At 71.7% G+C, this 57,671-nt stretch carries 47 protein-coding genes, 1 tRNA gene and 1 pseudogene (1 of these 49 running past the window's edge); 26 read left to right on the top strand and 23 right to left on the bottom strand.

Annotated elements, in window-relative coordinates; genetic code table 11:
- Nucleotides 1-467 precede the first annotated feature (467 nt).
- Nucleotides 468-596 (bottom strand): hypothetical protein, encoded by a 129-nt coding sequence (locus tag HHX37_RS36665; RefSeq protein ID WP_259402696.1) that lies wholly within the window; start codon nucleotides 594-596, stop codon nucleotides 468-470.
- A gap of 638 nt (nucleotides 597-1,234) precedes the next feature.
- Here HHX37_RS36665 and HHX37_RS14030 point away from each other — a divergent pair.
- The 5 genes from HHX37_RS14030 to HHX37_RS14010 all read left to right on the top strand — a co-directional run bounded on the left by HHX37_RS14030 (nucleotide 1,235) and on the right by HHX37_RS14010 (nucleotide 9,106).
- Nucleotides 1,235-2,557: a cellulose binding domain-containing protein gene (locus tag HHX37_RS14030; protein WP_138462654.1), complete on the top strand. Its 1,323-nt coding sequence runs from the start codon at nucleotides 1,235-1,237 to the stop codon at nucleotides 2,555-2,557.
- 357 nt (nucleotides 2,558-2,914) lie between these two features.
- Complete coding sequence (locus tag HHX37_RS14025) at nucleotides 2,915-3,967, top strand: ketoacyl-ACP synthase III family protein (RefSeq protein ID WP_244302346.1); 1,053 nt, start codon at nucleotides 2,915-2,917, stop codon at nucleotides 3,965-3,967.
- A complete protein-coding gene (locus tag HHX37_RS14020; RefSeq protein ID WP_111700718.1) occupies nucleotides 3,964-4,215 on the top strand; it encodes an acyl carrier protein in 252 nt (83 codons plus the stop codon). Before HHX37_RS14025 ends, HHX37_RS14020 begins: the two co-directional genes overlap by 4 nt.
- Before the next feature lie 18 nt (nucleotides 4,216-4,233).
- Entirely contained in the window at nucleotides 4,234-5,310 is a 1,077-nt protein-coding gene (locus HHX37_RS14015; RefSeq protein ID WP_182879902.1) for a ketoacyl-ACP synthase III family protein, read from the top strand.
- 16 nt (nucleotides 5,311-5,326) lie between these two features.
- On the top strand, nucleotides 5,327-9,106 hold the full coding sequence (locus tag HHX37_RS14010; RefSeq protein ID WP_310740368.1) for a type I polyketide synthase: 3,780 nt from the start codon (nucleotides 5,327-5,329) through the stop codon (nucleotides 9,104-9,106).
- A gap of 268 nt (nucleotides 9,107-9,374) precedes the next feature.
- On the opposite strand, the gene HHX37_RS14005 is transcribed toward HHX37_RS14010, so the two are convergent.
- From HHX37_RS14005 to HHX37_RS13970, 8 genes are all read right to left on the bottom strand, one after another.
- Complete coding sequence (locus HHX37_RS14005) at nucleotides 9,375-10,775, bottom strand: nitronate monooxygenase (RefSeq protein WP_310740367.1); 1,401 nt, start codon at nucleotides 10,773-10,775, stop codon at nucleotides 9,375-9,377.
- Nucleotides 10,776-10,994: 219 nt separating this feature from the next.
- Nucleotides 10,995-11,732 (bottom strand): respiratory nitrate reductase subunit gamma, encoded by a 738-nt coding sequence (gene narI / locus HHX37_RS14000; RefSeq protein WP_182885643.1) that lies wholly within the window; start codon nucleotides 11,730-11,732, stop codon nucleotides 10,995-10,997.
- On the bottom strand, nucleotides 11,729-12,454 hold the full coding sequence (gene narJ, locus HHX37_RS13995; RefSeq protein ID WP_259406412.1) for a nitrate reductase molybdenum cofactor assembly chaperone: 726 nt from the start codon (nucleotides 12,452-12,454) through the stop codon (nucleotides 11,729-11,731). Before narJ ends, narI begins: the two co-directional genes overlap by 4 nt.
- Nucleotides 12,451-14,082 carry a nitrate reductase subunit beta gene (gene narH / locus HHX37_RS13990; RefSeq protein ID WP_182885642.1) on the bottom strand — a complete coding sequence of 544 codons (1,632 nt, stop codon included), beginning with the start codon at nucleotides 14,080-14,082 and terminating at the stop codon, nucleotides 12,451-12,453. The genes narJ and narH overlap by 4 nt, the downstream gene beginning before the upstream one ends.
- The gene (locus HHX37_RS13985; protein WP_310740366.1) at nucleotides 14,082-17,810 is read right to left on the bottom strand and encodes a nitrate reductase subunit alpha; all 3,729 of its coding nucleotides are present in this window, start codon (nucleotides 17,808-17,810) and stop codon (nucleotides 14,082-14,084) included. Before HHX37_RS13985 ends, narH begins: the two co-directional genes overlap by 1 nt.
- Nucleotides 17,811-17,982: 172 nt before the next feature.
- Nucleotides 17,983-18,456 (bottom strand): hemerythrin domain-containing protein, encoded by a 474-nt coding sequence (locus HHX37_RS13980; protein WP_182885641.1) that lies wholly within the window; start codon nucleotides 18,454-18,456, stop codon nucleotides 17,983-17,985.
- Nucleotides 18,449-19,708 (bottom strand): MFS transporter, encoded by a 1,260-nt coding sequence (locus HHX37_RS13975; protein ID WP_220502836.1) that lies wholly within the window; start codon nucleotides 19,706-19,708, stop codon nucleotides 18,449-18,451. The genes HHX37_RS13980 and HHX37_RS13975 overlap by 8 nt, the downstream gene beginning before the upstream one ends.
- 1,665 nt (nucleotides 19,709-21,373) lie before the next feature.
- A tRNA-Arg gene (locus tag HHX37_RS13970) sits at nucleotides 21,374-21,448 on the bottom strand.
- A 128-nt stretch (nucleotides 21,449-21,576) separates the two neighbouring features.
- Between HHX37_RS13970 and HHX37_RS13965 the strand changes: the two genes are divergently transcribed.
- Nucleotides 21,577-21,966, top strand: a complete 390-nt coding sequence (locus HHX37_RS13965; RefSeq protein WP_244302343.1) for a response regulator transcription factor — start codon at nucleotides 21,577-21,579, stop codon at nucleotides 21,964-21,966.
- 666 nt (nucleotides 21,967-22,632) lie between these two features.
- Entirely contained in the window at nucleotides 22,633-23,133 is a 501-nt protein-coding gene (locus tag HHX37_RS13960) for a DUF5666 domain-containing protein (RefSeq protein WP_182879900.1), read from the top strand.
- Between the two features lie 46 nt (nucleotides 23,134-23,179).
- Here HHX37_RS13960 and HHX37_RS13955 read toward each other — a convergent pair whose 3' ends face one another.
- Together HHX37_RS13955 and HHX37_RS13950 are read right to left on the bottom strand one after the other, a co-directional pair.
- Nucleotides 23,180-24,577: a glycoside hydrolase family 16 protein gene (locus HHX37_RS13955; protein ID WP_182885640.1), complete on the bottom strand. Its 1,398-nt coding sequence runs from the start codon at nucleotides 24,575-24,577 to the stop codon at nucleotides 23,180-23,182.
- Between the two features lie 318 nt (nucleotides 24,578-24,895).
- Nucleotides 24,896-25,408, bottom strand: a complete 513-nt coding sequence (locus tag HHX37_RS13950) for a DUF1772 domain-containing protein (RefSeq protein WP_182885639.1) — start codon at nucleotides 25,406-25,408, stop codon at nucleotides 24,896-24,898.
- Nucleotides 25,409-25,489: 81 nt separating this feature from the next.
- On the opposite strand from HHX37_RS13950, the gene HHX37_RS13945 reads away from it, so the two are divergent.
- A complete protein-coding gene (locus tag HHX37_RS13945) occupies nucleotides 25,490-26,437 on the top strand; it encodes an AraC family transcriptional regulator (RefSeq protein WP_182879981.1) in 948 nt (315 codons plus the stop codon).
- Between the two features lie 132 nt (nucleotides 26,438-26,569).
- On the opposite strand, the gene HHX37_RS38190 is transcribed toward HHX37_RS13945, so the two are convergent.
- The gene (locus HHX37_RS38190; protein ID WP_396775627.1) at nucleotides 26,570-26,983 is read right to left on the bottom strand and encodes a carbohydrate-binding protein; all 414 of its coding nucleotides are present in this window, start codon (nucleotides 26,981-26,983) and stop codon (nucleotides 26,570-26,572) included.
- On the opposite strand from HHX37_RS38190, the gene HHX37_RS38185 reads away from it, so the two are divergent.
- Nucleotides 26,964-27,356: a hypothetical protein gene (locus HHX37_RS38185; protein WP_396775625.1), complete on the top strand. Its 393-nt coding sequence runs from the start codon at nucleotides 26,964-26,966 to the stop codon at nucleotides 27,354-27,356. The two genes, HHX37_RS38190 and HHX37_RS38185, sit on opposite strands and share 20 nt — an antisense overlap.
- 74 nt (nucleotides 27,357-27,430) lie before the next feature.
- Here HHX37_RS38185 and HHX37_RS38180 read toward each other — a convergent pair.
- Nucleotides 27,431-28,447: pseudogene (locus HHX37_RS38180) on the bottom strand (glycosyl hydrolase); the annotation flags it as partial.
- Between the two features lie 1,201 nt (nucleotides 28,448-29,648).
- On the opposite strand from HHX37_RS38180, the gene HHX37_RS13935 reads away from it, so the two are divergent.
- Both HHX37_RS13935 and HHX37_RS13930 read left to right on the top strand, forming a co-directional pair.
- Nucleotides 29,649-31,031: a GH1 family beta-glucosidase gene (locus HHX37_RS13935; RefSeq protein ID WP_182885637.1), complete on the top strand. Its 1,383-nt coding sequence runs from the start codon at nucleotides 29,649-29,651 to the stop codon at nucleotides 31,029-31,031.
- 75 nt (nucleotides 31,032-31,106) lie between these two features.
- Nucleotides 31,107-32,102, top strand: coding sequence for a LacI family DNA-binding transcriptional regulator (locus HHX37_RS13930; protein WP_182879895.1), 996 nt, complete (start codon nucleotides 31,107-31,109; stop codon nucleotides 32,100-32,102).
- A gap of 15 nt (nucleotides 32,103-32,117) precedes the next feature.
- Here the strand turns inward: HHX37_RS13930 and HHX37_RS13925 are convergent, their stop codons facing one another.
- Nucleotides 32,118-32,456 (bottom strand): rhodanese-like domain-containing protein, encoded by a 339-nt coding sequence (locus HHX37_RS13925; protein WP_182885636.1) that lies wholly within the window; start codon nucleotides 32,454-32,456, stop codon nucleotides 32,118-32,120.
- A gap of 36 nt (nucleotides 32,457-32,492) precedes the next feature.
- Here HHX37_RS13925 and HHX37_RS13920 point away from each other — a divergent pair, with 36 nt between their 5' ends.
- Together HHX37_RS13920 and HHX37_RS13915 are read left to right on the top strand one after the other, a co-directional pair.
- Nucleotides 32,493-33,131, top strand: a complete 639-nt coding sequence (locus tag HHX37_RS13920; RefSeq protein WP_182879894.1) for a TetR/AcrR family transcriptional regulator — start codon at nucleotides 32,493-32,495, stop codon at nucleotides 33,129-33,131.
- Between the two features lie 265 nt (nucleotides 33,132-33,396).
- Nucleotides 33,397-34,011 (top strand): hypothetical protein, encoded by a 615-nt coding sequence (locus HHX37_RS13915; RefSeq protein WP_182885635.1) that lies wholly within the window; start codon nucleotides 33,397-33,399, stop codon nucleotides 34,009-34,011.
- A 99-nt stretch (nucleotides 34,012-34,110) separates the two neighbouring features.
- Here HHX37_RS13915 and HHX37_RS13910 read toward each other — a convergent pair whose 3' ends face one another.
- A complete protein-coding gene (locus tag HHX37_RS13910) occupies nucleotides 34,111-35,307 on the bottom strand; it encodes a hypothetical protein (RefSeq protein ID WP_182876128.1) in 1,197 nt (398 codons plus the stop codon).
- A gap of 110 nt (nucleotides 35,308-35,417) precedes the next feature.
- Between HHX37_RS13910 and HHX37_RS13905 the strand changes: the two genes are divergently transcribed.
- Together HHX37_RS13905 and HHX37_RS13900 are read left to right on the top strand one after the other, a co-directional pair.
- On the top strand, nucleotides 35,418-36,059 hold the full coding sequence (locus HHX37_RS13905) for a tetratricopeptide repeat protein (RefSeq protein ID WP_111700731.1): 642 nt from the start codon (nucleotides 35,418-35,420) through the stop codon (nucleotides 36,057-36,059).
- 129 nt (nucleotides 36,060-36,188) lie between these two features.
- Nucleotides 36,189-37,055 (top strand): alpha/beta fold hydrolase, encoded by an 867-nt coding sequence (locus HHX37_RS13900; protein ID WP_182885634.1) that lies wholly within the window; start codon nucleotides 36,189-36,191, stop codon nucleotides 37,053-37,055.
- Between the two features lie 190 nt (nucleotides 37,056-37,245).
- Here the strand turns inward: HHX37_RS13900 and HHX37_RS13895 are convergent, their stop codons facing one another.
- Complete coding sequence (locus HHX37_RS13895; RefSeq protein ID WP_182885633.1) at nucleotides 37,246-40,872, bottom strand: DUF4153 domain-containing protein; 3,627 nt, start codon at nucleotides 40,870-40,872, stop codon at nucleotides 37,246-37,248.
- 28 nt (nucleotides 40,873-40,900) lie between these two features.
- A complete protein-coding gene (locus tag HHX37_RS13890) occupies nucleotides 40,901-41,590 on the bottom strand; it encodes a response regulator transcription factor (RefSeq protein ID WP_111700733.1) in 690 nt (229 codons plus the stop codon).
- Nucleotides 41,591-41,860: 270 nt separating this feature from the next.
- Here HHX37_RS13890 and HHX37_RS13885 point away from each other — a divergent pair, with 270 nt between their 5' ends.
- Entirely contained in the window at nucleotides 41,861-42,454 is a 594-nt protein-coding gene (locus tag HHX37_RS13885) for a hemerythrin domain-containing protein (RefSeq protein ID WP_259403307.1), read from the top strand.
- A gap of 98 nt (nucleotides 42,455-42,552) precedes the next feature.
- The gene (locus HHX37_RS13880; RefSeq protein WP_111700734.1) at nucleotides 42,553-42,747 is read left to right on the top strand and encodes a hypothetical protein; all 195 of its coding nucleotides are present in this window, start codon (nucleotides 42,553-42,555) and stop codon (nucleotides 42,745-42,747) included.
- Nucleotides 42,748-42,811: 64 nt separating this feature from the next.
- Here HHX37_RS13880 and HHX37_RS13875 read toward each other — a convergent pair whose 3' ends face one another.
- Both HHX37_RS13875 and HHX37_RS13870 read right to left on the bottom strand, forming a co-directional pair.
- A complete protein-coding gene (locus HHX37_RS13875; protein WP_225311071.1) occupies nucleotides 42,812-43,156 on the bottom strand; it encodes a DUF3817 domain-containing protein in 345 nt (114 codons plus the stop codon).
- A gap of 56 nt (nucleotides 43,157-43,212) precedes the next feature.
- Nucleotides 43,213-44,010, bottom strand: coding sequence for an SURF1 family protein (locus tag HHX37_RS13870; protein WP_111700735.1), 798 nt, complete (start codon nucleotides 44,008-44,010; stop codon nucleotides 43,213-43,215).
- 158 nt (nucleotides 44,011-44,168) lie between these two features.
- Here HHX37_RS13870 and HHX37_RS13865 point away from each other — a divergent pair, with 158 nt between their 5' ends.
- Nucleotides 44,169-44,342, top strand: a complete 174-nt coding sequence (locus tag HHX37_RS13865; protein WP_165900670.1) for a hypothetical protein — start codon at nucleotides 44,169-44,171, stop codon at nucleotides 44,340-44,342.
- 85 nt (nucleotides 44,343-44,427) lie between these two features.
- Here the strand turns inward: HHX37_RS13865 and ggt are convergent, their stop codons facing one another.
- Nucleotides 44,428-46,221: a gamma-glutamyltransferase gene (ggt, locus tag HHX37_RS13860; protein WP_182885632.1), complete on the bottom strand. Its 1,794-nt coding sequence runs from the start codon at nucleotides 46,219-46,221 to the stop codon at nucleotides 44,428-44,430.
- 171 nt (nucleotides 46,222-46,392) lie between these two features.
- On the opposite strand from ggt, the gene HHX37_RS13855 reads away from it, so the two are divergent.
- Genes HHX37_RS13855 through HHX37_RS13845 form a run of 3 tightly spaced genes read left to right on the top strand, consistent with a single transcriptional unit; the run spans nucleotide 46,393 to nucleotide 49,185 of the window.
- Nucleotides 46,393-47,574, top strand: coding sequence for a sensor histidine kinase (locus HHX37_RS13855; protein WP_310740364.1), 1,182 nt, complete (start codon nucleotides 46,393-46,395; stop codon nucleotides 47,572-47,574).
- Nucleotides 47,571-48,236, top strand: coding sequence for a response regulator transcription factor (locus HHX37_RS13850; protein ID WP_182879887.1), 666 nt, complete (start codon nucleotides 47,571-47,573; stop codon nucleotides 48,234-48,236). Before HHX37_RS13855 ends, HHX37_RS13850 begins: the two co-directional genes overlap by 4 nt.
- A gap of 43 nt (nucleotides 48,237-48,279) precedes the next feature.
- The gene (locus HHX37_RS13845; RefSeq protein ID WP_182885631.1) at nucleotides 48,280-49,185 is read left to right on the top strand and encodes a MerR family transcriptional regulator; all 906 of its coding nucleotides are present in this window, start codon (nucleotides 48,280-48,282) and stop codon (nucleotides 49,183-49,185) included.
- A 20-nt stretch (nucleotides 49,186-49,205) separates the two neighbouring features.
- Here the strand turns inward: HHX37_RS13845 and HHX37_RS13840 are convergent, their stop codons facing one another.
- A complete protein-coding gene (locus HHX37_RS13840) occupies nucleotides 49,206-50,576 on the bottom strand; it encodes an anhydro-N-acetylmuramic acid kinase (RefSeq protein ID WP_310740363.1) in 1,371 nt (456 codons plus the stop codon).
- Between the two features lie 238 nt (nucleotides 50,577-50,814).
- Here HHX37_RS13840 and HHX37_RS13835 point away from each other — a divergent pair, with 238 nt between their 5' ends.
- The 4 genes from HHX37_RS13835 to HHX37_RS13820 all read left to right on the top strand — a co-directional run bounded on the left by HHX37_RS13835 (nucleotide 50,815) and on the right by HHX37_RS13820 (nucleotide 54,759).
- Nucleotides 50,815-51,717 (top strand): MurR/RpiR family transcriptional regulator, encoded by a 903-nt coding sequence (locus HHX37_RS13835; RefSeq protein WP_310737979.1) that lies wholly within the window; start codon nucleotides 50,815-50,817, stop codon nucleotides 51,715-51,717.
- 199 nt (nucleotides 51,718-51,916) lie between these two features.
- Nucleotides 51,917-52,117 (top strand): hypothetical protein, encoded by a 201-nt coding sequence (locus tag HHX37_RS37715; protein ID WP_167521623.1) that lies wholly within the window; start codon nucleotides 51,917-51,919, stop codon nucleotides 52,115-52,117.
- A 2-nt stretch (nucleotides 52,118-52,119) separates the two neighbouring features.
- On the top strand, nucleotides 52,120-53,256 hold the full coding sequence (locus HHX37_RS13825; RefSeq protein ID WP_182885628.1) for a sulfite exporter TauE/SafE family protein: 1,137 nt from the start codon (nucleotides 52,120-52,122) through the stop codon (nucleotides 53,254-53,256).
- A gap of 39 nt (nucleotides 53,257-53,295) precedes the next feature.
- On the top strand, nucleotides 53,296-54,759 hold the full coding sequence (locus HHX37_RS13820; RefSeq protein WP_182885627.1) for a tetratricopeptide repeat protein: 1,464 nt from the start codon (nucleotides 53,296-53,298) through the stop codon (nucleotides 54,757-54,759).
- Between the two features lie 32 nt (nucleotides 54,760-54,791).
- On the opposite strand, the gene ald is transcribed toward HHX37_RS13820, so the two are convergent.
- Both ald and HHX37_RS13810 read right to left on the bottom strand, forming a co-directional pair.
- Nucleotides 54,792-55,907: an alanine dehydrogenase gene (ald, locus tag HHX37_RS13815; protein ID WP_182876138.1), complete on the bottom strand. Its 1,116-nt coding sequence runs from the start codon at nucleotides 55,905-55,907 to the stop codon at nucleotides 54,792-54,794.
- A gap of 67 nt (nucleotides 55,908-55,974) precedes the next feature.
- Complete coding sequence (locus HHX37_RS13810; RefSeq protein WP_111699455.1) at nucleotides 55,975-57,357, bottom strand: aspartate aminotransferase family protein; 1,383 nt, start codon at nucleotides 57,355-57,357, stop codon at nucleotides 55,975-55,977.
- Nucleotides 57,358-57,605: 248 nt separating this feature from the next.
- On the opposite strand from HHX37_RS13810, the gene HHX37_RS13805 reads away from it, so the two are divergent.
- Nucleotides 57,606-57,671, top strand: the 5' end (the start) of a protein-coding gene (locus HHX37_RS13805; protein WP_182885626.1) for a M20/M25/M40 family metallo-hydrolase. Its footprint extends 1,287 nt past the window's final position; only the first 66 of its 1,353 coding nucleotides appear in the window; its start codon is at nucleotides 57,606-57,608; its stop codon lies beyond the right edge, outside the window.

Raw genomic sequence — 57,671 nt, 5'->3', positions numbered from 1 at the left:
GGTGGCGATGCGGCACTCCGTACGGGTGGCAGGACGGGCATGGGGAATCGCGCTGCCGCGAAGAAGCACCATTCCCCTCCATGGCAGGTCCACGGTTACCGGTAGCCCCTGCGTCACCCGCGCCACGGGGGATGTGGGCGTCTATCGCATGGGCCCAGGTGACAGGACCCTCGCCGCGGTGGCCGTCTTCTACGGCGGCCGGCTGCCGGCCACCGACATTTTCCGATCGGCCGACTCGAGCCGACGCTGTCGCCGACCTCGCGGATCATCGGGCATGTGCTCTTCCCCGTCGGAGACAACGACCACGTCGTCCCTTCCGGACAGCAACGAGAGATCGCGGACGCGCTGCGCGAGACCGACGTGCGTCACGAGGTCGTCGTCTCTCCAAGCGGCGGCTCCGCGTGTACTGGAGCGCACGCGCCCCCGGGTCGGCTCCTCAGGGCCGGGGGCACGTGCGTTTCACGGGGTCACGTGTAGAGGAAGTAGTAGCGGTACCGGCTCTCCCACACGCACGAATAGCCCTCCCACCAGCCCTGGGCGACGCCGTGGCTTCCGATTCGCTGGCACTCCGAGTAGTCCCTGAAAGCGCCGACCAAGCTTGCGGCTTGCGCCGGGGTGGCGCCGATCGTTGACGACACTCCAAGGACCATGACGGCCGAGATGAGAACAGCGCGTGCCTTTCGCATTCGTCCTCCTGCGACTGGGGAGATCATGACGGTGGACATTATCACTCAACTACGCGCCAGAGAGATTGTCACGTCCGGCTCGGTCGCGGGGAAGAGCGTGAAACTTTCACCGGCCTTCTCGTGGAACGAGACATGTTTCACGGGTGTTTACCGCCGGTAACGCCGCCGTTGCCTCCGAGATCGGCTGACTACCGGCAATCTCTGCCGTTGTCAATTCGGGGCTGGGCGGCCTTGAAAGACCTCGTGGGTACGTATCCGACTGCCTGTGCATGCCATAGGTGATCTGAGACCCTAATCGCACTTCGTGTCCATAAAGCACGATTTATGCCGCGTTCCCTGTTCGATTAGAGCGATACAACGAAAATTTTGACCATCGTCACGACGTGTCATATCGTCGCCCCGCCCATATCGATGTGAGCCGCGACACTCGAGCAGGACGTTGTTCTCGCAGCGCTACGGTCGCGTGCTGGTCGCGGCCGCCCCGGCGCCGGAGGAGACATGGACGGCCACCACGGACGCGGCGATCATCCGACCAACGGAGTCGCACCATGCAAGCTCGAATCACCAAGGCAATGATCGTCGGCATGGCGATGACCATGCTGGCCGCCGTCGGTGTCTCAGCGGTCTTCGCGCCACCGGCTCACGCCGCGCAGGTGATCACTGATATCTCTTACGCGCCCGCGCAGCCGGCCGGCAGCAGGGGGCACATGCTGGACCTATATCTGCCGTCCACCGGCATCACGCCCCGGCCGCTGCTGATCTGGCACAGTGGCTCCGCGTGGTCGAGCGACGACGGCAAGACCGGCGCGGACGCGATCGCGGCCGTCTTCAATCCTCTTGGTTTCGCCGTGGCCGGCGTCAGCGTCCGGTCCAGCGCTCAAGCGATCTTCCCGGCCCAGGTGCACGACATCAAGGCGGCCATCCGCTGGCTGCGCGCGAACGCCGCCACGTACCAGATCGACCCCAATCGCATCGCGATCATGGGTGACTCCTCGGGCGGCTGGCTGACGGAGATGGCCACCCTGTCCGGCGGCGTGGCGGCGCTGGAGGGCACCATCGGCACGACCGGCGTCTCCAGCGCCGTGCAGGTGGGACTCGCCTTCTACAGCCCGACCGACTTCCTGCAGATGAACGCGCAGAACCTGCCGACCGGCGGGCTGGACCACAACTCTCCCGCCTCCCCGGAATCCCTCCTGGTCGGCTGCCCGATCCAGACCTGTCCGGCCACGGTGGCCCAGGCCAATCCGATGACCTACGTCGACAGCAACGACCCGCCGCTGATGTTCCTGCACGGCCAGGCCGACTTCCTGGTGCCGCACGGGCAGAGCGTCCTTCTCTACAACAAAATCAAGGCCCAGTGCGGCGACGCCACGTTCATCTCGGTGCCCGGAGCGGATCACATGATGCCCCAGGTCATGGACCCTGCCCACTACGGCACGCAGACGGTCCGCACCACCACCGACTGCACCGAGACCGTCGGCACCGGCACGTTGAACCCCACCTGGGCCAACTTCGCCACCTTCCTGCGCGGCGGGCTCAAAATGGGCACCTCCTGCGAGGTCACCTACGCCCGCGGCTCCGGGAGCGGCACTTTCAACGGCAGTGTGACCATGAGGAACACCGGCACGACCCCCATCGACGGCTGGACCGTGACGTGGACCTGGCCGGGCAACCAGCAGATCACAAGCGCCTGGAGCGCCACGGTGACCCAGTCCGGCACCCAGGTGACCGCACGCGACCTCGGCTACAACTCCTACATCGGCCCCGGCTCCAGTCAGAGCTTCGGCTTCACGGCGAGCTTCACCGGCACGAACGGCATTCCGGCCCAGTTCAAACTCAACGACATCGCCTGCACGACAGTGCCCGCCTGAGACGACGCGCGCGCCGGGCCTGAGCCGAATGGCGACGGCCCGGCGTCGTTCTCCCGCCGTCCGGATCGCGGCCTATTGCATTCGGGAAACCGCGACGTGAAGCGGAAAAGCGATGTCCAAATTCAAACACGATCCGTCCGGCCTCGATCACGTAATGTCGCTGACCAGATCGCGGGCTTTCATATTGCTTCACCCGAGGGCCGCCCCTATCCTTGCCCGTGGCGGCTCGCCGGCTTATTCCACGCTTGCAGTGACCGGCCGGGAGTCACGTGATATCCCGGGACCCGAATAAACCGGGTAAGCCGCCTTCTCCTGTCGAAGGCCGTTGTCCGGGATCGTCGATGAGTTAGGGGACGTGTGCGTACATCCAACATGTTCGTCAGGAGCCTCGGCGTCTATGTGCCTGACAGCGTGAGCGTCGAGCGGGCGGTTCGTGAGGGCTGGTACCCGGCCGACGAGGCCGAGAAGTTCCAGCAGATCGGCGCGGCGGTGGCCGGCGACATGCCCGCGCCCGAGATGGCGCGGCTCGCGGTCCTGGACGCGTACGACCGCTGGGGTGAGTCCTCCCCGCGCGATCTCGACCTTCTGCTCTACCCGTCGGTTTGGCACCAGGGCCCGAACGGTTGGCAGCCCCAGCACTACTTGCAGATGCACCTCCTCGGCGGGAACGTGCCGGCGTTCGAGATCCGGAGCGGCTGCGTAGGGATGATCAGCTCGCTCGAGCTGGCGGCGAGCTACCTGCAGGCCGACGCCGACCGGGAGACGGCCATGGTCGTCTCCTCGGACAACCACGGCACCCCGCTGGTGGACCGCTGGCGGATGACCCCCGGAGCGCTGATCGGCGACGCCGCGGCCGCGCTCCTCCTCGGCAAGGAGTACGGCATGGCCGAGCTCCTGTCGGTGAACGCGACGGTGATCCCGGAGGCCGACGCGGTCAACGACGGCGCCTACCCCCTGTTCCCCCCGGACGCCACCGTCGGCAGGGGGCTGAGCTTCGGAGACCGGCACGAGGAGTTCCGCCAGCGGCTGCTCCAGAGGCAGGGAACCGGGATCCACCTGACGATTCAAAAAACGATGATGCAACAGGTCGAAAAGACCTTGGACGAGGCTGGGATCGGACTCGCCGACATCACACGGGTGGCATTCCCGCACGGCCGTCGCGAGGACCTGGACGGGCAGATGTCCTGGCTGGGCGTCGACGAAGACCAGACCACCTGGGACTACGGGCGGCGCGTCGGCCACTGCGGCGCGGTGGACCAGTTCATCGCCTTCGAGCATCTGATCGCGACCGGCGGGCTCGTAGCCGGCGATCACCTGCTCATGGTCGGGTTCGGCTCCGGAACGTCCGTCGCCGCTGCGGTGTTCAGGGTCCTTTCCACCTCTCCCGTCAAGAGAGGAGCACGCGCATGACCGAGATCACCCAGAGGCTGATCGACTACATCCAGGAGAACCTCGTCCTGGAGGGCGACGACATCAAGGTCGACGAGACGACCCCGCTCCTTCAGTCGGGTCTCCTGGACTCCCTGCGGACGGCGCGGCTGCTGAACTTCCTCCGGAGGGACATCGGCGTCCCGATCCCCGCCGCGAAGCTCGACCCCGAGAACTTCAAGGACGTCCTGACCATCGTGGCGATGGTCAGAGAACTCGAATCCGTCTAGCGGAGCGAGGGCAGAGTCATGCAGTGGGCGGACACGTACATCAGCGGAGTGGGAGCCTTCCTCCCGCGGACCGTCGTCAGTGTCGAGAAGGCCGTCGCCAAAGGCTGGTACCCGGCTGAAGAGGCCGAACTGCACAACCTGGCGGGGACGGCGGTGGCCGGTGACCTGCCGGCTCCGGAGATGGCCCTGCACGCGGCGCAGAGCGCGCTCAAGCGCAGCGGGCGGGCACCGGCCGACCTGGATCTCCTCCTGTACGCCTCGACGTGGCACCAGGGACCGGACGGCTGGCCCCCGCACTCCTACCTGCAGCGTCATCTGGTCGGCGGGGACGTCCTGGCCACCGAGATCCGGCAGGGCTGCAACGGGATGTTCATCGCCCTGGAACTCGCGGCCGGCTACCTGGGCGCCGCTCCCGGCCGGCAGGCCGCCCTGCTGGTCGCCTCCGACAATTACGGCACGCCGCTGATGGACCGGTGGCGGATGGGCCCCGGCTACATAGGCGGGGACGCCGCCAGCGCGCTCGTGCTCACCAAGGAGGCGGGTTTCGCGCGCCTGATGTCGGTCTGCACCACGACAGTGGCCGAGGCCGAGGAACTGCACCGGGGCAGCGAACCCCTGTTCCCCCCGGGCGTCACGGTCGGGCGCCGGATCAGCTTCGCGGCCCGGAACGAGCAGTTCCGGCAGCAGGTCATGCCCAAGGGCGAGGCCACCTCGGCGCTGTTCAACATCCAGCGGGCCCTCATGGAGGTCGTCGAGCGCGCGCTGGACGAGAGCGGAATCAAGGCCGGCGATCTCACCCGGGTGGCGTTCATGAACTACTCCGAAGAGATCGTCGAACAGCGGTGCATGGCCGTGCTCGACCTGCCCATGTCACGCTCGACCTGGGATTACGGCCGCACCATCGGCCACTGCGGGGCCAGCGACCAGGTCCTTTCCCTCGATCACCTGCTCATGACCGGGCAACTGCGCCCCGGCGACCACATGCTGATGCTCGGCACAGGGCCGGGAGTGACCGTCTCCAGCGCCGTGATCAAGATGCTCGATCTTCCTCAATGGGTCGGAAATCGAAGGGAAATGAACGCAGATGGTCGATAGTCCGCGCGGAGCCCGGGTGGAACCAGTGGCGGTGATCGGGATCGGATGCCGTCTTCCCGGCGACGCCCACTCACCGGACGAGTTCTGGGACCTGTTGTGCGACGGCCGGAACACGACCCGATCGCTGCCCGCCGAACGCTGGCGCCGGTACGAGAACCGGAGCCCCGAATACGCCGCCGCGCTGCGCGGCGCCGTGCGTCACGGCAGCTTCCTGAGCGACATCGAGGGCTTCGACGCGGAGTTCTTCGGCCTGTCGCCCCGCGAGGCCGAGTTGATGGACCCGCAGCAGCGGATCCTGATGGAGACCGCGTGGGAGGCCCTGGAGAACGCCGGCCTGCCGCCGCACGAGCTGGCCGGCACCGACGCCGGGGTGTTCATGGGGGTCTGCACCGCCGACTACGGGGGCCGCCTCCTGGAGGACCTGCCCCAGATCGAGGCGTGGACCGGGATCGGCGCCGCGACCTGCGCCGTCGCCAACCGCATCTCCTACTCCCTGGACCTGCGCGGGCCAAGCATGGCGATCGACACCGCCTGCTCGGCGTCGCTGGTCGCGCTGCACCTGGCCGCGCAGAGTCTGCGGCTCGGCGAGAACGACGTCGCCCTCGCCGGCGGCGTCAACCTGCTGGTCTCCCCGGGCCAGACCCTCACGCTGGGCACGGCCGGAGCCCTGGCCCCCGACGGGCGGTCCAAGTCGTTCGACGCTTCGGCCGACGGCTACGGACGCGGCGAGGGCTGCGGCGTGGTCGTGCTCAAGCGGCTGTCCGACGCGCGGCGCGACGGCGACCGGATCCTCGCGCTCGTCATCGGCAGCGCCGTGAACCAGGACGGGCACACCAACGGCATCATGGCGCCGTGCGGGGAGGCTCAGGAACACGTGATGATCCGGGCCTGCCGGCAGGCGGGCGTCGAGCCGTCCACCGTCGACTACATCGAGGCGCACGGCACCGGGACCCGGCTCGGCGACCCGCTGGAGGCGGGGGCGCTCTCCTCCGTGTACGGCACGCGGCGGCCCCCCGGCGACCCGTGCCTCATCGGCTCGGTCAAGTCCAACATCGGTCACCTCGAAGGCGCCGCCGGCATCGCCGGCGTCATCAAGGCGGTGCTCGCCCTCGACCGGGGTGAGATCCCCCCGAGCGTGCTGAACAGCCCGAACCCGGCCATCCCGTGGGAGACCTCGGGCCTTCGCGTGGTGACCGAGCGGTCGGCCTGGCCCGAGCGCGACCACCCCCGCCGGGCGGGCGTCTCCAGCTTCGGGTACGGCGGCACGGTCGCGCACATCGTGCTGGAGCAGGCTCCTCCGGCCCAGCCGGTGCCCCGGGACGAGGAGACGGGAGAGCGGCTGTTCCCGCTGTCGGCCGCGTCGGAGCAGGCTCTGCGGCAGTACGCGGGCAGGCTCGCCGACCACTTCGAGAAAGGGCTCGACCTGGCGTCGGCGGGGCACACGCTGGCGCTGCGGCGCACCCATCTGCCCCGTCGCGCCGTCGTGATCGGGGCGGACGGGGACGAGCTCGCGGCCGGCCTGCGCAGGCTCGCGGACGACGTACCGGCCGAGGCCGTCCTCACCGGGGACGTGCTGCCCGAGCTCGGTCCCGGTCCGGTCTGGGTCTTCTCCGGGCAGGGATGCCAGTGGCGCGGGATGGGGCGGGAGCTGCTCGCCGTGCCGGAGTTCGCGTCCCTGGTCGACGAGGTGGCGCCGATCTTCGCTGAGGAGATCGGCTTCTCTCCCCGGCAGGTCCTGGCCGACGGCGATCTCGACACGATCGACCGCGTGCAAACCATGATCTTCGTGATGCAGCTGGGCCTCGCCAGGCTGTGGAACGCGTACGGGGTCGCTCCGAAGGCCGTCATCGGCCACTCCGTCGGTGAGATCGCGGCGGCGGTGACGGCCGGCGCGATGACCGTCGCCGACGGCGCCCGCCTGATCTGCCGCCGCTCGCGGCTGCTGCGTCAGGCCGAGGGCAAGGGGGCCATGGTGATGGTCGACCTGTCCTTCGAGGAGGCGGCCGACAGGCTGGCCGGCCGTACCGACCTGGTGGCGGCGATCTCGTCGGCGCCCGGCTCCACCGTGCTGGCCGGCGACGTCGCCGCGGTCGAGGTGGTGGTGAACGAGTGGCCGGCCGAGGGCATAGTGGTGCGGCGGGTGGCGTCGGACGTCGCCTTCCACAGCCCGCACATGGATCCTCTGGCCGTCGAACTGGCCGCCGCCACCACCGATCTCTCGTTCGGCGCACCCCGCATCCCCATGTACACGACCGCGCTGGCGGACCCCCGGTCCACGCCCGTCCTGGACAGCGCGTACTGGGCGGCGAACCTCCGGGAGCCCGTGCGGCTGGCCGCGGCGACGACGGCTGCGGCGCAGGACGGCTACCGTGTGTTCCTGGAGATCTCTCCCCACCCCGTGGTCGCGCACTCCGTCACCGAGACGCTCTCGGAGAACGGGTTCGAGGACGTTTTCGTCGGCACGTCACTGCGCCGCAACCAGCCGGAGCTACAGACCTTCCTCATCGCGGTGGGCACGGCGCACTGTCACGGCGTCGATGTGGACTGGAGCCGGCTGCAGCCGTCCGGCGGCCTGACCGATCTGCCGCCGTACGCCTGGCAGCACCGCCGCCACTGGCGCGAGTCCTACAACGAGGAAGGCAACGGAGGGCATGACGTGCACTCTCACACCCTGCTCGGAGCCGGGACCAGCCTCGCGGGCAGCCGTACCCGGGTGTGGCGGACCTGCTTGGAGGACGCCAACCGGCCCTACCCGGGCAGCCACGCCCTCAACGGGGTCGAGATCGTGCCCGCCGCCGTGCTGGTCAACACGTTCCTGCACGCGGTCGAGGACGAGGACGTCACGCTCACAGACGTGGAGATGATGCATCCGCTGATGACCGCGCAGCGCAGGCAGATCCAGGTCGTGCACGAGCCTCCGGCGATACGGCTCGCGGCCCGTACGCCGGCCGGCCCCGACGAGCCCGAACCAGCCTGGCTGGTGCACGTCACCGCGGACGTGGCCGCTCCGGGACAGGTGAAGCCCGACGTGCTGCCGGACGCCGGTGGTCTCACCCCGATGGACCCCGGCTTCGTGCACAACCGGCTGGCCACCGTCGGCGTGCCCTCGACAGGCTTCGACTGGACGATCGAGACGCTGCTGAGCGGAGACGGCGTGCTGCGGGCCACGGTCCGCACCGAGAAACCGGGGGGCTGGGCTTCGGCTCTGGACGCGGCGATGTCCGTGGCGCCCTGCGTGTTCCCCGGCGATCCGGTGCTGCGCATGGTGGTGCACATCGACGAGGTGGTGCTGACCGGGACGCCGCCAACAACGGTGATCATCGACGCGGCAGTGGACCCGGCCGCCGACGACACCGTGCGAGCGCTGGTGGCCGACCTGGACGGCCGGGTGGTGGGACACCTCTCGGGGCTCCGCTATCCGGTGATCGACGCGCCCGCCCCGGACGAGGAGGATTTCCGGCAGCCCGCGGAGTCGTTCGGCGGCCTGGCGCCCGAGGTCCTGCACGAGCGCGTCCTGCCCGAGGTCTGCGCGGAGATCGCGGCCGTGATGAGGCTGGCCCCCGAGGACCTGGCGATCCGGCGTCCCCTTGTCGAACAGGGGCTGGACTCGGTGATGACCGTCATGGTCCGGCGGCGCCTGGAGAAGCGCTTCGGCTGCCGTCTCCCCACGACCCTGCTGTGGCAGCAGCCCACCATCTCCGCGATCGCGAATCACCTGGTGGAGCTTCTCTCGACTTCGAAACAGGACGCGGCGGCGGAGACCGTTCCCGAGAGCATGCCCGCGATCGGGGGATGAGGCCGCCGGCCGGGCGGCCCGAGGGACGATCCCCTCGGGCCGCCCGGCTGTCGTCGTCGGCTCTGGTTCCGACGGCTCAGCGGTTGGTCCACAGGTGCCAGACCTTGATGCACTACGCACTACAGGACAACTACCTGGAGTGACAGGCTTGACTGCCGTCCGGGAGCGCCCGTGCGCTCTCGTGGCAGCGGCCGTCCCGGGACGCCGGCCGCTCGTGGCGATCGGCGTCCGTGGAAGCGAGGCGGCGCCGCCGGCCCCCGGCTCTGGATCAGCGTGCGCTGGTCCCCTGCAGGATGCGGTCGACCACGTCGGCGGCCGAGTAGTCGTCCGGCAGACCGCTGAGGAAGCCGGTGTCCTGGCCGAGAGTGAGCAGCGGGGGCTCGAGATAACCGTCCGGACGGCGCTGTCCGAGACCGATCGCGGCCAGCAGCCCGTTGCACAGGCACCGGCGCCCGGCGGTCTCCTCCACGCGACCGCCCTTGCGGACGTAGGTCTCCACTGGTTCCGCCGGGCAGCGGTAGCCGACCGCGCCGTCCGGCTTCTGATAGGGCGTGCGCAGGTGGCCCAGATCGCACAGCCGGGGCCGCTCCGCGTGGACGCCGGCATCGGACAGCGTGCCGGGCACCTGGGCGACCTTGAAGGGAAAACCGGCAGGGGATGCCTGCGGGTCGTTGCGGACCTCCAGGGCGCCGTCGGCGGCGTCGCGCAGCAGTCGCCGCCTCAGCTCGTCGTCCAGGCCCGACTCCCGGCACAGCGCGAACGCCGACCCCACCTGGATCCCGGCGGCTCCCGTCTCCAGCGCTCTAACGAGCCCGTCGGGCGTGCCGTACCCACCGGCGAGCCAGAACGGCAGGCTGAGCGCCGCGACCTTGCCGAGGTCCACCTCGTCACGCGGGCCGTACACGGGTTCGCCCGCCTCGTTTAGCCGCACCCGGCCGCGCGGCGGCGCGCTGTGACCGCCCGCCGCCGGAGACTCGATCACGAACCCGTACGGCCTGGTCACGGCCGAGCGCGCGAGGTAGGCGGCCAGGACGTGCGAGGAGACGATCGCCAGCAGCCGGGGCCGTGCCAGAGGCGCGAACGACCGGCCGAGCAGTGCCACCGGGTCGAGGCCGACCGTGTGCGGCGTCTCGCCCCCCGTCACGGTCACCGAGATCTCCGCATTCCGTTGCGCCGCGAGATCGTCGAGCAGCCGCGGGATCTCCGCCGGGATGCCGGCGCCCATCAGCACGTAGTCGACTCCGGCGAGCATGGCCCCATAGACCGCGGCCGGCGTGGCCATCTGAATCTTCTCCAGATAGTTGACCCCGATCAGACCGTCGTGCCCCTCCTTCGCCAGCAGGACCTCGGCGAAGTTGGCGACCACGGCCAGCTCGTCCGCGGCCTGGCCGCGCCGCAGCCCCAGACGCGGCACCGGCCGGTACGGCCTGTCGCCGACGGCCCCGCCGGTGACGAAGTAGCGGGCCAGGACCCGCTCGGCGATCTCGGGGACCGGAAAACGGGCCAGCGCACGGCGCAGATGCCCTCCGGGATCCCCCTGCTGCAGCCGGCGGGCCAGCGTGACGTCGAGCGCCGTGCCCGACACCACGCCGAGCTGACCGGTGCCCGCCACCGCACGGGCCAGCCTCCACCCGGACACCCCCACGCCCATCCCGCCCTGTATCAACACGGGCGGCGCCGCCCCCGCGGACCCGGTCCGCGCTGTCGGGAATCCTTCCGTACCGCCATCGGCGTCGGACAACCCGCATCCCCCCAAAGTCCCAGGTTCTCGCCTATGGCCCGCCGGCGGCGGGGCCGATCAGGAGTCCACCACGGCCCGAGAGGGGGCTGTAGTGACGAAGGTCCCCCGGCAGACGGGCCGCCGGTCCCCTCCTGCCCCGTGGGGGCGTCAGCGGCCGAGGCGTGCGGTCGCCTCGCGCACGGCGACCGGCGGGGGCGGAGCGGCCGGGAGCGGCCCTCGGCGCGCACGGTAGACGACGTACGGGCGCCACAGATAGGCCAGCGGCGCCGACCAGACGTGCACGAGCCGCGTAAAGGGCCACAACGCCAGGAACAGGAAGCCGCCGATGGCGTGCACCTGGTAGACCAACGGCGCGCCGATCATCAGGTCTCTACGCGGGGAGAACCAGAACACACTGCGGAACCAGACCGCGATCGTCTCCCGATAGTCGTACCCGTCACCGAGCAGGTTGACGGCGACCGTGGCGGTCATCCCGAACGCGATCATGGCTGTCAGCGCGAGGTAGAGCACCCTGTCCATCGAGGTGGTCCTGCGCCGCACCCGCCCGTCGATGAAGCGGCGGACGATGAGCAGCACCAGCCCCGCGACGAGCATGGCCCCGGTCAGCGTGCCACCCCAGACCGCGGTCAGGTGGTAGAGGTGCTCGGGGATCCCCAGCGCCGCGGTCACCGAGGCCGGCACCAGCAGCCCCACGGCGTGCCCGCCGATGACCCCGAACGCGCCGAGGTGGAACAGCGGCGACCCGAGGCGGAGGATCCGGCTCTCCAGCAGCTGGCTGGTGTGCGTGGTCCAGCCGAACTGGTCGTGGCGCCACCGCCAGACGTGGCCGCCGACGAACACCGCCAGGCACAGATACGGCAGGACGATCCAGACGACGGTGTTCATCGGGCCTCCGACGGGGAGCAGGTGGGGTAGGGAGCGAGACCGACGCCACCCGGAAAGTCCAGGCCGACGGACTCGACGGGCGGGCCGTCGAGGGCCAGTTCCGCGACGGCCTTCCGGTCGGCGTCGGTCAGCTCGGGCAGGATCGCGGTGACGGCGTCGAGGAGCAGGCGGTACGGCGTGCCGAGGTCGGCGAGAGCGGCGCGCAGCAGTTCGATGCCCCGCCGGTGCTGGCGCAGCGGCGCCTCCCCCTCGCCGGGGCCGACCGTGGCGGCGAACTCGAGCACGATCGGCAGCAGGTCGGGCAGTTCACCGGCGGCCAGCCGCAGGCCGTGGGCGCGGTAGCGCTGCTTGAGGATGAGCAGCGCCATCCCCCGCTTGCGGGTGTCGCCGTGTAGGTAGTACGTCAGGTACAGGCCGGATCGGCGGCGCAGGTCGAAGGTCTGCACGTAGTGCCGCTGCACGTCGATGGGCGCGGTGCCGGTCAGCCAGGCGAGGAACTCCTCGACCTGCCCGCGCGGCCACGGGTGCTCGATCAGGGCGGCGGCGCCGCGCAGCTCGTCGTGGGCGCCGAGCAGATCGGCGTCCGGGTAGGTGAGCAGCACCGACGCGAGCCGGAACAGCCGGGTCCGGTCGGCCGCCGTCACCAGGGCGGCGTCGATCGGCGGCACGATAACAGGCGCGGTCATGGGCGTGCTCATCGACGTGGTCGTCGGCATGGTCATGACCGCCCCCTCCGCACCGGGTCGACGGACAGGCCCGTCCGCCCGTCGGACCGCCGCGACGTGAGCCCCCGCCGGCCGGCGTGCACGTCGTCGCCGCCGCTGACGAGGTGGAAACGCTCCGCGGCGGCCGGCTCGGACCCGCCCATGCCCGGGCCGCCCTCGCAGTCGAGCGAGCAGCCGCCCGCAGAGGCCGCCTGCGCCTCAAGGGCGGCGGCGTCCTTGCCGTACGCGGCCGGGATGACATACCGCTCGTCGTACTTGGCGATCGCGAGCAACCGGTACATCGACTCGACCTGCTCGGCGGTCATCCCGATGCCGTCCAGCAAGCCCTGGGCGACCGTGCCGTCCAAGGTGCGGGCCCGCATGTACGACCGCATCGCGGCCAGTTTCATCAATACCCCGGCGGCGGCGTCGGCGTCACCGGCGGTGAACAGTTCTGCGAGGTACTCCACCGGGATGCGCAGGTCGCGGATGGTGTGGAAGACGTCGTCGGCGTCGGTGTCGTCGCGGCCCGCGGCGCCGGCCGCGTCGAGCACCGGCGACAGCGGCGGGACGTACCAGACCATCGGCAGCGTCCGATACTCCGGGTGCAGCGGCAGTGCGATCCGATACTCGCCGATCAGCCGCCACACCGGGGACAGCCGCGCGGCCTCGACCCACTCCTCCGGCATGCCGGCGTCGCGGGCGGCCTGTTGCACGGCAGGGTCGTGCGGGTCGAGGAAGACGTCACGCTGGGCGTCGAGCAGATCGCGCTCCTCCTTCACCGACGCGGCGGCGAGGACGGCGTCCTCGTCGTAGAAGACGATGCCGAGGTAGCGCAACCGCCCCACGCAGGTCTCGGAGCAGATGGTGGGCTGGCCGGCCTCGATACGCGGGAAGCACAGGGTGCATTTCTCGGCCTTGCCGGTGGCGTGGTTGACGTACACCTTCTTGTACGGGCACGCCGACACGCACATCCGCCAGCCCCGGCATTTGTTCTGGTCAACCAGGACGATGCCGTCCTCCTCCCGCTTGTACATGGCGCCGGAGGGGCACGCCGACACACAGGCCGGGTTGAGGCAGTGCTCGCAGATGCGCGGAAGGTGGAACATGAAGGTCTTCTCGAACTCGAACCTGACCTTCGCCGCGGCCTCGGCGGGCATCCGGGCGATGTTGGGGTCGCGGCCGGCCCGCTCGTGCGCGCCACCGAGGCCGTCCTCCCAGTTCGCTCCCCACTCCACGGCGGCCGGCTCACCGGTCAGCGCGGAGTACGGCCGCTTGACCGGCGTGTCGGTGAGGCCGCCGGGTGCGCTCACCAGGATGTCCTTGTCGAACGTGACCGGCTCGTAGTAGTCGTCGATCGACGGCAGGTCCGGGTTGGCGAAAATGCGCGCCAGCCGCTTCACCCGGCCTCCGGATCGCAGGGTCAGCCGACCCTTGCCGTCGAGCTGCCACCCCCCGTGCCAGCGATCCTGGTCCTCGTAGTGCTTGGGATATCCGATGCCGGGTTTGGTCTCGACGTTGTTGAACCAGACGTACTCGGTGCCCTCGCGGTTGGTCCAGGTCTGCTTGCAGGTGACGGAGCAGGTGTGACAACCGATGCACTTGTCGAGGTTCATCACCATCGCGACCTGCGCGCGGATCCTCATCAGTACTCCACTTCCTGGGCACGGCGGCGGATCACCGTGATCTCGTCGCGCTGGCTGCCGATCGGGCCGTAGTAGTTGAAGGCGTAGGTGAGCTGGGCGTGCCCGCCCGCGAGGTGGGTGGGCTTGACCAGCAGCCGGGTCATCGAGTTGTGGTAGCCGCCGCGCCGGCCGCTCTTCTCGGCCTTGGGCACGTTCACCGTCCGCTCCGGCGAGTGGTATTGGAACACCGTGCCCTCGGGCATCCGGTGGCTGACGACGGCACGGGCGACGACGACGCCGTTGCGGTTGTGCGCCTCGATCCACTCGTTGTCCCTGACACCGATCTTCGCGGCGTCCTCCACGCTCATCCAGATCACCGGCCCGCCCCGGGACAGCGCGAGCATCAGCTCGTTGTCGTGGTACATCGAGTGGATCGACCACTTGGCGTGCGGGGTCAGGAACCGGACCGTCACGCCGCCGTCGACGAGCTCGCCGGGCTTGCCGAAGTGGCGCGCCATGTTCAGCGGCGGGCGGAAGGCGGGAAGTTGCTCGCCGAGCTCGGCGACCCAGTCGTGCTCGACGAAGAAGTGCTGCCGCCCGGTGAGGGTGTGCCAGGGCTTCGACCGTTCGACGTTGAGGGTGAACGGCGAGTAGCGGCGGCCGCCCTTCTCCGACCCGGACCACTCGGGGCTGGTGAACACCGGCTGCGGTGCGGCCTGGGTGTCCGGGTAGGAGATGTGGTCGGTCTCGTGGCCCTCGATCAGGTCGACGAACCGCTGACCGGTGCGCGCTTCCAGGGCGGCGAAGCCGGCGGCGGCCACCCGTCCGTTGGTCGTGCCGGACAGCGCCAGGATCGCCTCGCACATCCGGTCGGCGGTTGCGAGCGACGGGCGTCCGGCGAACGGGCCGTCGGCGACGACGCCGTTCTGGTGGGCGAGATACTCGATCTCCGGGGTGACGTCGACGGTGATCGCCTTGGTGGTGGTGCCGAGGGTGTCGAGCAGCGGGCCCACCGCGCGCATCTTGGCGCCGATCAGCGTGTAGTCGCGTTCGATCTCGACGAGCTTCGGCATCGTCACGCCGGGCACGGGCGGGCACTCCCCCGCTTTCCAGTCCCGCACCCGGCCACCGGGCGTCGCGAGCTCGTCGGGCGTGTCGTGCTGCAGCGGAACCGCGAGGACGTCACGGCGTACGCCGAGGTGGGTGGCCGCGAGCTCGCTGAACCGGTCGGCGAGGGCGAGGAAGGTGTCGTAGTCGGTGTGCGCGTCCGCCGGCGGCTCGACGGCCGGGCTGAACGCGTGCACGAACGGATGCATGTCCGTGGTCGAGATGTCGTGCTTCTCATACCAGGTGGCGGCCGGCAGGACCACGTCCGCGTGCAGCCCGGTGTTGGTCATCCGGAAGTCGATCGCGGTGAGCAGGTCCAGCTTCCCGGTCGGCGCCTCGTTGCGCCAGACCACGTCGCGGGGCCGCCGGCCGGGGTCGCACTCCTGCGCGGCGGCGAGGGAGTCCACACCGAGCAGGTGCCGCATGAAGTACTCGTTGCCCTTGCCGGAGGAGCCCAGCAGGTTGGCCCGCCACAGCGTGAGGCAGCGGGGGAAGTTCGCGGGGTCATCGGGGTCATCGGCGACCGCCTTGAGCCGTCCGGCTGTCAGTTCGTCCACGATGTGCTGCTGGACGCTGTGGCCCTTCTCGGCCGCCTCGTCGGTGAGGTCGAGGGGGTTGCGGTTGAACGCCGGGTGGCCGGGGCTCCAGCCCATCCGCTGGGCGGCGGCGATCGTGTCCGCGAACGTCATGCCGCTGAACCGGCCGGTGCCCAGCGGCGAGGACAGCTCGTCGGCGGGCACCCGCTCGTAGCGCCACTGGTCCGTGTGCAGGTACCAGTACGGCGTGGCGGCCTGGTGGCGCATCGGGCGCTGCCAGTCGAAGGCGAACGACATGTGCTGCTGGCCGGTCAGCGGTCTGGCCTTCTCCTGACCGACGTAGTGGGCCCAGCCGCCGCCGTTGACGCCCTGGCAGCCGGTCAGGGTGACGAGCGAGATGAAGGCCCGGTACGTCATGTCGGAGTGGAACCACTGGTTGGCCCCGGCGCCGAGGACGATCAGGGAGCGGCCCCGGCTGCGTTCGGCGTTACGCGCGAACTCGCGGGCGATCCGGGCGGCGAGCGCGCCGGGAACCCCGGTGATGTTCTCCTGCCAGGCGGGGGTGTTGGGCTCGCCGGCGTCGTCGTACCCGGCCGGCCAGCTGCCGGGCAGGTCGCCGCGGCGCACGCCGTACTGCGCCATGAGCAGGTCGAACACGGTCGTGACGAGGTGGCCGCCCATCCGCGTGACCGGGACGCCCCGGCGCATCGTGGCGCCGCCTTCGGTGTCTCCGACGTCGAACCGGGCCAGCTCGACCTCGACGGCGTCGCCGGTGAGTCCGAGCAGGCCGAGCGCAGGCACCACCTCGCCGAGGTCGAGGTTCCACCGGCCGGCGTCCCGCTCGCCGTAACGGAACCCGAGCGAGCCGTTCGGCACGACCGGCTCGCCCGTACGCTCGTCGACGAGCACCGTCTTGTGCGCCGCGGCCCGGTCCGGGTCGTCGTTCCGGTCATCGTCCTCGCTGAGGTCCTGCGCGGTGAGGAAGCGGTCGGGGGTCCAGACGCCGTTGTCACGCCGCCGCAGCGTGACGAGGAACGGCAGGTCGGTATAACGGCGGACATAGTCGGTGAAGTAGGGCACCTCGCGGTCGCGGAAGAACTCGGTGAGGATCACGTGTCCCATGGCCATCGCCAGGGCGCCGTCGGTGCCGGGGTGTGGCGCGAGCCAGTCGTCGGCGAACTTGACGTTGTCGGCGTAGTCGGGGCTCACCGCGACGACCTTGGTGCCCCGGTAACGGGCCTCCGCGAGGAAGTGCGCGTCCGGCGTCCGGGTCACCGGAATGTTGGAGCCCCACATCATCAGGTAGGTGGAATTCCACCAGTCGCCCGCCTCGGGCACGTCTGTCTGGTCGCCCCAGATCTGCGGGGACGCCACCGGCAGGTCCGCGTACCAGTCGTAGAAGCTCAGCAGGGTGCCGCCCAGCAACGCGTGGTAGCGGGTACCGGCGGCGAACGACGCCATCGACATCGCCGGGATCGGCGAGAACCCCACGACGCGGTCCGGGCCGTACGTCTTCGTCGTGTAGACGTGGGCGGCGGCCGTCATCGTGATCGCCTCGTCCCACGAGGCGCGCACGAATCCGCCGCGGCCCCGCCGGGTCTTGTACACGCGTGCCTTCGTCGGGTTCTCGACGATGTCGGCCCAGGCAAGCACCGGGTCGCCGAGGCGCCTCAGCGACGCGCGGAACATCTCGGCCAGCTCCCCGCGCACGTACGGGTGCCGCACCCGAGACGGCGAGTACTCGTACCAGGAGAACGACGCCCCACGCGGACAGCCGCGCGGCTCGTAGTCCGGCGCGTCCGGACCCGTCGTCGGATAGTCCGTGGCCTGGTGCTCCCAGGTGATGAGGTCGTCCTTGACGAACACGTTCCACGAGCACGAGCCGGTGCAGTTCACGCCGTGTGTCGACCGGACCACCCGGTCGTAGCGCCATCGGTCCCGGTAGAACGTCTCCCAGGCGCTCCGGTCGATCTGGTGCAGCGTCCGCCCGCTGTCGCCGACCGTCTCCTTCGTCAGGAAACGACGTGCGGCCAGCAGCGGAGCCGCACCGGGCACCGAGTCCGTAGCGGGAGTACCGGTGGCGTCCTGGGGCGGGCGTGATGACACGGCGGTGCACTCCTTCGAGGGGAACACGGGGATGCGGCGCACAGCGCGGCGCACATCCCAGGCTCCTCCGACGCCGGGTCACCCGGCAGGTGCCGGCCGTCCCTGCCGGCCGGGACCTTGGTCCTGTAATGATCGAGCGCCCCGCGATGACCGGCAGGGCTCGGTGGCCGGTTCAGCCGCCCGAAGGCGGCAACAGCGTGCCGACCCGGGCCCGGACCTTCTCGACGGCCTCCCACTCATCCGTGCTCAGGCCGACCAGCGCCGCCGGGAACACCCCGTCCTGCTCCTTGAGGATGTGGGAGCGCAGGAGGTTCAGTATGTCCAGGAGCCTGAGGGGCCAGCCCGGGTCGGCGGGCGTGCCGTCGGCTGCCTCGCGCAGGACCGCCTCGATGCGCCGGTGCTCGGCTTCCAGCCCGGCGACATGATCGGGGAAGTCCTCGGCCAGTGCGGGGAACAGGCCGTACTCCTCGACCTCCATGTGCGGGCCGAGCACCGCGGCGATCCGTCCGGCGACCGCGCCCATCGTGTCCACGTCGCCCGCGGTGTGCGCCGTGCGCGCGTCCCCGATCAGGTCGACCACCAGGTCGTGCTCACGGGTCAGTTCGCCGATCGTGGTCACGGCCTGGCAGCCGCAGTACTCACACATGTGCCTTCGATCCTTCGGCCAGACCCGGTCCGAGCGCGCGGCGAGCCGTCCGGATGACGGCGGTGGTGTCCAGCAGCAGGGCGGCCAGCGCGACCAGGGCCAGCAGCGCCAGCCCCAGGGCGTAGGTGCCGTACCGGCCGTAGACGAAGCCCATGAGCAGTGGCGGTACGAAGCCGCCCAGGCCGCCCGCGGCGCCCACGATCCCGGTGACCGAGCCGACCTTGTTCGCCGGAGCGAGCAGCGCCACCAGGGCGAACGTCGCGCCGCTGCCGGCGCCGAGCGCGGCGGCCATGGACAGGAACGCGACCGTACCGACAGGTGCCAGCGCGGGCGTGAACGCCTGGACGGCGGCACCGGCCACGACGACGAGCAGCGTCCCGGCGAGCACCCCGGTCGGCGGGAACCGGTCGGACAGCCACCCGCCCACCGGGCGCATCACCACCGCCAGCAGCACGAATCCGGCCATCCGGTTGGCGGCATCGGCCTGCGCCAGTCCGTACGCGGTCTTGAGGTAGGCGGGCAGGTAGACCGAGAACGCCACATATCCGCCGAACGCCACCGCGTACAGCGCCGAGGCCTGCCACGTCATCCGCAGCCGCAGCGTGGCCGCCAGCCGATGGGCCAGCGACTCGGCCGGCACCGTCCGGCCAGGCGCGTCCCGCAGCAGCAGGGCCGCCACCACCGCGTACGCGGCGAGCACGGCGGCGGTGACCGCGAACGGGGTCGCGGTGCCGCCCGCGTCGGTCAGCCTTACCGTTGTCAACGCGCTGATGGCGGTGCCGCCCATGCCCGCACCGAACACGCCGACGGCGAGGCCGCGCCGCGTGGGCGGGAACCAGGCGTTGACGAACGGCACGCCGATCGCGAAGGCCGTGCCGCCGACGCCGAGGAAGAAGCCGCCGGCCAGCAGCCCGGCCAGCGATGTCTGCCCGGCCAGCCCCAGATAGAGCACCGGCACGACGGTGGCCAGCGACACCAGCGGGAACATGACCCGGCCGCCGTACCGGTCCGTCAGCGCACCGACCGGGATGCGGCCCAGCGACCCGACCACCACCGGCACCGCCACCACCAGCGCCTGCTGGAAGGGGCTCAGGTGCAGGGCCTCCTTGAACTTCGGCGCCAGCGGGCTGAGCAGCGCCCAGGCCCAGAAGTTGATCGCGAAACCGACGGTGGCCAGGATCAACATCAACGCCGGACGGCCGGCGGCCGGTCGGGCGTCCGGATGCCGGGCAGGCGCGTCCCCCGCACTCATGGTTGCCTCCACTGTGTGTCGCTCCAGGCGCGGTGACCGGAGATGTCACCGCCGCGCTCACACAGCGTCCCCGGCTGCTTGATCAACGGGACAGGGACCTTGGACCTCTCCGTACGGGCCCCGTGTCACCCCTCAACGCCGCCGGGGCCGGCCACGAGGACCGGGCCGCGTCCGCCGACCCGGCTTCCCCGCGCGCTCACCGATCGAGGCCGTCACGCCGCCGATCACTGGGATGCCCTCGGGAAGTTCCAGGAGTTCGGCTTCCTCTACGGTGGGCGGTCGTACAGAGACGCTGTCAGTAAACTCACGCTCCGGGTAGCCGAGGTCGGCGAGCAGGGCCGGCGCGCCCCCTCGGATACGTCCTCAACGGCTGAGCGCGGTGCCAGCGGTCCAGCTGTGCGGGTAGTACGACCAGGACACCTAGACGGGTTCCTCGTCGCCCAGCATCAACCGGTGTCGCAGTACAGGCCGCTTCTCCCCCAGCTCGGCCTCGACGGCCGCCAGGAGCGGAACAACCGCCGCATGGACGCCGCGCTGACAGCCTGACGTGGCCCACGTTGGCCCACAACCAGCGAGATGAGCGGATCGATCGACGCATTGAGACGACCCTCAAAAAGTGATTAACCGGTCCACAACAGGGCTACACTCCGTGAGCGCTAATGGAAACGGGCGGATCTCGATGTCAGAAGATCCGCCCATTTTGATACTTCACGTGGTCGGCTGCGAAGATCGTGCACAGCTACCAAACGCGACCTTTATCGCATTGGTTCGGTGAGGATCATCGTCGCCGACCTGGGCCTTCCTCGTGCTATATACCAGGCGCACCAGCGAGCGGATCGAAGACGCCGAGCAGACCTAGAACGGTGAGGCTCAACCCCGTCATAGTGACAAAGGCCCCGCCTACCCAGGCGAGCACAGTGAGGCGGTCTCCTCCACAGAGGTTAGCAGCTATCCCGGCAGCCATGCCTATATTGGCGCCGAACTGCACAGCGATGACTATCCAGAGAACTGGGGGGGATTGCACACGAAACTCCCGGTCATATGACCCGGGGATTTCTCTGTTCAACGAGGGACCACGAATCAGTCTTCGCACACAGAAAGTCCCCGGGAACGCATATAGAGCGTTTCCAGTGGTCTGTGTGCGTGATGATTCACCCCTGAGACTCAGGCGAGTCTCGCTGGTTCCCCGGTTTAGAGACGCCCATCGCCTCTAATTCGGCATATCTTCCCTGTGGACTCATCAGGGCTAGCGTGACGCATCTAGCACTCCACGAGTGCGAGGCGATGCTGTCGAGTCCGCGTCAAATCAGACCTACAAGGTGTGGGTGCCAGCCACTTCTAGCCGTTCCCTCCATGATTCCTCGTGCTCTACCTACCGGGTTAGCTGACGGGTTCGGGCCTGGAACGAAGCCCTACACGCACGCACTTTGGAAGGCATCGTAGTCGACTGGCCCTGCTCCGACATGCATGAAGCAAAGAAACTGTCAACCCGCTGGCTTCTCGCCCTCGTTGCCCAGAGTGACGCGCCCTGCCAGCAATTATGGCCCACAGTTGGCCCACAACCAGCGAGCGCCAATGAGAACGGGCGGGACTCCGTGAGACTGGAGACCCGCCCGATGATCTGTCGTTCGCCCTGGTCAGCGGCTTGATCCGCTGGTCAAGGTCTGGTGCCCCCTGCAAGATTCGAACTTGCGCTCCCGGCTCCGGAGGCCGGTGCTCTATCCCCTGAGCTAAGGGGGCTCAACCGGGAACAAGGCTACCAGCACTTGAGGGCTGTTCGTCACACCAATACGGCTGTCCCGAGGCCGGGGCGGGCGGATCGGCGAAAACCGCGCGCCCGCCCCTCCTCATTGGCTAACTTGGCGCCCGTGGGTGAGCTTCTGGGACGCGTGCTGGTGGTGGATGACGACGAGGTCATCCGGCAGCTCATCGCGGTCAACCTGACCCTTGAGGGGTTCGAGGTCGAGACCGCGTACGACGGGCAGAACTGCCTGGACCGGGTGGGCGACGTCGCCCCCGACGTCATCACGCTCGACGTGATGATGCCGCGCATGGACGGCTGGGAGACGGCGACCAGGCTCCGCCGGGATCCGAGCACCCAGCACATCAAGGTCATGCTGATCACGGCCCGCGCGCAGGAGGACGACCGCAGGCGGGGGTTCGACATCGGTGTGCACGCCTATCTCACCAAGCCCTTCGACCCCGCCGAGCTGATCCAGACCGTACGGGACCTCGTCGAGAGTCCAAGACCGCTCTGACCCGACCAAGATGTACGGCCTCGGGCTGATCAGGCCGGGCCTCAGGAACGCCCGCCCGCCGGCCCGATGCCGATCATGCACATGCTCGCCGGGGCCGGCCGGCTGCGGGTCGTATTCCGGCAATCGCCTCCGGACGATGGCTTTACCGATCACGCGGTGACCGCCGTACTCGACGGGGTAGGGCGGCGAGGGGATCCGAGGGCGGGCCGACCGGCGCAGACCGGCGGCTGACCGGACGGATCGCGGGCGGCCCGGCCAGGTGTGCCGGGCAGCCCTTCTGGGCGAGACCGCGTGCGCCGCTCTGCGATCAGTCGCGCCATGTGCGGGCCGCACACACCGGACACGCGACCTTTCGCCACGGGCACAGCCGCCCATGTCCGCGCATATCCGAGCCACGCCGGCCACTTCATACCGCGCTGCGCCGCGCCCGAGGGCGGCGTGGCCCGCGCCGCCTGGAGGCCGAGCGGAGGGAGCGAACCGATGACCAGTCCCGAATTCCGCAGGAACGCGGAGGAGAAGCCATCGTCACCGCGAGGAAAACGGCCTCGTCTTCTCCTCGGAGTCGCCGCGGCGCTCACGATCGCCACCGGTGCCGGCCTCGCCGCGGCCTACGCTCCCGGCGACCACGCACCGTCCCGTGCCGTACCAGCGGGTCAGGCTGGTCAGGTGGAACACGCGAAACAGGAGCGGCCCGGCCCGATCCAGTTCGGCGCAGGCCAACTCGGCCTGGCGGAGCTCGCCTGGCTCCGGCAGGGGCAGCCGCAGCCCGGGCGGCCCGGCCAGGACGACTACCAGACCTTCACGAGCCAGACCGGCGCGGTCGACTCGGTGCGGAGCGACTCCATCTCCGTCGGCGGCCGGGCCTACGCCGTGGACGAGTCGACCAGGATCGTCTCCGACTACAAGGGCCTGCAGGGCATCCAGCAGGGCGATCAGGTGTGGGTGATCGGCACACCGGGTGACAACCCGCGTGCGGTCCTGATCGCGGACGCCAGCCGGCCGCCGCTGCCGGGTCACGGCGGAGGCGGCCCGGGGGCGCCGTCTCCGCCCGGTGCTCCGGGTGCTCCCGGCGCTCCGGGCGAGGCGCCGGGGCAGTCGCCCGGCGGCTCCCCTCCCGCCACGCCGACCGAGTCGGAGTCTCCCGCGACCGTCCAGCCCACCGGCTGACAGGGCGAGCACGGGCGGGGACCCTCATGGTCCCCGCCCGGACGGCTCAGGACGTGGCGAACGTGAACCAGTTGAGGTTGACGAAGTCGGCCGGCTGGCCGCTGCTGAAGGTGAGGTAGACCGTGTGCGTGCCGGTGACGCCCGTGATGTTGGCCGGGACGGTCTGCCAGCTCTGCCACCCGCCGGTGTTGCCGACGGCGAAGTCGCCGATCGGGGTCGCCGTCGGGCTGTCGAGCCGCACCTGGATCAGGCCGCTCACGCCGGCCGCCGCGCCGGACGCGACCCGCGCCTTGAACTGCCGCGCCGCCGTCGAGCCGAAGTTCACCTTGTCGTAGCGCAGCCAGTCGCCGTTGCCGATGTAGGCGACGTTCTGCCCGCCGCCGGCGTCCTGGGTCGCCTCGAGCTGCGTGCCGCTCTGCGCCTGGTACGCCTCGGCCTGGATGGTGGAACGGGCGTCCACGCCACCCGACGGGCTGCTCGGGGTGGCCGACGGCGACGGGTCGCTCCCGCCGCCGCTCTGCCAGACCGCGACGTAGTCGACGAGCATCGGCCGCCCGGAGACGGTGGCCGAGGTGGGCGTGGAGAAGCCCGCGACCCCGTTGGGGAACCCGCCACCGACGGCCACGTTGAGCAGCAGGAAGTAGCCGGAGTGGGACGTCATGTTCGACCAGGTCGTCGCGTCGAGCTGGTTCTGGCTCACGCTGAAGAACTGCTGGCCGTCGACGTACCACCGCAGCTGGTTGGGGCTGACGCTGCGGTCCCACTCGAAGCGGTAGGTGTGGAACGCCGACTGGCAGGACGAGCCGGGGCAGGCCCGGTTCGTGCCGAGGCCGTTGGTCTCGTTGCACGGCCCGCCGGGGTTCACGCCGCAGTGGAGGGTGCCCCAGACGGCGTTGACGCCGTTGACGTTCTCCATGATGTCGAGCTCGCCGATGGACGGCCAGTTCTGGTAATTGCCGCGGTACGGCGAGCCCAGGGCCCAGAACGCCGGCCAGTAGCCGAGGGCGGCGTTGCCGGTGACGTTCGGCATCTGGATGCGGCCCTCGATGCGCAGGACGCGCCCGTCGGCGGGCTTGAAGTCGGAACGGCGCGTCTCGATGCGGGCGGAGGTCCAGTTCTGGCCGCTGCCGATCGGGGTGATGCGCAGGTTGCCGCCGCCGTCCAGGCTGAGGTTCGCCGGGTCGGCCGTGTAGTTCTGGATCTCACCCGTTCCCCAGTTGCCCGGGCCTCCGGGGTACGCGTGACCGGTGTCGATGATCCAGTTGCTGGACGACGGCAGTGATCCCGACGAACCGTTGAAGTCGTCGGACCAGACGAGCGACCAGCCGGAGGGCGTCGCGGGCACCGACGCGTCGGCGGGCCGTACGGCGAGGGCCGCGACCGCGGCGGTGGCGGCGAGCAGCGCCACGATCGAGCGCCGCCATGGGGAGTGGAGCACACGCATGAGTACCTCTCTCCTCGGTCCGGTCGTCGCGGCGAGGGGATGGGGGGTGCGGGTGGGCCTCACGGGCGGAGACGAATGCACGTCGGTACGGCCGGACGGCGGCGTCCGGCGAGGAGCCGTGAGGGCCCGCGCACCGCGACCGCGGACCACTTGAGCGCCACTGTCCCCTTCGAATCTCACTCGCGTCAAGAGGATCTGTGAAATCTGAGAGAGCGTTCTCTCCCGTTTAAGGTGCCCATAAAGGCGGATAAGCGAGAGCGCTCTCTGCTCAGATGCCCGCCCGGATCGGGGTGCCGCGACGGACGGGAAAGCGCCCTGTCAGGAGCCCTGTCCCCAGCGGTAGGCGCCGTACCCCGTCAGCAGCAGGCTGACCGCGCCGGCCGCGGCCCGCAAGGTGTTCCAGGTGGTCCACCGGGCCGCGTAGTCCGACCAGATCCTGGCCGCCTCCGCCGGGTCACCGTGGACCGCCACGGCGGCGAGGGCGTCGTTCATCGGCACGTTCACCACGGCCGTCGGCAGGATCACGCCGGCGGCGTACACCGCCGCGGCCGCGAAGAAGGGCCAGGCCGCGCCGGAACCGGAGCGGGTCAGCAGCAGGGCGCCCGCCGCGGCGGCGGCGACCGGGGCGAGGACGAACGCCGCCAGGAACACCGGGTTCTGGATCCTGGCGTTGACGGCGTTCATCGCGTCGATCGCCGAGGAGGCCGGCGCGGCGTTCAGGCCCGGCATGACACCGACCGAGAAGCCGAAGAAGGTGCCCGCCATCCCGGCGGTCATGAGCATGGACAGGGCGGCCGGAACAGCGACCGGGATGTCCGGTGTCGTCGTCATGGTGATCAGTCAATCGGCGGACGGCGCCGGGCGACATCGCCGAGAAGCTCGTCCGCATACGTGGCCGTCTACGATCTGGCCATGGACGCGCTCGCCGACCTCCTCGACGGGCCCCGGGCGCGCGGGGCCTTCCTGCTGCGGGCGACGCTGAGCCCGCCCTGGTCGGTACGGATCCGGGACGAGGCGCCGCTGTGCCTGGTGGCGATGCTCCGCGACCAGGCGTGGATCACCCCGGACGGGGACCGGACCGTACGGGTGGGACCCGGCGACGTGGCGGTCGTGCGCGGACCGGGCCCCTACACGGTCGCCGACGACCCGGCGACCCCGCCACAGGTCGTGATCCATCCCGGGCAGGTCTGCACCACCCCGGACGGCCGAAGCCTGTCGGCGGAGATGGACCTGGGCACGCGCGGCTGGGGCAACGACCCGGACGGCTCGGCCGTGATGCTCGTCGGCGCCTACCAGGCGCGCGGCGCGGTCACCCGGCGACTGCTGGCGGCGCTGCCCACGCTGCTGGTGCTGCCCGGCGACTCCTGGGACGGCTCCCTCGTCACGCTGCTCGGCCGGGAGATCGGCAGGGACGAACCGGGTCAGGAGGTGGTGCTCGACCGCCTGCTCGACCTGCTGCTGATCGCCGTGCTGCGCGCCTGGTTCTCCCGGCCGGACGCGCAGGCCCCGGGCTGGTACCGGGCGCACGGCGACCCGGTGGTGGGGCCGGTGCTGCGGATGCTGCACGCCGAGCCGGCCCGGCCCTGGACGGTCGCCGAACTGGCCGGCCGGGCGGGAGTCTCCCGCGCCGCGCTGGCGCAGCGGTTCGGGAGGCTGGTCGGCGAGCCGCCGATGGCCTACCTGACCGGGCTGCGGCTGGCACTGGCGGCCGACCTGCTGCGTGAGACGGACGCGACGCTGGAGGCCGTGGCCCGGCAGGTGGGGTACGGCACCGCCTTCGCGCTGAGCACGGCCTTCAAGCGGGAACACGGCATGAGCCCTCAGCGGTACCGGGAGAGCCTGCGACACTCGGCCGGTTGAGGAGGGCCGCGAGGAGATCCCTGCCCCGGCCTGCGCAGGCGTCCGCCGCCTCGGGCCGCCGGGACGCCGGGGAAGCGCGCCGTGGGCGGGCGGCACGTCGCTCGGGACGTGCCGCCCACCGCGGGTCGTTCGTCAGGACGTGGCGAACGTGAACCAGTTGAGGTTGACGAAGTCGGCCGGCTGGCCGCTGCTGAAGGTGAGGTAGACGGTGTGCCTGCCGGTGACGCCCGTGATGTTCGCGGGGATCGTCTGCCAGCTCTGCCACCCGCCGGTGTTGCCGACGGCGAAGTCACCGATCGGGGCCGCGGTGAGGCTGTCGAGCCGCACCTGCACCAGGCCGCTCGCCCCGCCCGCCGCCCCGGAGGCGACCCGCGCCTTGAACTGCCGCGCCGCCGTCGAGCCGAAGTCGACGTTGTCGTAGCGCAGCCAGTCGCCGTTGCCGATGTAGGCGACGTTCTGCCCGCCGCCGGCGTCCTGGGTCGTCTCCACCTGCGTGCCGCTCTGCGCCTGGTACGCCTCGGCCTGGATGGTCGAGCGCGCGTCCACCCCGCCGGACGACGGAGACGGCGACGGCGACGGAGAGGGCGACGGAGACGGCGACGGCGACGGAGAGGGCGACGGAGACGGCGACGGCGACGGAGAGGGCGACGGAGACGGCGACGGCGACGGGGAAGGCGAGGGCGACGGGGACGGTGATGCGGACGGTGACGGGGACGGGGAGGAGGACGTGCCCGCGCTGGTCGCCGTGGACCGGGCCGGGACGGTCAGCGTCCTGCCGTCCGAGAACGTGACGACCCTGGCCGACGAGCCGAAGTTGTGCGCGACGTACGTCCACGCCGAGCCGTTCACGAACACGGCGGCGGTCGGGCTGTCGGCGGTCACGCCGGGGTCGACCACCCCCATCCTGGCCAGGTTGTAGATCCAGTGGTAGACGTGCGCGAGCGACTCCCCCGGCTCGGGCGTCAGCGTCGTGTATCCGGCGTCCCACGCGCTCTTGGCCGCGGCCGGGTCGGCGAGCGCCCGGAACTCCCAGATGACGTCCTTCCACTCGACCGCCGGGCCGCCGTTGCCCGCCTCCATCTCGGCCAGGTTCTGCTTCACGTCGGCCTGGTACAGCCCGTGGTAGAGCGATCCGCCGGTGACCGGCAGCACGTTGATCCCGTGGATCTCCTCCGGGTTGGCGGTCCACCAGGTGGAGTACGCCGCGCCGGAGCCCCAGATCATGCCCGCCGTGTCGTGCCAGAACCCGGCCGGGAAGACCGCGTCGTCCTTGTCGAACCAGTACTGCGCGACGGCCGACGTCTGGGTCGTGTGGAGGTAGACGCCGAGGTCGCGCAGGGCAGTGTCGCCCGTCGCCGCGCCGAGGAGGATCGCCCCGGCCGCGAAGTTCATCGCCTCCGACGACGACTCCTCGTTGTTGCCCGCCGCGAAGCCCTGGTGCCCGGACGCCCAGCCGTTGCCGGCGTACGGGTCGAAGTTGCGCAGGAACGGGAACCGGGTCTCCGACCTGTCCCAGTTGTTCGCGTCGGCGGCCAGCAGCTTCGCCATCGGCGCCCAGTTCGCCGCCCAGGCCGCGTCGTACCTCGCCACGGTCGCGGCGGCCATCAGGTAGTAGCCGTAGTGGAAGTGGTGGTCGTTGACCTCGGTGTCGCTGCCGTACGAGGCCGGGTAGCCGGTGAGCACGCCCCAGGTGGAGTCGTAACGGAACTGCTCGGCGCCCCCTGCGGTGAACCAGCTCTCCAGCTCGCCCTTGAGCAGCCCGAGCAGCCGGTCGCGGGAGGCCGTGTCGCCGAGCTGGTCGGCGATCGGCACGAGCTGGGCGAGGCGGCCGAGCGCCTTGCCGGTCCAGTAGGTGTCGGTCGCGCCCTTCCACGGGTCGGCGGCGTTCGCCTCCTGCCTGACGTAGTCGCCGAGCCTCGTCCTGTCGTACGCGCCGAGGTCGGGCAGCGACGGCAGTACGCCGTGGAACGTCTGGGCGGTGGTGAACGACGTGCCCTCGCGCAGCTTCATCGTGCCGCGCGGCGAGACGTACGTGTACGACGTCAGCGGGCTGCTCGTGGCCAGCCACTGGTGGCGGTAGAGCGCCAGCAGCGTCCCGGTCTGCGTGCCCTCCTTGGCCGCCGTCGTCGCCGTGTAGGTGGTGGTGAGCCGCGCCACCGCCTCGTCGTACGACCAGGTCACCCTCGTCCCCGTGACGAAGCTGAACGCGTACTTGGCGAACAGGTCGAGCGTCGAGGCGGCGGCGTCGGGCAGCACGGCGACCGAGAAGTAGTTCCTCCCGCCGAGCGCGTCGGTCGCGACCGTGCCGCCGAGGCTCCAGTCGGTGCCGGACGGCCCGAAGATCCCGTAGTGGTGGCCGTTCACGGTGACGCCGAGGACGTTGCCCCGGTCGGCCCAGACCGTCGGCGTCGCCACGAACGCGACCCGGGCGTCGCCGCCGCTCGGCGTCGCGTAGACGTACGGCAGGCCGTGCCCGATGGTGGCCCTGAGCGAGCGCGCGCCGTCCGACCAGTACGGCGTGACGGTCCAGTCGGACCAGTCGTCCACCCTGGTGTCGGGCGAGTTGAGGCCGGTGACGCCCAGCGTGAGGTCGCGGGCGTGCGGGAACTCGTACTGCCGCCCGTCGGAGCTGATCAGCGGGGTGGTGGGATAGCTCACCTCCAGCCCGCCGGCCACCGCGTGGAAGGCCAGCGGGTGGCCGTACATGTTCTCGGAGTACGGGTTTCCGGCGTACCGCTGGAAGGCGAGCGACGACCACCAGTCGTTGGTGGGCACCTTGCGGGTGACGTTCGAGGTGACCTTGGGGGTGACCGGGGCTCCGTCGGAGTTGGCGGGCCCGCTCGCGCCGGCGGGCAGGTCGGTGGTGTAGCCGCCCGCCCCGACGGGGACGGTGGCGGCGCCGGCGGGCGTGGCCGGGAGGACGGGCAGGGACAGGGCGAGGGTGGTCAGGACCGCGAAACCGAGTGTTCTGAGGGGAAGGGTTCTGAGGGGACGAGACGGCATGGGCGACCTCCGCTGGGGGGTTCAACGACTGCGGAGGCGGAACCCGGGTCCGGGACCCGGCGGAACGACCTCGGCAGCATTGCTGGAAGCGCTCTCAGCGTGGTTGACGCTAGGCGTGCTGAAATAGGCTGTCAACGCGTGAGGAAAGTTTCACGACGAGTGCGAGAGCGCTCTCTCTAGGAGGAATCGTGCAGGGAGCTGTGAAGCGTTGACCACGGAGACCACCACCACGCCGGGAGCCGGTTCGCCGGGACCGGTGTTCCCCGGCGGCTTCGTCTGGGGAGCCGCCACCGCCGCCTACCAGATCGAGGGCGCCGCCGCCGATGACGGCAGGGCCCCCTCCATCTGGGACACCTTCTCGAAGGCGCCGGGCAACGTCGCCGACGGCCACACCGGCGACGTCGCCTGCGACCACTACCACCGCTACGCCGACGACGTCCGGCTGATGGCGGACCTGGGCCTGGCGGCCTACCGCTTCTCGGTGGCCTGGCCGCGGGTCATGCCCACCGGCGCGGGCACGGTGAACGCCGCCGGTCTCGGCTTCTACGACCGCCTGGTGGACGAGTTGCTCGCCCACGGCATCACGCCGTACGTGACGCTGTATCACTGGGACCTGCCGCAGACCCTGGAGGACGCCGGCGGGTGGGCCGCACGGGACACCGCCGCGCGCTTCGCCGACTACGCCGCGGTCGTCCACGGGCGGCTCGGCGACCGCGTCCGGACCTGGACGACGCTGAACGAGCCGTGGGTCGCGGCCTTCCTCGGCTACTGCTCCGGCGTGCACGCGCCGGGCAGACGCGATCCGGCCGCCGCGTTCCGGGCCGCCCACCACCTGCTGCTCGGCCACGGACTGGCGACGCGGGCCCTGCGCGCGGCCGGCGCCGCCGAGATCGCGCTCACCCTCAACCTCTCGCCCGTGATCCAGACGGACGGCGGCGAGAGCGAGGCGAGGGTCGTGGACGGGCTGCTGAACCGGCAGTTCCTCGACCCGGCCCTGCGCGGGCGCTACCCGGAGGAGGTGCTGGAGATCGCCGCGCGCCACGGCGGTCTCGACCACGTCCAGGACGGCGACCTGGACGTCATCCACCAGCCGATCGACCTGCTGGGCGTCAACTACTACAACCCGACCTTCGTGTCGGCGGCGCCCGGCGAGCCGGCCGCCCCGCCCTTCCCCGGCAGCGAGGGCGTCCGGTTCGATCCACCGCCCGGCCCGGTGACCGCGATGGGCTGGCCCATCGATCCGGCCGGTCTGGAGACCCTGCTCGTACGGCTGTCGCGCGACTATCCCGAGGTCGGGCTGCTCATCACCGAGAACGGCGCGGCCTTCGACGACCACGCCACCGGCGACGCCGTACACGACGACGACCGCGTCGCCTTCCTCGACGGCCACCTGCGGGCGGCGCACGCCGCGATCGCCGCGGGAGCGGACCTCAGGGGTTATCTCGTATGGTCGCTGCTGGACAATTTCGAGTGGGCCTACGGCTACCACAAGAGGTTCGGCATCGTGTACATCGACTACGAGACCCAGCGGCGCGTTCCCAAGGACAGCGCGCTGTGGTATCGCGAGGTCATCAGGCGCAACGGGCTGTAGGGGCCGTAGGGAACAGAGGGCCGCATGAGACTGTGGACCGCATGAGACTGGGGACCGCATGAGACTGGGGGACGCATGAAACGACCCACGCTGGAGGCGGTCGCGGCGCGGGCGGGAGTGTCCCGCGCGACCGTCTCCCGGGTCGTCAACGGGCAGCTGACGGTGACCCCGCAGATCAGGGATGCCGTCATGCGCGCCGTCGACGAGCTGGGATACGTCCCCAACTCGGCGGCGCGCAGCCTCGTCACCCAGCGGACGGACTCGGTCGCGCTGGTCGTGTCCGAGCCGCCCACCCGGGTCTTCTCCGAGGACCCGATGTTCTCCACGGTCATCCGGTCGGCCAGCCTGGAGCTGGAGGCCGCCGACAGGCAGGTCGTGCTGATGCTCGCCGGCTCTCCCAAGAGCCACGCGAGGATCGAGCGCTATGTCGCCGGCGGCCACGTCGACGGGGTCATGCTGATCTCCATGCACGGCGCCGACCCGCTGCCCGCCGCACTCGCGCGGATGGGCGTCCCCGTCGTCTCGTACGGCAGGCCGGCCGTCCCGGTTCCCCTGCCGTACGTGGACAACGACAACGTGGGCGGCGCGGAGAAGGCGGTGCGCCACCTGCTGGACAGCGGCCGGCGGCGCATCGCCACCATCGCCGGCCCGCAGGACATGATCGGCGGCCAGGACCGGCTCACGGGTTACCGCGACGCGCTGCGCGACTCCGACCGCCGCTCGATCGTCGCCGTCGGCGACTTCACCCGGCAGTCCGGCGCAGTCGCCATGCGCCACCTGCTCCAAGACGACCCGCACCTCGACGCCGTGTTCGTGGCCAACGACCTCATGGCGATCGGGGCGCTGCAGGCCCTGCGCCAGGCGGGCCGCCGGGTGCCGGACGACGTGGCGGTCGTCGGCTTCGACGACATCGAGGCGGCCCGCTACACCGAGCCTCCGCTCACCACGATCAGGCACCCGGTCAGCGAGCAGGCCGCCGCGATGGTCCGGTTGCTGCTCGACCTCCTCCGGGGCGGCCCGGCCACGTCCGTGGTCCTCCCCACCGAGCTCGTCGTCCGCGACTCCGCCTGAACTTCCCGAGACCGGTCAGGACGCCGTGGTCAGGGACTCCACCGGCAGGCCGGCCTCGACCCAGTCCTGGATGCCTTCCCGGTACTTGCGCACGTCGGTGTATCCGAGCGCGGTCAGCCGGTTGGCCACGGCCTGGCTGTTGGGGCAGGAGGGGTTCGAGCAGTAGGTGACGATCGGGGCGTTCTTGTCCGGGAGCAGTTCGGCGGCCCGCTCGGCGACCTCCGCCTCCGTCAGCGGGATCGCTCCCGGGAGGTGCTGCTGGGCGTGGTACTCGCCGCCCAGCGCGTCGACGACGGTGACGACGCCGGCGTCGATCGCGGCCTTGAGCTCGTCCCTGGTGATGAGCGCGGTCATTGCGTCCTCCAATTAACTGGACTACAGTCCGTTTGTGTGAACGCCTCAGAAATTACCGGACCACAGTCCGGTTCGTCAAGGGACCTCACCTCTCTGCTGGCGGACCCGCCCCGCGAACGCGCGGACGCCGCCCGCAACCGGCTACGGGTGCAGGAGGCGGCGGCGAAGCTGTTCCGCGAGCACGGCGTCGAGGCCGTCTCGATGGACGCGGTGGCGGCGGAGGCCGGGGTGGGCAAGGGCACGCTGTTCCGCCGGTTCGGGGACAAGTCGGGCCTGGTGGCCGCCCTGCTCGACGACAAGGAACGGGACCTGCAGGAGCGCATCCTGTCCGGGCCGCCGCCGCTGGGGCCCGGCGCCCCGGCGGGCGATCGGGTGCGGGCCTTCGTCGCGGCCTACACCGACTACCTCGTCGAATACCTCGATCTGCTCCGCGTCTCCGAGACCGCGAGCCCGGGAGCCAGGTATCGCATCGGCGCCTACCGTTTCTGGCATCGCCACCTGGCGATCCTGCTCGCCGAGGCACGTCCCGGCGCGGACGCCGACTACCTCGCCCACGCGCTGCTCGCCCCGCTCGCCGCCGAGCACGTCACCGCCGTACTGCGCGAGTGCGACGCGGCGCGGGTCGCCGCCGGTCTGACCGTCCTCGCGGACGCCCTGGTCACGGATCGGCCGTAACACCCCGCTTGGGCTTGGCGTGCCCGGGGATGACGGGCCTTCGCTTCCGGGTCCCGGCTCACGTGCCACGGTCAGGGTGTAGCGGCGAGTCCATGCCGCGGAGCCCGCGAATGATGCGTTGCCCACCATCCGGCGCGGCAGATATGGCAGCCTTGCTCACGCAAAGCTGTGCCCCGGCTGCTTACCGTAGCAGAGGCAACACCGGGGCTTATGTCACACACAGTAGCACAGGGGGCACGGGCGCGAAATGGAGGAGGCCGAGGCCATGCGGCTGCGGGAGGTGCTGTCGGTCGCCCGTATCGCTGAGTACGAGGCGCTGTGCGACGGGCAGACCAGAGCCGCACTACGCCTGCACTGCTGGAACACCGAGATCTGCGCGGCGTTCTACGGCCCCCTGCAGTACCTGGAGGTCGGGCTGCGCAGCGCCCTCAGCCGTGAACTGGTGAGGCTTTTCCAGCGGACCAACTGGTGGGAGGAGGCCGACCTGCACTTCGGCGCCCAGCGCAAGATCAGCGAGGCCCGCGATCTACTGCGTAGGCAAGGCCGCGCGGCCACCCCCGAGCAGATCGAGAACGAACTGCCTTTCGGCTTCTGGGCCTCCCTGCTCGGCCCCGGCAACAACTACGACCAACGCCTGTGGCGTACGGCCCTGCACCGGGCCTTCCCCGGCTATCGAGGCGGACGCAGGGAACTGCACCGCTATCTCGACCACCTACGCGTGCTACGCAACAAGATCGCTCACCACTGCCCTATCCACCACCGCCACCTGCAGGCCGACCACCAGACCATCCTGCGGTGCCTCGGCTACATCGACGCCGACCTCGCGTGCTGGGTCGACCGGTACAGCCGCGTGCCCGGCGTTCTCGCCTGCCGACCGTGACCCTTGAGGTAGGTCCGCACCCGTCCGGAGAAGATCACCGCCGCGGTGAGCGGCTTGTCGCCGGCCGCGTTCGGAGGACGCGACACCTCGGCTCGGGCTTCAGGCGAGCGCGCCGGTGATGCGGGTGAGCGCGTCGAAGGAGGCCAGGCCGTACGCGTGGAAGTCCACGGCCCCGGCCCCGGCCGTACGGGCGGCGCGGACCTTGGCGGCGAGCCGGTCGGCCGAGTCGGTGTCCGGGGCGCCCGGACGCAGCACGACACGCAGTTCGGGGTTCTTGCCTATCGAGCGGCGGTAGGCGGCGACGTCGTCGGCGATCCGGGCGGGATCCCGGGCGTAGCCGAGGACCGCGAACGACGGGACGAGGTCGCCGAGCGCCACGAGGTCGATCCCGAGTTGCCAGGAGTCGTGCGCGGCCAGCGCGGCCGAGGGCAGCCCGTGGGCGTAGCCCTTCGCCGCCCCCGTCGCGTCCGCGAACGTCAGCCGCGCGCCCTCCGCCGTGACGGCGGCGGCGACTTCCCCCACCAGTGAGGTGACGCTCTCGGAACGGGCCCGCGCGTACGCCACCGCCTCCGGGCCGGCGTAGGCCGTCAGCGCCGCCCGCGTGACCTCGCCCTCCGCGGGGGGATCGCCGTCCAGCACGCCCCCGACGATCCTCGCGCACTCCTGCCTGGCCGTCTCGGCGTTCACCCCGAGGTCGGCGGCCCGGCTCATGCAGTGGGGGCAGAAGCACAGGCCGAACAGGAAGGCGTCCATCGGACCGAGCGGCACCGAGCACCGCTCGTAGCCGAAGGCCGCGAAGTGCAGCGACTCGGCCACGACCGTGTCCACCCCCTGCCGGGCGACGGCCCGGGCCAGCGCCACCGCGTACGCCCGCACGTCGGGGTGCGCGGGACACAGGTCCGCCGGAGCGCCGCGGTCGCCGAAGCAGTTCTCCACGGTCACGTCGGGGTGGGCCAGGCCGATCGCGCTGTTGCGCAGGAAGACGGCCCAGCCGTGCAATCGCAGCCCCCGTTCGGCGCAGGCCGCGCGTAGTTCCTCGATCGGCCGGTCCTCCGCTCCCGGCTGCACGGGCGGGGCCAGGCGTAGCCCGCCGAACAGGTCCTCCGGCGGGGGGAAGTGGACGCCGTCGCGGCGCAGCGTCAGCCGCGTGGCGCCGTGCGGGGTGACGTCCCTGGCCTGGTGGTAGGCCGCGGCCACCGCGACGCCGCGAACGCCGTACGCGGAGGCCCGGTCGAGCAGCCCGCGCACACCCTCGGCGCGCAGGTCCTCGACGAAGACGTACAGAGCGCTGTCCATCGATCAGCGGCCCCCCTCGCCCTCTCCCGACCACCTCGGTGGATCGTACTGGACACCGTCCCGGGAGTAGACTCGCGCCCTCGCACCGATGATCACAGAGGGGATCGGGCATGAGCGGCGACCCACGAATCGAACGGGCCGGCACGCTCTACGAGCGGGCGGTCTTCGGCGGCGACGCCTCGGCCCTCACCGAGGCCGACCGGGAACTGGACGCGGTCGAGGCCGATCTCGCCCTGGCTCGGGGGCGGGTCGTCCACGCGCGGTCCCTGGAGGGCGGCGAGGAGGACCCTCGCGAACCGGACCTGTTCGAACGGGCCGCCGATCTCTACCGGCGGCTCGGCGACCTGCGCGGCGAGGGCGAGGCGCTCTTCTGGATCGGCTGCTTCCACCAGGTCGTACGGCGCGACCACGAGGCGGCCGGGACCGCGTTGCGGCGGTCGTACGAACTCGCCGAGGCGACCGGCGACACGCTGACGATGTCGTACGCGCTGAGGCACCTGGGCGTCGCCGAGCACATGGCCGGACGGCTGGAGCCGGCGCGGGAACTCCTGGAGGAGTCGGCGCGGCTGCGCCGGGAGATCGGTTTCCAGCCGGGCGTCGCCGCCAACCTGGTCGGGCTGGCCTACATCGCCGCCGCGCAGAACCGCGGGGAGGACGCCCTGCGGCTGCTCGGCGAGGCGGCCCGGCTCGCGGAGGAGAGCGGCGCCGAGGGCGTCGCGCGGCAGGTCGCGGAGGCCCGCGCGGCCCTCTGACGACCGCGGCGCTCCGATACGCCGCACGTGCTGCGTTCGATGAAGTGTTCGATATAGGGTGTGACCGACGGTGATGGAGAGCTCTCGCTTTCCGCCGGCCTGATCCCGCCTGCCAAGAGGAGCGAGCACGTGACCGAACCCAGGACGCACACCCTCGAACTGCCCGGCTGCGTTCTCCACTACGACGTGCGGGAGGCCGGGCAGAGGGACGCGCCGATCCTGCTGATGATCGGCTCGCCGATGGACGCCCGGGGGTTCAACGCCCTGGCCGGGCACTTCCGGGATCGTACGGTGGTGACCTACGACCCCCGCGGGATCGAGCGGAGCACCCGGACCGACGGCGCCGCCGAGTCGACGCCCGACCTGCACGCCGACGACCTGCACCGGCTGATCGACGCGCTCGGCGGCGGCCCGGTGGACGTCTTCGCCAGCAGCGGCGGCGCGGTCAACGGGCTCGCGCTCGTGGCCCGGCACCCGGAGCAGGTGCGCACGCTCGTAGCGCACGAGCCCCCCATCGCCCAGGTGCTGCCCGACCGGGAGCAGGCGCTCGCCGCCGTGGCCGACATCCGGCAAACGTACGACAAGGAGGGCTTCGGCCCGGCGATGGTGAAGTTCATCGCGGTCGTCGGCCACCAGGGCGAGATCCCGGCCGACTTCGCCGACCAGCCCAGGCCGAACCCGGCCGAGTTCGGGCTGCCGGCCGAGGACGACGGCACCCGCGACGACGCGCTGTTCGCGCAGAACCTCGTGACCTGCACCCACTACGAGCCCGACTTCGAGGCGCTGCGCGCGGCCCCGGCCCGCGTCGTCGTCGGCGTCGGCGTCGAGTCGGAGGGGCAGCTGGCGTACCGCGCGGGCGTGGCGGTCGCCGAGCGGCTCGGCACCAAGCCCGTGACGTTCCCCAGCAACCACGGCGGGTTCCTCGACGACACGTTCGGCATGCCCGGCGACCCCGACAACTTCGCCGTCACGCTGCGCGAGGTCCTCGCCGGCTGAACCACGCCCAGGCCACGTCCGGGCCCGGCCAGGCCGTGGCTTGAGCACGGCCAGAGCCGGGCCCGCACACCACTGGCACGGTGTCGGTCAGGCACGGTGTCACTCGGGCACGGTGTCACTCGGGCACGGTGTCATTTGGGCGTGGTGTCACTCGGGCACGGTGCCAGCACGGTGTCAGTCGGGCGTGGTGTCAGTCGTAGGCGTATCCGCGGTCGGGGGCCGGGCAGTCGCCGCCTTGCAGGACCGGCCGCTTCGCCAGCACCTCGCGGGCGCGGGCGCGGGCGAGGTTCCAGTCGTTCCAGGAGTCCGGCCGGTCGAGACGGTTGACCGCCACGACGTCCCGCAGCACGCAACTGCGGTCGGGCTCGGGCAGTCTGTCCAGGATCGGCACGGCCTCCGCCCCGAGATCCCCCAGGTAGCCGTGGTCGAGCCGCTCCACGCCGCGGATCGTGAGCTGGGTCTCGGCCACCCGCGCGTCGGGGTCCGAGACCGCGAACGCCAGCAGCGACACCCCGGTGAGCAGCACCAGCCCGCGGAAGAACCATCCGGCGCCGCGGCCGGCCAGGCGGACCGCCCCGGCCGCCGACACCAGCACGAACACCGCGCCGAGCCACCAGATCGTCGCCTCCACCGAGGCCCGCAGCCGCGACAGGCCGTACGCGTCGGTGTAGAGGCCGAGGCGGTGCAGCGCCGACGCGAGGATGACCAGCGTGAACGCGCACAGCAGACCGAGCAGCACGGCCAGCAGCCGGCGGTCGGTCCGGCTCTGCCGGCGCAGCAGCGCTACCGCGCCCGCGACGATGCCGAGCACGAAGACGCTGACCGTGACGAGTTCGAAGAAGCCGGATCTGGCGTACTCGGCGTAGGTGAGGCCGGCCGTCGACAGCACCCTGCGGCTTCCGCCGAACAGCACCGTGATCTGCACGGTCACGAACGCCGCGAACAGCAGGTTCAGCCCGATCAGCGGGATCATCCACACCTGGCGGCCGAGGGACATCCGCAGGTCGGGCGGGGTGGGCTCGGCCACCGGACGCAGGCCCACCAGCACCGCCGCCACGGCCAGCACGGCGAACACGCAGAAGACGAAGATCCGGTACGGCAGGTCCCAGGCCCAGTCGGGCGTCCGCAGCAGGTCGCTGACGAACGCCGAGAAGACGGCGTCGGCCGAGGCGAACAGCAGGCCGAAGACGGCCAGGAGCACGACGGTGACGGCGGCGCCGACCAGGGTGGGCAGCACGCGGCTACGCCGCGCCAGGTTCCTGACGGGCCCGGCCAGGAACCACGGCACCGGCAGCATCGCGAAGACGACCGAGATCCCTCCTCTGATCACCCCGAGCCAGCCCCGCCCGCCGCCGGACAGCGCGAGCGACCCCACGGCGAACGCCGCCAGCAGCACCGGCGCGACCAGCCATTCCGCGTCGCGGAAGAGGGCGACGGCGACCAGCGCGTACGCCAGCAGGCCGAGGGTCACCGTCCACGGGGTGAGCCGGCCGCGCCGCCGCGGCAGCACCGCCGGGAAGGCCGCCGCCCCCAGCGCGACCGCCGTCAGCACGGAACCGAGCCCGGCCGACGCGTACGGCAGGGCGACGGCCGCGACCAGGCCCGCCGCCCCGGCGGCCGGCAACAACCACCGGGGCGCGTCCGGCAGATCCGGCCGGGGGAACAGCGGCGGCGGCACGTACGCCGGCGCCTCGCTCCACGGCGTCTCCCCCCACGGTCTCTCGCCCCGCAGCGCCTCCCCCGGCCGCCTCTCGCCCTGCGGCGGCTGCCCCTGCGGTGCCCCGGCGTACCGGTGGACCGGGGACGAGCCGAAAGCGGCGCCCGCGGCCGCGCCTCCGACGGTGAACAGCAGGATCGCGGCGGCTCCCAGCAACCCCTCGCCGTACACCCCGAGGACGGCCGCCGCGATCAGCCCGGCGAGGAAGCCGCCCACCATGCCGAGGCCCGCGCCGAGCGCCGCCCTGGCCGAGCGCCCGTGCCGGGCCTGAGCGAGCGCGGCGTACGGCCAGGTCACGGGCGGACTGACGGGTGGATTGACTGGCGGACCCGCGGGCCCCCCGCGCCCCTCTCCCCATGACGCCGAGACGCCCCGCCAGTGCTCCTCCCCGCGCTCCACGCCCTTCATGTCGTCCCGCGTGCCGCCACTCGCGTTGCCCCTCGCGTCGCCCCTCGCGTGCTCCCGAGCGGAGTCGTCCGCCGGACGCACCGAACTCACCGGACGCACTGGAGGCACAGGGTGCGCTGGCGCCAGGGGCACGGACGCCTCGGGGTGCGTGCCTCGCACCCCAGCCGGGACAGCGCCGCGCCCCTCCGCGTGACCGGCCGGGCTCGCGGTGTGCCACTCCGCACCACCATCCACAAGCTCGCCATCCGGAACCCCGGCCTCCGCAGGCACGGCGTCCACAGGCACGGCCGAGACCACGCCGTGCCGCTCCGCGCGACCGCCCGCGACCACCCCGCGCTCCGCGCCACCGTCCACAAGCCCGCTGACCCGAAGCCCGGCCTCCGGAACCCCGGCGTCCGCAGATACGGACGGAACCACGCCGTGCCGCTCCGCGCGACCGGCTGCGGCCACCCCGCGCTCCGCTCCCCCATCCAGCAGCACGCCGTCCCGAAGCCCGGCGTCCCGAGGCGCGGCCGGAGTACCGGCATCCCGTATTCCCCCGGTGGGTGGAGCCGGCAGACCGGTCCCCTCGCGCTGATCGTCGGATCGGCCTCCGCGGGCCTGCCTCGAGTTCATGGTCCCCCTTCGCTCATCGGCGTGGACGGGCGCGTCCACGCCCTCGCCCGCCGCCGGTTCCCGGTGCCGTGGCAGCGCGACGACCATCCGGCATCCCCCGGCCGGTCCGTGACCGTCTCTCACCGACGGCGGGTCGGCCACGCCGATCGTCCCGCCGTGCAACTCGGCGATCTCCTTCGCGATCGCGAGGCCCAGCCCCGCGCCACCCGCGTCCGCGGCCCGCCCGGCGTCGAGCCGGGAGAAGCGCTCGAACACCCGGGCCCGCTCCCCCGGTGGGATGCCGGGGCCGTCGTCGATCACGCTGATCTCCAGGGCCGGCCCGGCGGCCCGCGTCTCCACCCGGACCCTCCCGCCCGGAGGGCTGTGCCGTACGGCGTTGTCGAGCAGGTTGGCCAGCACCTGCGCGAGCAGGGCCGGATCGGCGGCGAGGACGGTCCCCGGCGGCACCGCGCTCTCGACGGTCACGTCGTCACGTGCGATCGACGCCTCCGAGACCGCCTGGCGGCACAGCGACGAGAGGTCGAGGTCTTCCGGCTCGATCAGGCGCGCCCCCGAGTCGAGCCGCGAGAGGTCGAGAAGCTGGGCCACGAGACGGCCCAGCCGCTGCGTCTGGGCGAGGGCGGTGCCCAGGGTGTCGAGGTCGGGCGGCGACACGCCGTCGACGACGTTCTCCAGCACCGCCTGCAGACCGGCGATCGGGGTGCGCAGCTCGTGGCTGACGTTGGCCACCAGGTCGCGCCGCTGCCGGTCGACCTCCGCGAGGTCGGCCGCCATCGCGTTGAAGGCGCGGGCCAGTTCGCCCACCTCGTCCCGGGAGGTCGCCGTCACCCGCAGGCCGTACCGGCCCTTGGCGATCGTCTGCGCGGCGGCCGCCATCTCGCGCAGCGGCCGGATCATGCCGCGGGCGAGGAGCTGGACCATGATCATCGCTAGTGCGACGGCGATCGCGATCCTCAGATCGCGGGACAGGCCGGAGTTGATGCCCACCTCGTTCACGACGAACGCCGCGACCACGGCGAGCACGATCACGATCCCGAGCTTGACCTTGATCCGGCCGAGGAAGTCGAGCGGCCTCATCGCCTGGCTCTCCCTTTCGCGGCGCGCGTCATGGGCGGACGAGCGCGTAACCGACGCCGTGAACGGTGCGGACGACCTCGGACCCGAGCTTGCGCCGCAGGGCGCGGATGTGGCTGTCCACGGTCCGGGTCGCGGCGGCCTCCGAAAAGCCCCAGATGTCCGAGAGCAGCCGCTCCCGCTCGAAGACCTGGCCGGGACGCTCGGCGAGGCGCCGCAGCAGGTCGAACTCGGTCCGGGTGAGCTGCGCCTCGGTCCCGCGCACGAACACGCGGCGCTCGGCGGTGTTGATCTCGACGTCGCCGATCCGGATCACCGTCTCCTCCTGCGCCAGCAGGCCGGCCCGCTCCACCCGTCGCAGCAGCGCGTGGATGCGGGCGACGAGTTCCCGCATGCTGAAGGGCTTGGTGATGTAGTCGTCGGCGCCCACGCCGAGGCCGACCAGCACGTCGGTCTCCTCACCGAGCGCGGTCAGCATGAGCACCGGCACCGGGCGGGCGGCCTGCATCCTGCGGCAGACCTCCAGGCCGTCCAGGCCGGGCAGCAGCCGGTCGAGGACCACCAGGTCGGGCTCGGCCTTGGCGTAGGCCGCGAGCGCCCCCTCGCCGTCGCCCGCCACCCGCACGTCGAAGCCCTCCGCGAGGAGCCTGAGGCGTACGGCGTTCGCGATGGTCTGGTCGTCCTCGACCACGAGCACACGGCGTTGCTGGGGGAAGGCCATGCACGAAGCGTAGGACCCGCCTGTGCAGAAGCGCCGTCCGCGACTGTGCAGATCCCGTGCAGCGCACACCGCGGAACCCCTGCGGCGCACACCGCGATCCCCTGCGGCGCACCTCTGCGGATCCCCCTTGCGGCCCATCACGCCGCGGCGGGCGGGCGTGGTGAGGCGTCCGCACCCCCGTGACCTGCGGCGGCATCCGCGCCGATTCCGCCGGTCGTGGTTTCGGGTCCCGGTTCCGGGTAGCCCGGATATGACCAGGAAGGAGGCGCTATGGACCGCCAGTCAAGGCCGGAGACCATGCGGGAGAACGACGTGATCGATCTCCTGATCCAGCAGCACGCCCTCATCCGGGAGCTGTTCGACGAGGTGGACAGATGCCGTGGGAAGGAGCGCAAGGAGGCCTTCAGCCGTCTCGCCCGGCTGCTCGCCGTACATGAGACGGCGGAGGAGGAGATCGTCCACCCCTTCGCCCGGCGCAAGCTGGTCGGCGGGGACGCGATCGTGGACAACCGGCTGCAGGAGGAGGAAGAGGCGAAGGAACTGCTCAGCCGTCTCGACGAGATGGACGCGACGGCGCCGGGGTTCACGCAGGAGCTGGAGAGGCTCAGGGCCGCCGTGTTCGCGCACGCCGCCGCCGAGGAGCGCTATGAGTTCTCCGAACTGAAGGCGTGCACGTCCGAGGGCCAGCGCAGGGCGATGGCCGTGGGGGTCAAGGCCGCGGAGGCCATGGCACCCACGCACCCGCACCCTGGGGTCACCTCACCGGCCGAGAACATCCTGATGGGCACCCCACTCGCGATCATGGATCGCGCCCGCGACCTGATCCGCAAGGCGATGGGCAAGCCCGAGTCCGGCGAGGGCTGAGCTCCCCGCCGGGCAGTGCGGAACTCGCCGCCCGCCCCGGGCGTTGTCCTGGCGACGCGGACGATCCCCCACTGGGGATCCACACGAAAGGCCTGACGATGTCGCCACTGGGCAAGTACTACGTGGGCGCGGCGGTGGTGGCCGTGCTGGTGTTCATCCTGCCGGTGCCGACGATCCTGGCCTGGCTGATCACGCTCGGCGTGCTGGGTGCCCCGGTCGCCGCCTACTTCATGCTCGACGAGTCACAGCGGACGCGCCTGCGGCGCATCCGGCGGCGTCAGATCGGCGGCTGAGGCCCCGGCGCCGGAAGGTCCCGGCCGCTCCCCGTGCGGGATGCGGCCGGGACCTTTCACGCGCTCACGAGGTGGCGGCGATCGTCCTGCGGACGCGCTCGGTGACGCTGCGCTCCAGCACGAAGGACAGGAACGGGATCGTGCCCGACACGAGCACGAGCAGCAGGTAGCCGATCGACCAGCGCGCCTTGATCAGGCCCAGGTTGATCGCGGCCACCAGGTAGACCATGTAGAGGAAGCCGTGGATCGGCCCGACCACCGCGACCATCGTGCCGTTGTCGAAGCCGTACTTGACGACCATGCCGACACAGAGCACGAGCAGCATGACGCCGACGACGTACGCCATGACGCGGTAGAAGTTGAGCGCGGACTCCACGTCGATCAACACCTCTGCTGGGGAAACGGTCACCACACGATATCCGTGCCGGCCGCCGGTTCCGGCCCCAGGGCCCGGAGCGGGGAGCGTCAGGCCTCCATGGGCGCGGCCGGCCCCGCGGACTCCGGCGTCGCCGGCTCCTGCCGCCGCCCGCGCAGGGTGTCGCGGACGAAGTGGAACCACATGTACACGGCGAACAACGCGAAGACCCACCACTGGAGCGCGTAGGCGAGGTTCCGCCAGGTCAGGCCACCGCCGATGGTCGGGGCGGGTACGGCCACGGGCGTCGCGCGGGAGGGCGGCTCCTGGGCGGTGGCGACGACGAATCCGTCCCGCACCCGCGCGTCGGGCCACATGTTGATCAGCTCCGCCGTCGACACGGTCGCCACCTGGCCGCGCGGGAGCAGCCCGGTGCGCTGCACGTCGTCGGTCTGCTCCGCGGGCCGCAGCCGTCCGCTCACCGTGACCGGGCCCTCCGGCACGGCGGTCGCGGGATCCCCGGCCGAGGAGACCCAGCCGCGTACGACCGGGACGACCGTGCCGTCCGCGAGCCGCAGCGGGGTGAGCAGCCAGAATCCGTCTCCCCGGGCGGCCCGCCCGCCGGGCGCGGCGACGTCGGCGACCCGGTCGGCCACCAGGAGCTGGTTCGCCGCGTCGTAGGCGCCCGTCGCGGTCACCTTGCGGCCCACGGCGTCCACGCCGACGTACCGCCCGACCTGGGTCAGTTGCGTGACGGCGACCGGAGCGGGATCGGGGGCCCGTCGCGGCGCGCCCGACGACTCGAAGACGCCGAGCTGCCAGCGGCCGAGGAACGTGAACGACACGAGCACCCCGATGACCAGCAGGTGCAGGGCCACCAGCCGGGGAGACAGAAGGGTGCGGAGCATGGTTACCACGCTATCCGCCGCCTGCGGCGGTCCCGCACGCGCGCCGTGGTCACCCGGCGACCGGCGGGAACGCCCGTCCGTCCGCGCCCCGGCACCGGGAGAGCGCGAAATCCGACAAATCGCGGCCAGGGGACCGCACGTGTCGCTAGAGTCGTGCCATGTCCGACCCTCAGATCGACCCGGCCGGAAACACTCAGGCTTTCCGGGTGTTCGCTCAGCAGCAGGACGCGGAGATCTCCAAGGAGCAGCCGTCCCGCCTGCCGATGTGGATCGCCGTCGGCGTGGCGCTCGTCGTCGTCCTCGCCGTAGTGGTGTACCTCCTGGTTCGCTGACATACCTGTACCAGCCGCCGACGACCGCGCCCGTCGGCGGCTTCACCATGCCTGGACAATCTCTCGGGCGCGGTCATCCGGTGGTTCAGCGGTGGGTGGAGACCACGAGGGCGCTGCCTCCGCCCCGCCGTGCGGGCTCGGCGACGGCCTGGACTCTGCCGTTCCGGAGGAACTCGAGGCCGGTCGCCGCGCCGATCTCTCCCGCCGGGGGCCCGGGGACGTCCGTCAGCGTGTGACCGAGCGCCGTCAGCTCCGCGCCGTACCGCTGGGTGAACGCGGGCTCGGCCTGGGTGGCGGCGCTGTTGCGCTGGGAGGCGCGCGGCGCGGCCACGGCGTCGGGCAGGGACATGCCGAAGTCGAGCCGGTTGACCAGGATCTGCAGCACCGTCGTGATGATCGTGGCGCCACCGGGCGAACCGACGGCGAGCAGCGGGCTGCCGTCCTTGAGCACGATCGTGGGGGCCATGGACGACCTCGGGCGCTTGCCGGGAGCGGGCAGGTTGGGGTCGCCGGGCGCCGGGCCGAAGGTGAAGTCGGTCAGCTCGTTGTTGAGCAGGATGCCGCGTCCCGGGACCACGATCCCGCTGCCGCCGGTCTGCTCGATCGTGATGTTGTAGGCCGCCACGTCGCCCCAGCGGTCGGTCACCACGAGGTGGGTGGTCTCCGGGCCCTCCTTCTTCTCCTCCGGCGCCGAGGCCGCGGGGGCGGCAGGGGTCGTCGGAGTGGCGCAGGCCGAGTAGGAGCCGTCGGGCGATCCGGGCGCGGCGGGGTGCGGCATCGCCCGCGGGCCGATCAGGCAGGCGCGCTCCTTCGCGAACCCGTCCGACAGCAGGTCCCCGAGCGGCACCCGCGTGTACGCGGGGTCGCCGACGTAGGCGTTGCGGTCGGCGAAGGCGAGCCGGGAGGCCTCCAGGTACTCGTGCAGGCCGATCTTCGGCAGCGCCTCCAGGATGTTGAGCGCCTCGCCCACCGTCGATCCGCCCGAGGAGGGCGGCGCCATGCCGTACACGTCCAGGCCCTTGTACGTGACCTTGGTCGGCGGCCGTTCGAGCGCGCGGTACGCCCTGAGATCGCCCACCTCCATGAGCCCGGACCGGACGTTCCGGGTGGCGCCGTCGCGCACCGGCGGCTTCTTCACCGTGGCGACGATCTCCCGGCCGAGGTCACCGCCGTACAGCCAGGCGGGGCCGCGGATGCCCAGCTCACGGTAGGTGCGCGCGAGGTCGGGGTTGCGGAAGGTCGACCCGACCGGCGGCGGCTGCCCGCCCGGCAGATAGAGCGCGGCGGTCGAGGTGAAGTCGGCGAACCGTTCGGCGTTCTGCTGGGTCTGGTCGTAGAACGTCTGGTCGACGACGAAGCCCCTGTCCGCGATCTCGATCGCGGGACGCAGCGCCTGCCGCAGCGACATCGTGCCGTACTTCCGCAGCGCCAGGTCCCACTGCGCGACGCTGCCCGGCACTCCCACCGACAGGCCGCTGCTGACCGCCTCGGCGAACGGGATGCCCTCCAGGGCCGTCGAGGTCATCGCCCGGGGGGCGGTCTCGCGGCCGTCGATCGCGGTCACCTTCCGGTGCCGCGCGTCGTAGTAGACGAGGAAGCCGCCGCCCGCGAGACCGGCCGAGTAGGGCTCGGTCACGCCGAGCGCGGCCGCTCCCGCCACCGCCGCGTCCATCGCGTTGCCGCCCTGGCGCAGCACCGTGAGCGCGGCCTTGCTGGCGTCGAGGTCCACGGTGGCCACCGCGCCGCCGTACCCCTCCGCGACGGGCCGTTTGACCTCCTTCGGAGGTGGCGTGTGTACGGCTGGAGCCGCCTGGGCGGGCGGGGCGAGCAGCCCTGCCAGCGTGAGCACTCCCAGCGACGTGACGACGACACTCCTCATGCGCCCGGCACCTCCACCACGTGAGCGATCACTCCAGCATGACTTACCGGAGTAAAACCGAAGCGGGAATGTCCACTTTTGGACGCCCGCCCCGGCTACTCCCCCGGACGTACGGGGCCATGCGGCCACGGTCGGATGCGACCATCGGCGGGGAGGGCCTAGCGTGCGGATGTGCGCTCCCGTTCCGACTTGTATCACCGCGTCGATCCCGTTCTGCCGGTCGTCGTCGGGATCGCCCAGGTGTTCCTGACGGTGGCCGCCCAGTATTGGCAGTTGCGCAACCCGGACCTCGGTCGGGTGCCGCTGACCTGGTGGGGCTGCCTGTTGCTGCTGGTCGGGCCGGGCGCCATCGCGCTGCGCCGCCGCGCCCCGGTCGTCGCGCTGGTCGTCACGCTCACCGCGACCTCGGTCTACATGCTGTTCGGCTACGCGTACGGACCGGTGTTCCTCAGCCCGATCATCGTGATCGTCAGCGCGGTGGGGAACGGGCACCGCCGCGCGGCGTGGTCGGCGTCGGGGGCGTTCTTCCTGTTCGTGGTCGCCTACGCCACCTGGTTCATCCCCCACCGGGCGGGGCTCTTCCACCACACCGCGGTGGCCGCGTACCTGCTGCTCACGCTGACCGTCGCGGAGTGGCACCGGGTGCGCCGCGAGCGCCTGGCCGAGCGCCGGCGGGTGGCCCGCGAGGAGGCCAGACGGCAGGCCAGCGAGGAACGGCTGACCATGGCCCAGGAGCTGCACGACGTGCTCGCCCACAACATCTCGCTGATCCACGTGCAGGCGTCCACCGCGCTGCACCTGCTGGACGATCATCCGGAGCAGGCCCGCACCGCGCTGACCGCGATCAAGCAGGCGTCGCGAGACGTGCTCACGGAGATGCGCGGGGTGCTCAGCCTGCTGAAGGACGGCGCGCCGCGGTCCCCCACGGCCGGGATGGCCCACCTCGACGGCCTCGCCGCGGGCAGCGGCCTGCCCGTGACCGTGGAGGTCGCCGGGGAGCCGCGCCCGCTGCCCCCCGGCATCGACCGGGCCGGTTACCGGATCGTCCAGGAGTCGCTCACCAACGTCTCCCGGCACGCGCCGGGCTCCCGCGTGACGATCAACGTCGCGTACGCCGCCGAGGAGCTGCGCCTGGTGATCGAGGACGACGGCGCCGGGACGGCGCGCGCGGTGGCGGGGCTGGGGGGCGGCAACGGCATCCCCGGCATGCGCGAGCGGGCGGCGGCGCTCGGCGGATCGCTGTCGGCCGGTCCCCGGCCGGGCGGCGGCTTCCGCGTGGCGGCCCGCCTCCCCCTGCCGCTGGCACCCCCGCCATCAGTACCCCTGTCCACGGAACCGGAGGAACCGAAGTGATCCGCGTGCTGCTCGCCGACGACCAGGCCCTGGTGCGGGCCGGGTTCCGGGCCCTGCTCGACGCGCAGGAGGGCATGACCGTCGTGGGCGAGGCGGGCGACGGCGAGCAGGCCGTCCTGCTGACCCGGGACCTGCGCCCCGACGTGGTGCTGATGGACATCAGGATGCCCGGCACGGACGGCCTGACCGCCACCCGCCGCATCGCCGGCGACCCCGGTCTCGCCGACGTGAAGATCATCATGCTCACGACGTTCGAACTGGACGAGTACGTCTTCGAGGCGCTGCGCGGCGGCGCGAGCGGCTTCCTGGTCAAGGACACCGAGCCGGCCGAGCTCATCCAGGCGGTCAGGGTGGTGGCCGGCGGCGACGCGCTGCTGTCCCCCGGTGTGACACGCCGCCTCATCGCCGAGTACGCCGCCCGGGCCAAGGAACCGGGCGTCACCACCGGCCTCACCCCGCTGACCGAGCGGGAGCGGGAGGTGCTCGCCCTCGTGGGCGCCGGCATGACGAACGACGAGATCGCCACCCGTCTCTACATGTCGCCCGCGACGGCGAAGACTCACGTCAGCCGCATGATGACCAAACTGCACGCCCGTGACCGGGCGCAACTCGTCGTCATCGCGTACGAGTCGGGTCTGGTGAAGCCCGGCTGGCTCGTGTGAAAGGGCTTGAGTCTCCACCGACTGGAGGGTCCAGGCTGTGGATGTGAACGACCGCAGCGAGTCGAATCCGCTCACGATCGGGGAACTGGCGCGCCTGACCGGCGTGCCGGTTCGCACGATCCGGTTCTGGTCGGACGCCGGGGTGCTCCCGGCGGCCGGCCGGTCGGCGGGCGGTTACCGGCTCTACGACACGCAGGCCGTGGCCCGGCTGCACCTGGTGCGTACGCTGCGCGACCTCGGGCTCGACCTGCCCACCGTGGAGCGGGTCGTGACCAGGCGGACCGGCCTGACGGAGGTGGCGCGGACGCACGTCGCCGTGCTCGACGCGGAGATCCGCGTCCTCCAGGCCCGGCGCGCCGTCATGCGGTCGGTCGCGGAAGGCCACTGCACCGCTGAGGAGATGAGACTGATGCACGAACTGTCCCGGCTGTCCGCACGAGAGCGGCGGCGGATCGTCGACGACTTCGTCGAGGAGGTGTTCGCCGGCACCGACCCCGCCGCGCCCGGCGCGGGGATCGCGCAGTCGATGCGCGGGCTGCCCGAAGAGCTGCCGGACGAGCCCACCGTCGAACAGGTGGAGGCCTGGATCGAGCTCGCCGGGCTGGTCGCCGACCCCGGCTTCCGGGAGCGGGTGCGCCAGATGGCCACCAGTCAGGCCGAACCTTCGGTGCCGCATGACTCGCAGGCGATCCTGACCGAGGCCGGGCGGGCCCTGGACCAGGGGATCGACCCGGAGTCGGCGGAGGGCGGGCAGATCGTCGATCGGCTGGTCGGGCCCGGCCTGTCCGCCGACGAGCGCGCGCGGCTCGCCGACGCGCTGGAGAGGTTCACCGACCGCCGGGTGGAGCGTTACTGGCAGCTGCTCGGCGTGCTCAACGACCGGCCGCCGTTCGCGCCCGCGGTGCCGGCGTTCGAGTGGTTCATCGCGGCGCTGCGCGCCGCACGCTGAGGCGGGCCCCGGCAGGGCCGTCAGCGCGTGGGACGGCGCCCGCCTGTCCGCATGCGGATGATCCGGGGCGGCGCGGCGAGCGGAGCGGGCAGGCGGAACGGGCCGCGGCCGGGGGTGAGTGAGCCCAGCACCCGCGGCCCCGACGCGCCCGTGCACGCGGGCACGGTGCCCGGCAGGCCGTGCGCGGTCAGCCAGCCGAGATAGGAGAACGCGACGGCCTCCTTGGCGTCCGGCGGCACGCCGAGGCGGTCGCTCGGCAGCAGCCGCACTCCGCCGGACCGCACGCGCAACTCCCGCATCAGGACCGGGTTGCGCGTGCCGCCGCCGGAGACGACCACCGTGCCCAGCCGGTGCCGCCGGATCTCCGCCGCGACCGTCTCGGCGGTGAGCGCGGCCAGCGTCGCCGTCAGGTCGGGCAGGCCGAGCCCGTACGGCCCGGCCACCCGGTCGAGGTACCCCGCGTGGAACAGTTCCTTGCCCGTCGTCTTGGGCGGCGGGCGGTGGTAGTACGGCTCGGCGAGCAACTCGGCCAGCAGGCCGTCGTGGACCCGCCCCGCCGCCGCCAGCCGGCCGTCCTCGTCGTACGGCCTGCCGGTGGCGGCGAGCACGGCCGCGTCCATGAGCGCCGAGGCCGGTCCCGTGTCATAGGCGAGCGGCCGCGCCCACCCGGTGGAGTCCTCGGCGTGGTCCGCGTCCCGGCTCACGGCGTGGTTCCCGGCGTGGTTCGCTGCACGGTCCTCGGCGTCGTCCGCGTCCCGGCTCACGGCATGGTTCTCGGCGTGGTCGTGCCGGCTCACGTCGGCCGCCACGGTGAGGTTGGCGATGCCGCCGAGGTTCAAAGCGCCGAGCCGCCCCACCGGCCCGGACCGTCCGTCCGACTCGCGCGACTCGCCTGGTTCGGCCTGCTCGGGTGACTCGGCCAGCCCGGCCAGCAGCGGCAGGTCGAAGGCGGACACGAGCGGGGCGCCCTGCCCGCCCGCGGCCACGTCGCGGGCCCGCAGGTCCGACACGACCGGCACGCCGAGCCGTTCGGCGATCCAGGCGGCCTCGCCGAGCTGCAGCGTGCCGCGCACCCGGCCGTCCTCCACCCAGTGGTACAACGTCTGCCCGTGCGAGCAGACGAGGTCGGCGGGCGGGCAGCCCGCCGCCGCCTCGGCGAACGCCCGGCCCACCAGCGTGTCGAGCCGGCAGACCGCGCCCATGTCCGTGGTGTTCGGCGGCAGCGCGGCCAGGATCGCGGCCCGTGACTCGGGCGTGTACGGCGTCGTGCCGGTGTGCTCGACGACCCCCTCCACGACGCCGGTGAGCACGTCGCCGGTCAGAGCCCAGTCGACGAGCGCGGTGTCGATCCCGTCGTGGGAGGTCCCGGAGATCAGCCCGAGCACCCGCACCTGCCCACCTCCCGCACGTCCTGTACCGGCCAGGCCATGGCGGAAACCTCCCCGCGAATCAGCGGCGATAAAAGAAAGCGTCATGGCCGTGTAATCTGCCCCAGGAGGTCTTCACTCGGACGCGTCACCCGTGCCCGTCACGGCGGACATGTATCGGAATATGAGCTTCCGGTGCCCGTTGTCGCGCCTGGGTGAGTCTGCGGGTCCTAAGCTGATCGCGCACAGGAGAGGCTCTGACGTGACCAACGAGAACGAGGGCGCCGCGCCGGTCAACCCGATCGCGACGGTGCGTGCGGTGCTGCCCTCGCTCACCCCCGCCGCCCAGACGATCGCGCGCCTCATCCTCGACGACCCCGCCTCGGTGGCCCGCAGCACGATCACCGAGGTCAGCGCGATCTCGGGGATCAGCGAGGCGACGATCGTGCGGACCGCGCGGTCGCTGGGCTTCGCCGGCTACTCACAGCTGCGGTTCGCCCTGGCGGCGGCCGTGGCCAGGGACACCCCCGAAAGGCTCGTCCCCGGCGACCTCTCCCCGGACGACCCGCTGACCGACGTGATCGCGAAGGTCACGCGGGCCGAGTCGCAGGCGCTCGCCGACACGGCGGCCCAGCTCGACCCGGACGACCTCGCCTCGGTGGTGGACGCCGTCGCCGCCGCCCGCCGCGTGGACGTCTACGGGGTCGGCGCCTCCGGCCTCGTCGCCATGGACATGGTGCAGAAGCTGCTGCGCATAGGGCTGCCCGGCCACCACTTCACCGACGCGCATCTCGCGCTCACCAGCGCCGCGCTGCTGCGCGAGGGCGACGTCGCCGTCGGGGTGAGCTGCACCGGCGAGACCCCTGACGTGCTGGGCCCGATGCGGGCCGCCCGCCGGGCCGGCGCGACCGTGGTCGCGATCACCAACAACCCGCGGTCGTCCCTGGCCGGGCTCGCCGGCCACGTCCTGATCTCGGCCGGGCGCGAGTCGGCGTTCCGCCCGGGCGCGCTCGCCAGCAGGATCAGCCAGCTGCTCATCGTCGACTGCCTCTTCGTCGGCGTCGCCCAGCGCACCTTCGACGCCTCGGACGCCGCCCTCCGCGCGACCCGTGTCGCGCTCGACGACTACCTCGGCGACGCCCACCGCCGCGCTCGCACGGCCTGAGCGCTTCCGGTCACCCCGCCGGCCCACCCGGCCGGCTCACCCCGTCCGCTCGCTCGGCCCCTTCATCGGGGCCGGCCGTGGCGCTGTTGTCTCTCCCCTGCCTCTGCCCTGTCTCTGGCAGGTCAGCGAACTGTTACTGGCCGAGTCCATTCGATCACATTACGTTGCGAGCAAAGGCCCCGCCGTACGAGGAGGACTCGTGAAGTCCATCGCCCGATTCTGTGGCAACTGCAGTTGTGGCTGTCCCGAGCTGTTCGTGGACGTGTCCGCCCCGGCCGAGCGCCGTGTCGTGATCACCGACGACTTCGGCCAGAGGGTGGAGATGAGTCTCGACCAGCTCGGTTCGCTCGTCGAGGCCGCGAAGACCGGCGTGCTGGACGAGCTGGCGCTCACCGGCTGACCGTGAACCCGGCCGCCCTGTTCGCCGGGGGTCTCGTCGCCGGTCTGGCCGCGGGTACGGCATCGTGCGCCGCGGTCCAGGGCGGTCTTCTCATCGGCCTCGTCTCCCCCGGCCCCCCCGGAGCCACGGGCGCCGCCGGAACCGCCGGAACCGGCCGTGCCAGCCGTACGACCGGTGCCTCCCGTACCACCCGGGACGTTCGGGACGCGCTGCCCGCGGTGGCGGCGTTCCTTACCGGGCGGCTCGCCGCCCACACCGCCCTGGGGGCGCTGCTGGGCCTGGCCGGTTCGGCCGTGCGGCTCGGCCCGCAGACCCGGGCGGCCCTGCTGGTCGCCGCCGGGATCGCGGTGACCGTCCTCGCCGTACGGATGCTCGCCCGGCGCGGCCGCGCCGGATGCGCGGCCGCGCCGCCCGGCCACCTCGGCTGCTCAGACGGAGACACGCAGGACACGGCACACGCGAGCACGGCGCGGACGAGCACGGCGCACACGAGCACGGCGCACACGAGCACGGCACACGCAGGCACGGCGCGGGCGGCCGGGCTCGGCCTGACCACGATCCTGATGCCCTGCGGGGTCACGGTGAGCCTGGAGGTCGTGGCCGTCTCGGCGGGCTCCGCGCCGGGCGGCGCCGCCGTGCTCGCCGGGCTCGCCCTCGGCACCGCTCCGGCCCTCGCCGCGCTCGGGCTGCTCCTGCGCGGGCTCGCCACGACCCGGCTCGCCGCCCTCGGGGGCGTCGCGGCCCTGGCCGCCGGGCTGTTCACCGCCGGGTCGGGGCTGCGGCTCGGCGACTGGCTCCCGGAGATCGGGTCCCCGGCCGCCGCCGCGGCCCGCGCGTCGATCGGCGCGGACGGGGTCCAGCGGCTCACGATCTGGGCGACCGACCGGGGTTTCCGGCCCGGCGTCGCCGTCGCGACCGCCGGGCGGCCCGTCGAGATCGTCTTCAGGACCTCCGGCGACCGCGGCTGCACCCGCGCCGTCGCCGTCGACGGCCGCGACGTCGTGCTCCCCGTGACAGGCGCGCGTACGGTGCGGCTGCCCGCACGGCCGGAGGGACGGCTGCGCTACGCCTGCGGGATGGGGATGTACGTGGGCTTCATCGAGTTCGAGCGTCCCTTGACGTCAACGTCTTCCCGATAACGCTCCGTGACGTCCTGGTTACGTGTCACCCTGTCTGGCATGACACTAGTGGGAGCAGCGGAGACGACCGCGTGGATCGGGATACCGGTCTCGCGCATCCCCGGACCCCTGGAACCGAGCGAGGCCGATCTGCTCGGCAGAGCCCGTGACGGCGACCGCGAGGCGGCGCACCGGCTGGGCCGGCTGTGCGCGGAGCGCGACGACCGGCTGGGCGCCCGGCACTGGTGGGAGCGGGCGGCACAGGCGGGCAACGTCGACAGCGCCTACAACCTGGGGCTCTGGCACCGGATGCACGGCACGACCGAGGAGGCCGTCGGCTGGTTCGAGGCCGCCGCGGGCACCGGAGACGCGGACGCCGCGACCAACCTCGCCTCGTTGCTGCTGGAGCGGCGCGGCGACACGGCCGGTGCGCGGCTGTGGTTCGAGCGGGCCGCCGAGAACGGTTCCCGGCACGCGGCCCGGCGGCTGGCCCTGCTGTGCGAGGACCAGGGCGACGGCATGGGCGCCCGGTGCTGGCACTTCAGGGCCGCCCTGGACGGCGACCTGCGGTCCGCCCACGACCTCGGCTTCCTCGGCTACACGGCGGGCGACGAGGCCGAGGCGTCGCACTGGTGGGAGTACGCGGCGCGCGGCGGCCACGCGGAGGCGGCCTATCACCTGGCCCTGCTCCTGCACACGGCCCGCGACGAGAAGGGCGCGGAGGGGTTCTACCGGCTCGCCGCCCGGGCCGACCACCCCGGCGCCGCCTTCCGGCTGGGCGATCTCGCGCTCACCCGCGGCGACCTGCGCACGGCGCTCGCCTGCTTCGAGCGGGCCGCGCACACGGGCAGCCAGGAGGCACCCCGGATGGCCGGGCTGGTCTGCCTGCGGCTGGACGACCGTCTCTCGGCGGCGCACTGGTTCGGGCGGTCCGCGGCGGACGACCCAGAGGCGGCGTACCGGTTCGGGTCGCTGCTCGTCTCCGAGCACAACGACCTGAAGGGCGCGCGTCACTGGTTCCGGCGGGCGGCCGAGCGCGGGCACCAGGCCGCCCAGGCGGAGCTGCGGAAGGTGCTGCCCCTGACCGGCGGCTGCGTGGAGACCGAGGGCTGCCTGCTGGACCCGCCCCCGCCGTACTGGACCCGCCCGGCGGAGCCGGAGCAGGCGGCGCGCGCCGAGCTGGCGGTGGCGGCGGCGCGCAGGCGCGGCGACGCCGCGGCCGAGCCCGCCGCCCTGGTCGAGATCCTGGGCACCTGGGACCTGGTCGCCCGCGAGTCGCTCAGCCGCGGCCTGACGGAGGGCTGCACCGGCGGCTCGGCGGGCGGCGTTGCGGGTGGTGTGGTGGGCGGCATGGTGGAGTTGCTCGCCCGGATGAGCGGGCTGCACCTGGCCGCCATCGAGCATCTCGGCCTGGTGCGCGCCACCCTGATGCGGCCCGGCACGGCTCCGTGGCCCACTCCCGCCGAGGTCGAGCACGTCCTCGGCACCGCGCGGGACCTGCGCGGCCACTTCGGGCTGCGCTGACCTCCACTTCCCGGCCGCGCCCGGCACGCCGGTCAGGCGGCGATGACCTCCGGGACCGGCGTGTACGACAGGCCGTGGGCGACCGCGACCGGCTCGTTGGTCAGCACCCCGGCGTGGGTGTTGAGGCCCAGCGCGAGCGCCTCGTCGCCGCGCAGCGCGTCCCGCCAGCCCTTGTCGGCGAGCTTGACGACGTAGGGCAGGGTCGCGTTGGTGAGCGCGAAGGTGGAGGTGTTGGCCACCGAGCCCGGCATGTTCGCGACACAGTAGAAGACCGATTCGTGCACGCGGAACGTCGGGTCGTCGTGGGTGGTCGGCCGGGAGTCCTCGAAGCATCCGCCCTGGTCGATCGCGATGTCGACGAGCACGGAGCCCGGCTTCATGCGGGAGACGAGCTCGTTGGACACGAGCGTCGGGGCCTTCGCGCCCGGGATGAGCACCGCGCCGATGACCAGGTCGGCCTCCAGCACGGCCCGCTCGACGGCGTACTGCGTGGAGACCAGCGTCTTCAGCCGGCCCTGGTAGATGGCGTCGATGAAGCGGAGGCGGTCGATGTTGATGTCGAGGATCGTCACGTCCGCGCCCATGCCGACGGCGATCTGCGCCGCGTTGAGGCCGGAGACGCCGCCGCCGATCACGACGACCTTGGCCGGGGCCACGCCGGGCACGCCGCCGGGAAGCACGCCGCGCCCGCCGTTGAACCGCATCAGGTTGTACGCGCCGACCTGCGGGGCGAGCCGCCCGGCGACCTCCGACATCGGGGCCAGCAGCGGCAGCGTGTTACCCGCCTGGACCGTCTCGTACGCGACGGCCGTGGTGCCGGCCGCGAGCAGCGCGTCGGTGCAGGGCCGGGAGGCGGCCAGGTGCAGGTACGTGAACAGGATCTGGTCCGCGCGGAGCCGGTGGTACTCCTCCTCGATCGGCTCCTTGACCTTGAGGATCATCTCCGACTCGGCCCACACCTCGTCGGCGCCCTCGACGAGCTTGGCGCCGGCCGACAGGTACTCCTCGTCGGTGATGTGGGAGCCGAGACCGGCGCCGCGCTGGACGCTGACCTCGTGCCCGTGACGGACGAGCTCGTGGACGCCGGCCGGGGTGGCGGCGACGCGGTATTCGTGGTTCTTGACCTCGGCGGGCACACCGATCTTCATGGAATACGTCCTTTCAGGCGGTCACTCGTCACGGTCGCCCCCTACCCGGCCGAACGAGCTTGATGGTCTAAAGGCGGGCCCACGCCTCGGTGAGCACCGAACGGAGGATCGACTCGATCTCGTCGAACTCCTTGGGGCCGCAGATCAGCGGCGGGGCGAGCTGCACGACCGGGTCCCCGCGGTCGTCCGCCCGGCAGTACAGGCCGGCGTCGAAGAGCGCCTTCGAGAGGAAGCCGCGCAGCAGGCGCTCCGACTCCTCGGCGTTGAAGGTCTGCTTGGTGGACTTGTCCTTGACCAGCTCGATGCCGTAGAAGAAGCCGGAGCCGCGGACGTCGCCGACGATCGGCAGGTCCCGCAGCCGGTCGAGAGTGGCCCTGAACACCGGCTCGTTGGCCGTGACGTGTTCGAGCAGGCCGTCCCGCTCGAAGATGTCGAGGTTGGCCAGGGCGACGGCGGCCGACACCGGGTGACCGCCGAAGGTGTAGCCGTGCGCGAAGGTCTCGGACCCGTGCTTGAACGGCTCGAACAGCCGCTCCGAGACGATCATCGCCCCGATGGGCGAGTAACCGCTGGTCAGACCCTTGGCGCAGGTGATGATGTCCGGCACGTAGTCGAACTTCTGGCCGCCGAACATCGTGCCCAGCCGGCCGAAGGCGCAGATCACCTCGTCCGAGACGAGCAGCACGTCGTGGGTGTCGCAGATCTCGCGCAGGCGCTGGAAGTATCCGGGGGGCGGCGGGAAGCAGCCGCCGGCGTTCTGCACCGGCTCGACGAAGACGGCGGCCACGGTGTCCGGGCCCTCCATCTCGATGGCCTTGCCGACCTGGTCGGCGGCCCAGCGGCCGAACGCCTCGGGGTCCTTCTCCAGGCCGGGGAAGCCGGAGATCTCGTCGGCGCGGTAGAGGTTCGTGTTGGGGGCCTTGATCGCGCCGGGGACCAGCGGCTCGAAGATCTGCTTGAGCGCCGGGATGCCGGTGATCGACAACGCGCCCTGCGGGGTGCCGTGGTAGGCGATGGACCGGCTGACGACCTTGGTCTTCAGCGGCTTGCCCTTGATCTTGAAGTACTGCTTCGCCAGCTTCCAGGCCGACTCGACGGCCTCGCCGCCGCCGGTGGTGAAGAAGACCCGGTTGAGGTCGCCGGGGGTGAGCTCGGCGAGCCGGGCGGCGAGCTCGGCGGCCTGGGGATGCGCGTACGACCACAGCGGGAAGAACGCCAGCTCCTTGGCCTGCCGTGCGGCGGCCTCGGCGAGCTCGGCGCGGCCGTGCCCGACCTGGACCACGAACAGCCCGGCCAGGCCGTCGAGGTAGCGCTTGCCGTGGATGTCGTAGACGTAGGCCCCCTCGCCCCGCACGATCATGGGCACCTCCCCTCCCTCGTAGGAGGAGTGGCGCGTGAAGTGCATCCACAGATTGTCCTGTGCGGCCTTGAGAACGTCGGGGCGCGTCATCGCAACCTTCCCTGAAGTGATCCGTGCTGCCCACAGTGTGCACGCCGCTTCTGCGTTTTGCCAAGTGATTACGTGGCTTCACTATGCAAGAAGTTCGGATTCCGCGACATCGTGTTGTAACGGCAACGAAATCCGTCAAGGTAGATTGAGGCAGCCGAGACGTCGGCGGAGGGTCGGCGGGCCGTGTGGTCAAATGGGGTCCATCGGTCGGCCGTAACGACCGAAACCACGCACATCGGGAGAACGCCGTGACACCTGAGGAGATCGAGCGCGCCGTCGAAGCCGGCATGCCGCAGACGGTCGAGGACCTCAAG

This window comes from Microbispora sp. H10885, from assembly GCF_014161415.1.
Classification (GTDB): Bacteria; Actinomycetota; Actinomycetes; order Streptosporangiales; family Streptosporangiaceae; genus Microbispora; species Microbispora triticiradicis.
Note: the sequence above shows the minus strand (reverse complement) of the source record. Positions and strands in the feature narration are given on the sequence as shown.

Coding starts and splice junctions, on each gene's coding strand:
- HHX37_RS14015 (WP_182879902.1), top strand. CDS start 4,234: ATGCAGTGGGCGGACACGTACATCAGCGGAGTGGGAGCCTTCCTCCCG.
- HHX37_RS13975 (WP_220502836.1), bottom strand. CDS start 19,708: ATGAGTGCGGGGGACGCGCCTGCCCGGCATCCGGACGCCCGACCGGCC.
- narJ (WP_259406412.1), bottom strand. CDS start 12,454: ATGACCATGCCGACGACCACGTCGATGAGCACGCCCATGACCGCGCCT.
- narI (WP_182885643.1), bottom strand. CDS start 11,732: ATGAACACCGTCGTCTGGATCGTCCTGCCGTATCTGTGCCTGGCGGTG.
- HHX37_RS13880 (WP_111700734.1), top strand. CDS start 42,553: ATGTCGCCACTGGGCAAGTACTACGTGGGCGCGGCGGTGGTGGCCGTG.
- ald (WP_182876138.1), bottom strand. CDS start 55,907: ATGAAGATCGGTGTGCCCGCCGAGGTCAAGAACCACGAATACCGCGTC.
- HHX37_RS13870 (WP_111700735.1), bottom strand. CDS start 44,010: ATGCTCCGCACCCTTCTGTCTCCCCGGCTGGTGGCCCTGCACCTGCTG.
- HHX37_RS13945 (WP_182879981.1), top strand. CDS start 25,490: ATGGACGCGCTCGCCGACCTCCTCGACGGGCCCCGGGCGCGCGGGGCC.
- narH (WP_182885642.1), bottom strand. CDS start 14,082: ATGAGGATCCGCGCGCAGGTCGCGATGGTGATGAACCTCGACAAGTGC.
- HHX37_RS13915 (WP_182885635.1), top strand. CDS start 33,397: ATGCGGCTGCGGGAGGTGCTGTCGGTCGCCCGTATCGCTGAGTACGAG.
- ggt (WP_182885632.1), bottom strand. CDS start 46,221: ATGAGGAGTGTCGTCGTCACGTCGCTGGGAGTGCTCACGCTGGCAGGG.
- HHX37_RS13865 (WP_165900670.1), top strand. CDS start 44,169: ATGTCCGACCCTCAGATCGACCCGGCCGGAAACACTCAGGCTTTCCGG.
- HHX37_RS13890 (WP_111700733.1), bottom strand. CDS start 41,590: ATGGCCTTCCCCCAGCAACGCCGTGTGCTCGTGGTCGAGGACGACCAG.
- HHX37_RS13930 (WP_182879895.1), top strand. CDS start 31,107: ATGAAACGACCCACGCTGGAGGCGGTCGCGGCGCGGGCGGGAGTGTCC.
- HHX37_RS13955 (WP_182885640.1), bottom strand. CDS start 24,577: ATGCGTGTGCTCCACTCCCCATGGCGGCGCTCGATCGTGGCGCTGCTC.
- HHX37_RS38185 (WP_396775625.1), top strand. CDS start 26,964: ATGGTCGAGCGCGCGTCCACCCCGCCGGACGACGGAGACGGCGACGGC.
- HHX37_RS13980 (WP_182885641.1), bottom strand. CDS start 18,456: ATGTGTGAGTACTGCGGCTGCCAGGCCGTGACCACGATCGGCGAACTG.
- HHX37_RS13810 (WP_111699455.1), bottom strand. CDS start 57,357: ATGACGCGCCCCGACGTTCTCAAGGCCGCACAGGACAATCTGTGGATG.
- HHX37_RS13905 (WP_111700731.1), top strand. CDS start 35,418: ATGAGCGGCGACCCACGAATCGAACGGGCCGGCACGCTCTACGAGCGG.
- HHX37_RS13950 (WP_182885639.1), bottom strand. CDS start 25,408: ATGACGACGACACCGGACATCCCGGTCGCTGTTCCGGCCGCCCTGTCC.
- HHX37_RS13925 (WP_182885636.1), bottom strand. CDS start 32,456: ATGACCGCGCTCATCACCAGGGACGAGCTCAAGGCCGCGATCGACGCC.
- HHX37_RS14030 (WP_138462654.1), top strand. CDS start 1,235: ATGCAAGCTCGAATCACCAAGGCAATGATCGTCGGCATGGCGATGACC.
- HHX37_RS13910 (WP_182876128.1), bottom strand. CDS start 35,307: ATGGACAGCGCTCTGTACGTCTTCGTCGAGGACCTGCGCGCCGAGGGT.
- HHX37_RS13895 (WP_182885633.1), bottom strand. CDS start 40,872: ATGAGGCCGCTCGACTTCCTCGGCCGGATCAAGGTCAAGCTCGGGATC.
- HHX37_RS13885 (WP_259403307.1), top strand. CDS start 41,861: ATGGACCGCCAGTCAAGGCCGGAGACCATGCGGGAGAACGACGTGATC.
- HHX37_RS14020 (WP_111700718.1), top strand. CDS start 3,964: ATGACCGAGATCACCCAGAGGCTGATCGACTACATCCAGGAGAACCTC.
- HHX37_RS13820 (WP_182885627.1), top strand. CDS start 53,296: ATGACACTAGTGGGAGCAGCGGAGACGACCGCGTGGATCGGGATACCG.